Below are 55,865 nucleotides of genomic sequence, written 5' to 3' on the forward strand. Positions count from 1 at the left end.
GGTACTGCACCACAATGCGGGAGAGTAGGTAGCTGCCATATTTATTAAAACAAAAAGCCTTGGCTCGAAAGAGACCCAAGGCTTTTTGCATTACAGACACCCACAAACGGTACGATACACACATCAACAGAACCCAAGATCACAATACACACAAAAGCTGGAGACACCTAAGGAACGATACGAGCCAGTAAAACAATAAGAGGCAGTTTGAATTAGTGTACGGGCTGGCCAGGCCGCCAGTGGCCTATTTCGCCCGGCGACGCCTCGCCCCGAAGCTTCGGGGGGCGGCGCAGCGAACTAGCAATGGGCTGAAAAATCTTCCCTGCATTTCATCGTCGCGTCGTCGCGTCGTTGCGCCCCCCGAAGCTTTGGGGGCGTGCTAAGGCCGGTGGCGGCCGTCCATGTCAGGATTCTCAGAAACCACAATAATCTAAACAGCCTCTAATAACCTGGAGGACCCAGAAGGCCTTCCCCACTCTTTGCCCGCTAATCACTAGTTTTGCCGCGATGAAGGCGATCTATACCACTACCTCCCTTTCCCACCTTTATAAGGTAAAAACGTTCGCCGAAACCTTTATCCCCCTCCATCCCGACGTCCGGTTTTATGTAGTACTCGTAGAACCACTGGACGCGCACACAACCGCCGCCGCTACCGCGCTTCTTCCGGAAGCCAACTTGCTTTTCCCTTCCCACCTCCCGGAAACGGAACGCGCCTCCATAAAACCCGACTACAACTTTTTCGAAGCCTGTTGCGCCTACCGTCCCTTCTTCGCCGACCTCCTCTTTAGTGCGGACTATGGCGTTGAACGCCTCATTTACATGGACAGCGACCTGCTTCAGTACGAGAGCATCGAGCCCGCCTTTGCGCACCTGCAACAGTATAACTTCCTGCTCACACCCCACACCACCGCGCCTACGCCCCTCAGCGAGGTGGAGCACGAGATCGGCATGAACCGTTGCGGCATTTACAACGCGGGCTTCATCGGCATGAAGCGAAGTCCGGAAACGGAGCGGTTCCTTCAGTGGTGGAAAGACCGGATGCGCCAACTCTGCGTGGTGGAGCTATCGCGCGGCCTCTTCGTAGACCAGATCTGGCTCAACCTGCTGCCGCTCTACTTCGAAGGCGTATTCATCGAAAAAGATCCCGGCTACAACGTGGCCTACTGGAATTTCTTCGAGCGGCCATTAGCCCGTTCCGGCAACCGGATCACGACAAAGGGTCGGCCACTGCGCTTTGTCCACTACAGCGGCCTTGTCGAGCACGACCCGTACAATATCACCCAGCATATGCGGGAATACCTGCTCCGGGATGGTAGCTTGCTCAAGGAATTATTCGACGACTACCGCTCCCGCCTCGCGCGCAACAAGGCGCTTTTCCTGCCTATGCAGCCGCCGCAGCTGCCGCCGAAGTATACCCTCTGGCAAAAAGTAAAACGTAAAGTCCGCCCGGGCAAATACCGTAACCGCATCTGACATCACCTACCCTCCGAGTTTTCCTATGCATCCCGATCCACAGATCCGCTACCATTTCGATCCGAAGCGCAAATACCCGTATTTCCTGATCCGCAACCGGCTCCTGGGAGTGGTCCGGAAATTTGCGCCCCGCCTGAGCGGCCGGCTCCTGGATTTCGGCTGCGGCGTGAAGCCCTACGAGCACCTGTTTACCGTAAACGAATATGTGGGCGTCGACTACCAGGGCGAAGGCGAAACCTGGAACAAGGAGAAAGTGGATTTTATCTATAACGGCAGGACCCTGCCTTTCCCCGACGCATCGTTCGACAGCATCTTTTCCAGTGAAGTGCTCGAACACGTCTTCAACCCGGCCGAGATCATCCCCGAGCTGCACCGGGTGCTGAAACCCGGAGGGCGCATGCTGCTCACATTTCCCTTTGCGATGCCCGAGCACGAGGAGCCGAACGACTACGCACGGTATACTTCGTTTGCCGCGGTAAGCCTGTTCCAGCAACACGGCTTCGAGGTGATGGATCTGGAAAAGACCGGCAACTATGTTGAGGCCGTGACCCAGCTCTGGATCATCTGGTTCCAGCAGGGAATCGAGAAGCGCTTCCAGCGCCGGCCGAAGCTGCAGCAGTTTCTTTCGAAGTGGGTATACCGTATGGCCAACGGAACGGCGCTCTTCTTCAGCAAACGCTACCCGGGCAACAAGCGCCTTTACCTGAACAACGTGCTCCTGCTGCAGAAGCCGGCTTCGACCTGATCTGCGATCATTGGCAGAAGCATCGGCAACGCCGGCGGTGGCGATGCTACCCGGTCGGCAAGGCTCGGCCGTACCATCCGATAAGTACACGGATAACCCTTGCCTGAGGTGCAGCGTAAGGGCCTGCCCGGGCGCATGGAAAAATGCGGCGTCTTCGAAAACATACCCTGCCTCCCGGTTGTTTTGTACCTGATCGTAAAAGCCCTCGTGTATCTACGATGCAAAGTGGTGAACGGCTGAGCAAATGTTTGTTATGTGCGACAATTGCTGTTTCTTACACGGTGGATGCGCTGAAAAACGGTTAACTTTGAAACGCTTCTTATCCTAAAATTCAAACCAAGGAAAAAACCAACTACCGCTATGACGGCCGACCAACAGATCAAGGTTGCCATCGCAGATGATCATAAGATCTTCCGGGACGGCATCAAGATGGCCCTGTCCGGAAGAAATTACATCAAGATCATCTGGGAAGCAGAAGACGGCAAAGACCTGATGCACAAGATGAAGATCAAGCAGCCCGACGTGCTCTTGATGGACATCCGTATGCCGGAGATCGACGGGGCCAACGCCATCGGGCTCATCCGCAAAGAGTTCGAGGACGTCAAGATCATCGTGCTCACGATGTACGACGACCAGGAGATGATCACCAAGATGATGGAGATGGGCGCTAACGCCTACCTCACCAAGACCACCGATCCCGACGAGATCTACGAGGCCATTCTCACCTGCATGAACGACGAGTTCTACTTCAACGACCTGGTGAACAAGGCCGTGCTGCTGAAGCTTCAATACAAGAAAAAGGTAAAGCAGTTCTACCCCAACAGCGTGCAGTTCTCCGAAAAGGAGCTCAAGATCCTGAAGTGCATCGCGCAGGACATGACCACGGAGGAGATCTCCAAGGAAGTATTCCTGAGCCCGCGCACCATCGAAACGATCCGCCAGAAGATGAAGGAAAAGGTGGGCGCGAAAACCATTGCGGGACTCGTGATGTACGCCATGCGTAACCGCCTCCTCGAGTAAGCCACAAGCCATTCTCTTGAAGAACATTAACGACGACTTTTTCTTCGGCTCCTACCGCGAGGCCTGGCGCCAGACAATACCTCCCGGGCTCACTGAGGCCGAGACCGACCTGATCATGGAAGTGTGCGCCCTCGGGCCCGGAAAGCGTGTTGCCGACCTGATGTGCGGCTACGGACGACACGCCCTCGAGTTGGCGCGCCGCGGCTGCTCCGTTACCGCGGTCGATAACTCCGAACCCTACATCGAGGAGCTGCAACGTATCGCCGACGAAGCTTCGCTGCCCGTGGCAGCGATCTGCGCACCCATCCTGGAATGGGCACCGGCCGGCTCCTACGATGCCCTTATCTGCATGGGCAACTCCTTTGCGTTCTTCAACGAATCCGACAGCCGCACCCTGCTGCGCCGCTTCGCCGACGCGCTCGTGCCCGGCGGGCAGCTCCTGATCAATACCTGGATGATCGCCGAGATCGCCTACAAGCATTTCAAGGAGCGGGAGTGGCATGAGCTGCCCGAATTCCGCTACCTGATCGCCAACCGTTTTTTGCTGGGGCCCGCCCGCATCGAATCCGAGCACATCCTGATCAATCGCGCAAACGAGGTAGAGACACTGCAGGCCGTGGATTACATCTTTACGATCCGGGAGCTGGAGGCGATGATGGCCGGGGCGGGCCTTCGGCTCGGACCCGTTTTCAGTACGCCGCGCAAGCGGCCTTTCCAGCTCGGCGACGGCCGTGCCTACCTCTTCGCCACGAAAATGTAGGGGAAAGCTCCTATTGCCCCTCCGGCAGGGGCTTCGTAGTTTTACGATAGCAAAAAGCGTAGTTGCACCGTTGCGCGTACCGGGCAAAGAGGTAGCTTTGTATCAGTTATTTTACTACTATACCAATCCTTATATGAAAAATCCTTCTGCACCCATCAAAGTGGCGATCGCCGACGATCACCACCTCTTCCGGACCGGCGTGCGCACTTCCCTGTCGACCTATAAAGACATCCAGATGGTAGCCGAGGCGGAGAACGGCATGCAACTGCTCAACCTCCTCCGGCATATCCGCCCCGACGTGGTGCTGCTCGATATCCAGATGCCGATCATGGACGGCCTCAGCACACTCCCCGAGATCAAGAAGCTTTATCCCGACGTGAAGGTCATCATGCTGTCGATGCACAACGATCACTCGATGATATCGCGTATGATGGAGCTCGGCGCCAACTCGTACCTCACCAAGGAGTCGGATTCCGAAACGATCTACCAAGCGGTGAAGACCTGCTTCAACGACGAGTTTTATTTCAACGACCTCACCAATAAGGCACTGCTGAGCCGCCTCCGGATGAAGCCCGAAGCCCGGGATATGGACCTCGACGCGCAGCTGAGCGACAAGGAGAAGACCATCCTGAAGCTGATGTGCGAGGAAAAAAGCACCCGCGAGATCGCCGAGATGGTCGAGATCTCCCCGCGCACGGTAGAGGCCATCCGCGATAAGCTCAAGGTAAAGACCGGGGCGAAATCGATGGCCGGGCTCGTGATGTACGCGGTAAAAGCAGGCATCGTGCAACAAGCATAGAAATAGCGAATAGTGAATTTCGAATACTGAATAGCGATTGAGGGATAATGAGCCGTCCGTTCCGAACGAACCCGGATGGCTATTCCCCTTACGTATAATTAATGCCGGAGGATAACTTCCGGCATTTTTCGTGCAGGCTGGCAGAATATTTTATGGAACAAGGAGAATCATTTTAGCTTTAGACCAAGGATGGCGTATATCTACCACAACGGCACTTTTCACCCCGCGGAGGCGGCGATGCTCCCGGTCAGCAACCCGGCTTTTTGCTTTGGCGAAGGACTTTTTGAAACCATGCGCCTTGGGCCTTCCGGGATCCCGTTCTGGGACCGTCATATGGAGCGGCTCCGCAGCGGCATGGAGCGGCTCGGCTGGCAGAATGGCTGGGCCCCCGAATCGTTGTACGAAGAGCTGCAGGAACTGGTGGAGCGCAACCGCTGTACGACCGCCGCACGCATCCGCCTGACGGTGTACCGGGCCGGCGACCGGGCCGAGATCGTGGGTGAGGCCCGCCCGCTGGAGCCAGCCGATGCCGTCTGGAACGAGCGGGGCTTCCAGGTAGAAGTATATCCCGATGCCCGGAAAGCCGCCGACGCCTTTTCGGCACTGAAGCTGACCAGCTACCTGCCCTACCTGCTGGCTTCGCGCCGTGCCGGCGAGCAGGGGCTCGACGAATGCCTCGTGCTCAACGCCTGGGGCAATGTGTGCGAAACGGGCCGGATGAACCTGTTTATCGTGCGGGGCAACGAGATCGCCACGCCGGCGCTTTCGGAGGGTTGCATCGACGGCGTGCTCCGCCGCTACCTGATCGAGCAGCTGGCCGCCGCCGGTACGCCCGTGCTCGAAACGACCCTGACCATGGAGGACCTGCTTGCAGCCGACGAGCTCTTCCTGACCAATGCCGTCAAAGGCATCCGCTGGGTGGAGCGCTTCCGCAACCGCACCTATAGCTCCCGCCGATCGAAGGAGCTGTATGCCGGCCTCCGGCTCTGAACTTTTTGACGGCCCGGCTGTTTCCCCGTCCATGGTACCCGTTGCCCTTTTCTGGTTTCGTCGCGACCTCCGCCTGCACGACAATGCCGGCCTTTGTGCCGCCCTGCGCAGCGGCCTTCCCATAGTGCCCGTTTTTATATTCGACCCTAAGATCCTGTCCAGCCTCGATGCCGACGACCGGCGCGTTTCCTTCATCTATTCAGCCCTGGAGGCGCTGCAGGAGCAGTTGGTAGCCGCCGGGACGACCCTGCAGGTGCTGCACGACGAGCCGCTGAAGGCCTTTGCCACCCTCTGCGGCCGCTACCACGTGGCGGCGGTGTATACCAACGAAGACTACGAGCCCTATGCCCGGCAGCGCGACGCAGCCGTAGCCGCGGAGCTCGGGCGGCAGGGCATCGCCTTTCTTTCTTTCCAGGACCAGGTGCTGCAGGCGCCGGGTGCCGTACAAAAGGAGGGAGGCGGCTATTATCAGGTGTACACGCCGTTTTACCGCCGCTGGCAGGCCCTGCTCACCGATGCCTGCCTGAAACCGCATCCTTCGGAGCAGCTGGCCGGCGCCTTTCACCGCGAGCCGGTTGGCACCTGGCCCTCGCTTGCGCAGCTGGGCTTCCGAAAGAATCCGGTGCATGCCGTATCGCCGTGCCTCCCCGCGGAAACCCTGCTGCGCTCCTACCACGACACCCGTAACCTGCCCGCCATTGCCGGCACCACCCGCCTCGGCGTGCACCTGCGCTTCGGCACGGTCAGCATCCGCGCCCTGGCCCGCCAGGCGCTGGACACGAGCGAGACCTTCCTCAAGGAGCTCGCGTGGCGCGAGTTCTTCATGCAGCTGCTGGCACAGGAGCCGCGGCTCGTGTCGGAATCGTTCCGGAAGGAGTATGATGCGATTGACTGGCGGCAGGACGAGGAAGCATTCGGGCGCTGGTGCGCCGGCACCACGGGCTACCCGTTGGTGGATGCCGGGATGCGGGAGCTGCAGGCCACCGGCTTCATGCACAACCGGGTGCGTATGGTGACGGCCTCCTTTCTGGTGAAACACCTGCTCATCGACTGGCGGCGCGGCGAAGCGCACTTTGCCCGCCTGCTGCTCGACTTCGACCTCTCCTCCAACAACGGCAACTGGCAATGGGTGGCGGGCTGCGGCTGCGATGCTGCGCCCTATTTCCGCGTCTTCAATCCGCAGCTGCAGGCGGCGCGCTTCGACCCCGACGGAGCCTATGTGCGCCAGTGGGTGCCGGAGTGGGGCACGTCGGCTTACCCCAACCCGATCGTCGATCATAAAAAGGCAGTGGCGCGTTGCGTGGCCGTCTACAAGAAAGCGCTTGCCAGGGAGCAGTTGGCCTTATTCCCATAGGCGCGGTGCGGGCGCGCCCAGATTCTCCGTATAAATGCGCGCAAAAGTGTCGATAGCCTTTTTCCCCTCCTCGCCGAGGTCCATCGTAAACTCGTTTACATACAGCTCGATGTGCTGGCGCATGACGCTTTCGTCCATGGCCTGCGCATGCTGGCGCACGTAGGGGCTGATGGCGGGGTAGTGCTGGAACGACTCGATCTGGCTCTGGCGGATGGCCGCCTCCACCTGTTTTGCGACCTCCTCTCCAAGTGAGCGGCGGATGGCGATGCAGCCCAGCGGGATGGCCGCCCCATTGTGCAGCTCCCATACTTCGCCGAGGTCGGCGACCTTGTGCAGGCCGCGTTGCTGGTAGGTAAAGCGGTTTTCATGGATGATGACGCCGAGGTCCACCCGGCCGCTCAATACCGCATCCTCGATCTCGGAGAACAGCATCGGCACGCGCTCACCCACCTTCGGGAAGGCGTGGTGGAGGAGGAAGTTGGCGGTGGTCTGCTCGCCCGGGATGGCCACGCGGCAATGCTCCACGCTCGGCAGGTCTACCAGGCTTTTGGCGATGAGCAGCGGGCCTACGCCCTTGCCCAGCGCGGCGCCGGTAGTGAGCAGGCGGTATTCGCCGCTGTTGCGGAAAAGTGCGGGGAAGCTCAGCTTCGTGATGTCAAGTTTCCCGCTTTCGGCCCACTCGTTTAGGGTTTGTACATCCTCGAGTACCGGCTCGAACTGCAGGTCGCCGCAGGCAATGCCGCCGTTGACGAGCGCGTCGAAGATGAAGGTGTCGTTCGGGCAGGGGGAGAAGCCAAGGGTCAGTTTCATGAGAGCAGGTTTGGGATGAGGTCCAATAAGGTTTCGTTCAGGTGGCTGATGCTTTCGCGGAGCTTCCAGCGGGTCTTGTCGCGCTCGCCCACGTAGTTGGAGAACGCGCGCAGCTGCACAAAAGGCAGGCCGCTCCGGAGGGCCGCGTAGTGAAAGGCGGCGCCTTCCATACTTTCCGCATCGGCACCGAGCTCCTTATAATAATACCGTGCCTGCTCCGGCGCCGTGGTGACCTGGTTGACGGAGACCGCCTTTACCAGGGGCAGCTTCAGCTTCCGGAGGACTTCGCTTTCGTTTGCCAGCCACCCGTCGGCCCACGGAGCGCGGGAGGGATCACTGAAGCGTAATGCAAACGTGCTGCGGAAGCTGCCGGCCTCCCAAACGCCCTGGTCGCCGATGCAGTCGTGGCTGACCAGGCAGGTGTGGCCCAGCTCCCGGCCCGGGTCAAAGCATCCGGCGAGGCCGGCTTGGAGCAGGAGTGCCGGCGGGTTGCCGCCCAGCCGTGCAGCCAGGGAAAACGCTGTTTCCATCAGGCCCACTCCCGTGATCAGTACCTCCACGTCGCCGCCGAAGCGGGGCAGGGCATCGGCTACCGGCGCGATCTCGAAAGGGGTGGCGGCACAAAGCAGGAGTCGGGGCATAGGGCAAAAGTAGCGGGGGATCCCAGATCCATGATCGCCGATCTCAGATCGCGGATCTGTGATCTGGGTTTTTGCGCCGGAAAACAGGGGTGGGAGCGGGCCGACCCGTGAGCAGATGTCGGCGCCGGAAGCGGCCCGTACAAATAGACCAATAGACCAATACACTAGTCTATCTTTGCGAAAATTTTTCGCATCGATGGTCTATCTCACGCGTGTGGAGCATTTTAATGCAGCGCACAAGTTGTACAATCCTTCCTGGACGGCCGAAAAGAACGACGAAGTGTTCGGGAAATGTGCCAACACGAACTGGCACGGGCATAACTATGAGCTCTACGTAACGGTGAAGGGGCGCCCCAATCCCGACACCGGCTTCGTGATGGATGTAAAGCGACTCAGCGGCCTCATCAAGGAGCACGTGACCGACAAGCTCGACCACCGCAACCTCAACCTGGACGTCGACTTCCTGGAAGGGCAGTTCTGCTCAACGGAGAACCTGGCCATCGGCATCTGGAAGCAACTGGAGCCCCACCTGCCCGAAGGCGTCGTGTTGCACTGCATCAAGCTCTATGAAACGCCGCGCATCTACGTCGAGTATTTCGGCGACGAGTGCTGATCTCTATCCAAGCACAACCATTCCGGTATTCATACGTTTTATGTGCCTGTAGGGCCGCTCCCGGGTCGATATTGACCGAAAAGGAGGAACTTAGAAGCAAGACACAACCCATGGGAGAAAAAGTTTCCGTCTTCCGCCGCGAGCATTTCAATGCGGCACATCGCCTGTTCAACCCGGACTGGACCGATGCTGTGAACACACAGGTGTTCGGCAAGTGCAGCCTTCCGCATTACCACGGGCACAACTACGAGCTGGAGGTACGCGTTACCGGCGAAGTGGATCCGCGCACGGGATTCGTGATGGACATGAAAGTGCTCTCCGACATCATCCAGGAAGAGGTGCATGCCCGCTTCGATCACCGCAACCTGAACCTCGACACCACCGAGTTCCGGACGCTCAACCCGACGGCCGAGAACATCGCCATCGTGATCTACCGCCTGCTGCGTCCGCGGATCGATGCCGCCCTCGACCTGCAGCTGCGCCTTTACGAAACGCCCCGCAACTACGTGGAGTATCCCGTGGGGTGATCTTTAGATCTCAGAACTGAGATCTCGGATCTGAGATCGATTTACGTATTTATACAACCCGATATGGCTTATCATAAGAAAGAATATTACGACCAGGATGTGACCGATGGCATGATGGCAGCCTACCGCAACATCATCCAGCTTGCCGGAGAAGACGTGGAGCGCGAAGGACTCGTGAAGACGCCGGAGCGCGCCGCCAAGGCCATGCAGTACAACACGCAGGGCTACAGCCAGGACGCCGTGGCCATCCTCAATTCGGCGCGCTTCCGCGAAGACGTGAGCGAAATGGTGATCGTAAAGGACATCGAGCTGTATTCGATGTGCGAGCACCACCTGCATCCCTTCTACGGCAAGGCCCATATCGCCTATATTCCCAACGGCTACATCACCGGCCTCAGCAAGCTCGCGCGCGTCGTGGACGTGTATGCGCGCCGCCTGCAGGTACAGGAGCGCCTCACCACCCAGATCCTCGGCGCCATCCGCGAAAGCCTCAACCCGCTCGGCGTGGCCGTAGTGATCGAAGCCAAGCACCTGTGCATGATGATGCGCGGCGTGCAGAAGCAAAACTCCGTCACCAGCACCTCCGCCTTCGACGGCGAGTTCCTCGACAACCATGTGACGCGCAATGAGTTTCTCCGGCTGATTGGGGCGAAGTTGTCGTAAGGGGGTCTATTGGTTTATCCGTTTACTGGTTTATTCGTGGCTCGTTTAGACAGGTCCTTTGTGCACCGGGACTTGTGAAATTTCTCATTTTTCCGCGGTGTTTTTCACCGGGTTCGGGAGTAGCGGTTGGGTAGATTTATCCAATCGCTTTTTTATGTACCGACTTGAAGAACTGGAAGTTTATGAACTGGCATTGAAGTTCAGTAGTGATGTATGGGCGCTCGTGTCATCATGGGACACCTCGTTGCGCGAACACCCGGGCGCTCAGCTTACAGCGGCGGCCGATTCCATATCCGCGAATATCGCAGAAGGATATGGACGGTATTATGTTCGTGACAATATTAAGTTCTGTTATTATGCCCGGGGCTCCATCATGGAATGTAAAGACTGGCTGCGTAAATGTGCCTTCAGGCAACTGATCGATACCGGTGAATCCGAAAGGTTGCTGAAAAATCTGTCTACACTCCATGCCCGGCTCAATGGGTATATCAAGCGGCTGCGCAAGAACCTTCAGAGCGGGGTATTGAACAATAGCAAGTGACTTACCTTTGCCCACCTGTTCAATCCTGTTCTGCTGGTAAGTGGCTAGATGGAGGTTGCACAGTAAACGACCCGCAAATAAACCAGTAAACGAATAAACTACTAAACCACCTCCGCATGAAGCATGCTTTTGTTTTCCCCGGCCAGGGAGCGCAGTTTACGGGAATGGGCAAGTCCCATTACGAGGGAAATGCCTTTGCCAAGAAATTGTTCGAGCAGGCCAATGAGCTCCTGGGCTTCCGTATCTCCGACGTGATGTTCGAAGGCTCCGAGGAGGACCTTCGCCAGACCAATATTACGCAGCCGGCGATCTTCCTGCATTCGGTGATCGCGTTCCGCTCCATCGACGGCGCCCGTCCCGATATGGTGGCCGGCCATTCGCTGGGTGAGTTCTCGGCCCTCGTGGCCAACGGCACCCTTTCCTTTGAGGACGGACTCCGCCTGGTCAGCCTCCGCGCCGGTGCCATGCAGAAAGCCTGCGACGTGCAACCCTCCACCATGGCCGCCGTGCTGGGCCTTGCCGACGAGCAGGTAGAAGCCGTGTGCGCCCAGGTGCAGCAGGAGAGCGGCGAGGTCGTAGTGCCCGCCAACTATAACTGTCCGGGCCAGCTCGTGATCTCGGGCAGCATCCAGGGCGTGGAGCTCGCCTGCGCGGCACTCAAGGCGGCCGGAGCGAAGCGCGCGCTCGTGCTGCCGGTAGGAGGGGCTTTTCACTCTCCGCTGATGGCTCCCGCCCGCACTGAGCTCGCAAAGGCCATCGAAAACACGTACTTCAACACGCCCTCCTGCCCGGTGTACCAGAATGTGGCGGCAAAAGGCATCATCAACAAAGAAGAGATCAAGCAAAACCTCATCGACCAGCTTACGGGCGCCGTGCGCTGGACGCAATGCGTGCAGGCCATGGTAACCGACGGCGCATCGCGGTTCACCGAATGCGGCCCGGGCAAGGTGCTGCAGGGGCTTATCGGAAAGATCCATAAGGAAGCAACTGCCGAGTCGGTCGGCTGATCGCTCCTCCCGAATAAAAAAACAGGCTGCCCGGCGCAGCCTGTTTTTTTATGTCCGTTCGTGAACCGCTCGTGCAAGCCGGCCGTATTCGGGTCACCGTATTAATACGGGTGTCCTGACGCGTCTTTGCCGGAGGCGATCCGCTTTGGAGTTGGATAGTGGCCCCGTGCCCCTGAACCCGCGCGCAGGGCGGATCGTGGCTGGTTTCGATCGGATGTTGCAACGCTGATTAACGATTCGGAAGGAAACTTAAACGAGGATAAGCGGTTTTACTCTTTTTTGCGCGTACAAGTACGATCGCTGAACGTCGCATCAGCGGGATTTAATATATTGGAAGGCTAAACCCTTACACACACACACACATGAAAAAACAGTTACTCCTCCTGGGCTTCCTCGCCCTGGGCATCGGCGCACATGCCCAACGAAAGTGCGCTTCCCACGAACACCTGCAGCAACAGGTCGCACGCGACCCGCAAATGCAGAACAACCTCGAGTCGATCGAGCGCTTCACCCAGGCCAAGGCCGGCAACGTCAGCCACAGCACGCTTCGCGGGACGCCGGTCTACACCATCCCGGTGGTGGTGCACGTACTCTGGAATACCTCGGCACAGAACATCTCCGACGCACAGATCCAATCGCAGATCGACGTGCTGAACCGCGACTTCCAGCTCAATAACGCGGACACGAGCCTGGTGCCGGCCGCCTTCCGGAGCGCGGTGGCCGATTGCAAGATCTCTTTCTGCATGGCCCAGCGTACCCCTACCGGTGCCGCCACCACCGGCATTATCCGCAAGCAAACTACCAAGACCTCCTTCGACGCAGACCTGGACGACGCGAAGTCCAACAGCACCGGCGGCTCCGCTGCCTGGGACCGCAACAGTTACCTCAACCTCTGGATCGTTCCGGATATCAAATCGGGTGGCCAAAGCGGTATCCTGGGTTACGCACAGTTTCCCGGCGGCGCTGCGGCAACCGACGGCGTCGTGATCGGCTACAAATACTTCGGTACTACCGGCACCGCGGCGGCGCCCTTCAACAAGGGCCGCACGGGTACGCATGAAGTGGGCCACTGGCTTAACCTGCGCCATATCTGGGGCGACGAGAGCGCCTGCTCGCAGGACGACCTCGTAGGCGACACTCCGCTGCAGGCCGGTCAGAACTACGGCTGCCCTTCCTTCCCGAAAGTGGATGCCTGCACCAGCGGCAACGGCGTGATGTACATGAACTACATGGACTACACCGACGACGCCTGTATGTATATGTTCACCAACGGCCAGAAGACCCGCATGTACGGCGTGCTCCAGAGCGGTGGCGCCCGTGCCTCGCTCGCTTCTTCGCTGGGTTGCCAGGCTCCGAGCACGAGCACCTGTGCCGCACCTTCCGGACTTGCTTCTTCTTCCGTTAGCGCCAGCAGTGCTACCGTGAGCTGGGCAGCCGTAAGCGGTGCCGCTTCCTACACCGTGCAGTATAAAACGAGCGCCGCCACTACATGGACGACGGCCGCCAGCGCAGCCACCAGCACCTCGGTGAGCCTGACGGGACTGAGCGCCTCCACTACCTACAACTGGCAGGTACGTACGAATTGCTCTTCCTCCAGCAGTAGTTATACGGCTTCGTCCTTTACCACCACGGCTGCTACCTCGGGCTGCGGTTCCAACTACGAGCCCAATGAAAGCCTTTCCGCTGCCGCGGCAGTGCCCACGAGCACCCCGCTCTCCGCCGCTATTACCACCACTACCGACCAGGACTGGTTCAAGGTGACGCTCGCGGCGACTTCGAACTTCAACATCAGCCTGAGCGGCCTCGCCGGCGACTACGACCTCGTGCTCTACAACTCCGCAGGTACGCAGCTCGCGATCTCCGAGAACGGGGGTACCACCAGCGAATCGATCTCCCGCACCAATAACGCCGCCGGAACTTACTACGTAAAGGTGTTCGGTTATAACGGTGCCAACAGCGCTACCTGCTACAGCCTCAATATCGGTGCTACGGCGGTGGCAACTACCTGCCCTGGCACCTACGACAACAGCACGAACGGCTCTACCTCGGGCGCGGCGCAGATCCCCTTCAATACCGACATCAAGGGCACGATCGGTAGTTCTACGGACGTAGACTACTATAAGTTCGTGATCACCACAGGCGGCTCCATCACGCTTACGCTGGGCACGCTGCCGGGCGACTACGACCTGAAGCTGCTTAACAGCGCGGGCACACAGGTAGGGATCTCCCAGAACGGAGGCACTACCGGCGAAACGATCAGCTATACTGCTGCCGCCGGCACCTACTATGCGCAGGTATATGGCTACAACGGCGCCAACAGCGCGACCTGCTATACGTTGAAGGTTGCGCTCGGCACCGCCACCCGCAACGACGGCTCTGTAGTGAGCGCCACCGGAACGGTGAAGGTGCAGGCATACCCGAACCCGGCCGGCCAGGTACTCCAGCTGAATATCAGCGAAGGCATGACACGCGGCCAGCTCCGCGTGCTGGATGCCAGCGGACGTCCCGTGCTGCAGCAGCAGCTGCTGCGCAACAGCGCCACGCTTTCCGTATCGGGACTGCCCGCAGGTGTGTACCACCTCCAGGTGTTCTCCTCCGAGGGCGTACTCGTTGGGCAAACAAAGTTTGTTAAGCGATAGGGCCACCCCCGACTCCTCCCAGGGAGGGCTGGGAACGCCTAATGCATCCGGCCGCCAAATACACACACACACACACACATCCAGAAAGCAAAGAGGCCTTCCGCAGGGAAGGCCTCTTTTATTGTCAGTGTCCGGGTTGTCATCGTGCCTGGCTACCCGTGCAGTAATCGCAATTGTCGCCTGCCGACGGGCTGTTTCAGCCTTGAAGGAAGGCTCTGGCCGGTAACTTTACCAATAGACAAATAGACCTGCGCTACACCGGTATCGCGCAGTTGTACCATTCGCCGTCGAAAGCGGCCCCGTATTTCTTGTAGAAGTTGATGGCCGGCTCGTTCCATTCGAGCACCTGCCACTGGATGCCGTTGAGGCGCCGGCGGCGTGCCTCGCGGATCAGCTGGTCGAAAAGCAGTTTACCGAGGCCCTTGCCCCGCAGCTGGTCGTTTACGTAGAAGTCTTCCAGGTACATGCGCTGCCCCTTCCAGGTGGAGAAGCGGATGTAGAAGAGCGCGAAGCCTTCCACCCGCCCGTCGACCTCCGCCACGAAGGCCCACCAGACCGGCTTGTAGCCGAAGCCGCTTTGCTCGAAGTGCTCCAGCGTCACCGTCACCTCCTGCGGTGCGCGCTCATAGGTGGCGAGCTCTTGTACCAGTTCCAGTATGCGGGGGCAGTCGTCCCGCACTGCCTTGCGGATCTTGATCTCCATAGTCGGGTTCCTGTAGGTATGGACGCAAAAGTATCTCCATTTCCTGTGTGGCGCGCGAACGGATCTAATGGATTTTCAGGGCCGGTCGGCCGGAACTTTTGTTAATTCGTGGCGCCAATCACAACCGATCCACGATGAAAGAACTGCTCCTTTCTTACGCAGGCTTCAATGCCTGGGCCAACGGCCTGCTTCTCGACGTCTTGCGGCCGCTCCCGGCGGAGTTGCTCGACCGGGAACTGCCTTCGTCCTTCCCGTCGCTGCGCCGTACCGTGCTGCACCTGCTCGACGCCGAAAGCATCTGGTGGCAGCGCCTGCAGCTCCAGGAGCGCATCGTTCGGCCGAGCGAAACGTTTGAAGGCGATTTCGACAGCCTCGCCGATGCCCTCCAGTCGGTTGACCAGCAATGGCTGCAATGGGTGCAGAAAGCCAATGCCCACCAGCTGATGCACGAATTCATTTACCGCGACCTGAGGGGGCAGTCGCAGAAATCGATGGTGGCCTACGTGCTGCAACACCTCATCAACCACGGCACGTATCACCGCGGCCAGCTGGTGACCCTGCTGCGCCAGGTAGGGGTGACGACGGTGCCCAGCACCGATTTCATTGCGTGGACGAGGAAGCGGTGAGTGGGGTGCGAAGCCGTCTCCAACTTGATTCCTCCGCTTTCCATCGTGAGGCGTGAGGCGTCAGAAGTACATTCATTACTGTCGGAGAGACCCCTATTCACACCTCACGATACTGCCGGGTGACCATTATTGAGAGAGGACGTCTGATGAGGTACGCGTAAATCGGATAAGAGAGCGCAGTGCACGATCCTGTATCTTGAACCAGCAACATGGCACACCCGGAATTCGCACAAAAGCTACTGACGCTGATCCTGCAATGGGAAGCGGCGTCCATGCCCTTGCAGCCCGGCGCGTCGCCCTTCGCCATCAGCGCTGCAGAGGCCCTGATCGGGTACCGGTTCGAAGATGACTTTCGTGCCTACCTGGCCGCGGTGAACGGGTCCGGACAAGAGCTGGATGCGGAGATGTTCGCTTTCTGGTCGCTCGACGAGATCCGGGCCAACAATACGAGTGGTTATTACCCCACTGATCACGTCTGGTTTGCCGACTATTTCATGAACATTTTTTCGTACGGGTTTAGCAGGGCGGATGGAGGTATCTACATCGCCCTCGAAGGAAAGCGGGTGATCGACCGGCTCACCGGCTCCTTTGCCGGGTTCCTGGACCTGTACCTTGAAGACCCGTTCCTCCTGCAACGGTAAGCACGGTCTTTAACAACTTCCTGTTCCGGACTTCTCCTAGATTCGGGGATCTGTAGTCGATCATGAACAAGACCTTGCTCCGGTTATATGCGTTCCTGACAGCACTGATCGTGTGCAACATCCTGCTCGATTTCAGTGCGCGTCCGCTGAGCCTCTGGGGCCACTACAGCGACCGGGTGCTGCGCTGGACCTGGTTTGCGCTGACGGTTACCGTGATCACCGTTTTCTGGAAGCACAGAGCCGCGCGGGGGTATCTCGTATTGCTACTGGCCGGCTTCGGGTTGAGCATCCTGCCCATGGGCGTTCCGCTGGCGATGGCGCTACAAGCGCTTACCGACGACGGGCTGCGGCAGCGGGTGCCCGTCAACAGCGAATACCGCGTGGAGCGGAGAAGGCCGCTGTTCAACGATGTGCAGGTTCAGTTGTTCCGCCGCACCGGCATCCTGGAGCAAGAGCTCGGAGCCCGGAATTATGCAGACCTGCTGGCCTATGCGTCTGGTAAGAAGCAGTTCCTGACCACGGGCCTCAATCCCGAGTTTCCCAGGGAGCGGGATACCGACATTACCGGAGCCCGGTTTTTGCACGCCACAGAGGACTCCGTCACGATCGAATACTCAGTGCTGGGCAAGCAGGTAGTGCTGGCGCACCCGGTAAGGCGGGAAGATTAATTTTTTGAAGACAAAATGGGACCGATGCGCGTGCTGATCGCTTTACTCTGTTGCCTCTGTTCTTCCGGCCTGATGGCGCAGGAGGTGGCGCTCTTCGGCCGCGAGGGCAAAGCGGTGGCCTATATCGCTGCTGATGTCGACCGGACGATCTACCTCTGGGGCGGCGAGCCCGTGGCCTACCTGGCAGCGTCGGCCGGCGACTTCGAGATCCGGGGCTTCAACGGCCAGCACCTCGGCTGGCTGGTGAACGGAACGGTATACGACGGGAACGGCGAAGCAGTGGGCGTAACGAAGCGGGCGGCCACCTTCTTTACCGAATGGGAGCCCTACAAGCCGTTCAAAAAGGCAAAGCCCCTGAAAGGACTGCTGCGCTACCAACTGTATAAACCGTATTGGCGGACCAGCTGGTCCGATACGCCACTGGACGAGCTCCTGCGCCGCGGCATCAGCGACTAATCCGTAGAAGTACGGCACACCCGCCGGCGTACACCCGGGAAAACGCCCGTTGCCGGCTTTTTGACGGGGCAATAAACCATGAATATTTGTATATTCATTCCTGCCACCGCGCAGGTCCAGAGCACGCTGCGCGAGCTGCTTACCCCATGAAGAAATTGTTAATGAGCCTCTTGTTTCTCCTGCCGCTGATGGTGTTTGGCCAAATGGACACTCTCACCAGACTGCGCGTAGACAAGGTGTTGGCCGGCTTCAGCAACCGCTTTGCTGATATCATCAAGAAGGAGAAACTCAAAGGTGAGCCGAAGCGCATGTATGTCATGCCCGGGATCCTGGGCTTGTACGATGAGCTGGTGATCTGGAGCGATACGAGCTATATCTATTCATGCCCGGTATATCAACCGGTGGACACGACGGAGGCACTTTGCCTGGTGAATACCTGGGACTGTTATCTGGAGGAGATACTCGGTGAACAGTTTGTGCGCACCGCGAGCGACTTCAGCTTTACATCGGAAAGCGGCTGGCCGATCACCTACGATTACCAGAGCCTCCGGGTGGCCATCGGCGTATCCCGTCACGGCAATAAAGGCTACCTCACCTGGGTCGCCTTCAGCGGCACCATACCCAAGAAACGCCTGTTCACATGGCCGTTCCGCAAGAAGGGGTCCAGCTAGGGGTAGGGATTTGCCTGCCGGGGGCTGATTTATTGCGCTCGATGGCCCTTGCTTGCCGCCGCTTCGTATACTTGTAAAAATTCCGATCGCCATGGCCCTGCGTCCTATTGCCCCCGAAGAGCGCGCCCTCATCGAACACCTCCTGAAACAGGTAACGAACGGCGGCAAATACCGCATCCCCGACGAGGTGGAGCCCTATAGCGGCAGCGGCCCCGGCAGCATCCTCCTGGCACGGCGCGGCGAGCATGCCGGCGACCTGGTGGAGGCGGAGTACCGCGACAAGGACCGGCAGCCGGTGCTCATTACCCTTTCCGTCAATGAGTTCGGAGAGTTGTACGACCTCGATCTCTGGCGCTCCGATTTTGACCCGCTGCAGCAATACCCGCGGCCGGAGGACCTTTTCGGTGCGCAATAAAAGAGGTCCTGCCCTTTGCGGATACCGCCGGATCCTGCTTCCCGTGGCCATGATGACCGTAAATCTACGGCCTTCGAAATCCAGGGAAATCGGTAGATTACCACCTGCAACCAGAATACATGAGCGCCTCCAGACTGCTTATACTTACCGGCTTACTTTCCTGCTTGTGCGCCTGCGTGATGCCTACGTATCTCAGCCAGATAACGCTCAGCACGGAAAGCCGTCCGGTAGCGGATTTCCGGAGTCGTCATGTGTTGTTCGTGGGTACCGGCCCGGTAGGGTCGCAGGTTTTTCTCGGCAACCTTACCGGGGGGCTCATCACGCGGCTGAAACGGCAGGGGAAGCAGGCTGAGTTCTTCTACGCAGGGGCCGTATCGGAGGGAGCTCCCTTTCGTATAGACAGCAGCGCCAACCCGGATGTGGACACCTATGTGCTGTTCCGGGCTACCGGCGAAACAACCCTCAACATGACGAAAGAGAAGATCGTTGCCGGCGCACCGGGGATCACCCTGATCGGTTACGGGAACCAGTTTGTTCAGGACTATAACGTATCTGTATATAGCCGCAGGCATGGGCCCAGCCCTGTCTGGGAAGGTAAGCTTCATATCGACATCGATCTCGCCAACGACGCGCGCTACCGGGGCATTGCCAGCCGGCTCAGCAAAGAGCTGGCAAAAAGCAGGATCGTGCTCTGACGGGATGCGCAAATTCCGTACCTTACCAGTGAGCGGCAAAGGCTCCGGGGATCTGCAACCAGGTGCTCGTAGATATAGAAAGCAAACAACCACTGTTATGAGGTGGCTACTGATCTTACTGCCACTTTTTCTGTTTACCTCCTTTGGCGGGCTGGTGAAGCCCCGCACGATCCTTGCTGTGTTTGCGCATCCCGACGACGAGGGCGCCATTGCGCCGCTGCTCCGCAAGTACAGCCGGGAAGGGAAGGTTCATCTCATCATCGCCACCGATGGCCGGCTTGGCACGAAACCGGGCTTCCCTACGGGCGACACACTGGTGCGGCTACGCGAGTCGGAGACCGAATGCGCCTGCCGGCTGCTCGGCGTCCAGCCTCCCGTATTTCTACGCTACCCCGACGGCTTCGATACGCGCATCGGGGTAGGAAACTATTTCGGGAAGTCGAAGGAGCTGCGGGCGAAGCTTACCGAAAAGATCCGCGAGATTGATCCGGACCTCATACTCACCTTCGGCCCCGACGGCGATACAGGTCATTCCGACCACCGCATGATCAGCAATCTCTGCACGGAGATCATCCTCAAAGAAGGCTGGGTGAAGCGCTACCCGCTGTATTACCTGGGCTGGACCAGGCGAGACGACGACAAATTCAACGGGCTGCTCGGGCTCAACACGGTGGATACGAATTACCTGAACGTAACGATCCGCTATTCCGACCGCGACGAACAGGAGGCACTGCGGGCGGTGCATTGCTACAAAAGCCAGTTGTCGCAGGAAGAGATGGCGCTCTGGATCAAGGTGGAGCAGGGAGATCCGGCCAACCTGTTCCGCTTCCGCCAACTGACGGTGCCGTCGGCCCGCAAGGAGGAGTTTTGATCGGTTCACACAAGCGCCAAAAAGGCCCCGATGCTGTCGGGGCCTTTTTGCGTTCATGGGTTTACACTGCCGGTCAGAACAGGAAATCCCTCCGGTGCATGTTCCACCGTATTCCTACGGTGCCGATGAAGGTGCCGGAGCCGGCCGTGCCGCCGATATTGCCGAAGGGCGTCGTCTGGTGCCGGTACACGCCATTGCCTTCCACGAAGAGGTTGGGCCGGAGCTGGTACGACACGAGCAGGCTTGCCAGCGCCACCTGCGTGCGGTAGCCGCCGCCTACGTTGAAGCCGTAGTCGGCCGTGCGGCGCGGCACCCCGTTGAAGGGAGTCGCCGGGTCGAACTGGCGGTTGGGCAAGAAGATGTTGGCGCCGTTGGCCGACATGCCGGTGTCGCGGCCCTGGTAGTAATACATCATACGGCCCTGCAGCAGCCACTTGGGTGCCGGCTGGTAGCGCGCCGTGCCGATGAACTCCTGGAAGTTGGCGCCGAGCGGGTGCGCCAGCGGCTGGTTGTAGTGCGTATAGTTGGCCACCGAGTCGGCATGCGAGTAGGTGAAGGGCCGCACGCGGTTGGCCTCCAGCTGCAGGTCGAGGTTGCGGATGCCGAAGGCATCGATGTACTTGGCGCCGAGTTGCCAGCCAAACTTGTTGGCCCACCAGCCCTTGTTGCTCTTCAGCTCCGAGAGCTTGAACTCGTCGAGCAACAGCTGCCCGTACACCTGGAAGCGCTTCGCTATGTTGGCTTTGACGTCGAGGCCCGCCACCGAGTTGTCGAAGGAGCCGTTCTGCTGCTCGATGGAGCGGTAAAAGATCACCGGCACGAGGTAGCCGAACTCGAAGTGGTTGGTGCGCCCGAACACGACTCCTTCAAAAAGGCCGATGTTGAGCCACTTCGTCACCTGCAGGTCGAGGTGGTGCATGGCCGCGTATTTCTTCGGCTGCAGCTTGTCGGCATTGAGGCGGTTGGCCGAGTTGAGCTCCATGAACAGGTTCTGGTAGTGGAACTTCCAGATGCGTGTGTTGAGGCGCAGGAAGGTCGTGGGTGCCGAGAAGTCGCTGAGGAACAGCGAGCGGGTGCCGTTGCCGATGAAGTTCTTGTCGTAGCCGAACGTGATGTCGATGGCCTTGGCCGCATTGAAGGTAATGTACCCGCGTGCGTCGAAGTAGTCGACACCGCCGGCGCCTTTGAAGTCTTTGTAGAAGCCGGCGCCCGGCACGGCCCGGCGCTCCAGCGTAAAGCCCTGCACATACGAAGGGTTGCGCTCCTGGTTGTCGGTGACGTAGGCGGCGAAGCCGATCTTGTCGGCGATGCGGCCGCGGAGTGCGATGCCGCGCGTGTTCTGGAACAGGTGCTGCTCATTGTCCTGCTCCTTCGACACCGTGTATTGGAACACCGGGTTCACCGCGAGGAAGAAGTTGGGCTCGTGCACCTCGTACAGGTTGGCGGGCGACTCGTAGAAGTGCTTCGCGATGGCACGCCGGCTGCGGAAGCGCTCCCGGTCGCCGGTGGCCCACTCGAGGTTGCTGATGTTGGCGAGGTACAGGTTGTACTTGTCCACGCGGGTAAGGAGCGCCGTATCCACGCGGTTGAGCGCCGGGATGTACTGCTTGCGCGAGAAGGGCTGCACCTTGGAGAAGTTGAGCACGGAGTCGTGCCCCGCCTTGATCTCCAGGCGCTCGAGGAGGTGTTGTTCATGGGCGCCTTGCGGCAGGTAGGTGGTCTGTGCGCCCGCAAAGGCGGGCAGCAGGAGCGCCGCTACCTTGAGCAGGCTTTGTTTATATTGCATGCATTCGGTTTAAAGAGGAACAATGCTACAAAATTACCTGATAAAGAACGTACAGGTCGTCAACGAGGGCCGGATCGAAGCCAGGGACGTGCTTTTGCGCGACGGGCGCATCGCGCGCATCGCCCCGCAGATCGGTGAGCCGGGCTTTGCCGTGGCCGAGATCAACGGCGAGGGCCTGCACCTGCTGCCCGGCGCCATCGACGACCAGGTCCATTTCCGCGAGCCGGGCCTCACCCACAAGGCCACGATCGGGTCGGAGGCCCGCGCGGCCGTTGCGGGCGGCGTCACCTCGTTCATGGAGATGCCCAACACGCAGCCGCCCGTGTTCACGCAGGAGCTGCTCGAAGACAAATATGCCATCGCCGCGCAAAGCTCGCTGGCGAATTATTCGTTTTACATGGGTACCTCCAACGACAACGTCGACGAGGTGCTGCGTACCAACGAGAAGAAGGCGGACGTATGCGGGGTGAAGATCTTTATGGGCGCGTCCACCGGCAACCTGCTCGTCGACAACTACCTCACCATCGGCCGCATCTTTGCCGACAGCGAGCTGCTCATCGCCACGCACTGCGAGGAGGAGCCGATCATCAAGGCCAACTACGCCCGGATCAAAGAAGAGAAGGGCCGGCTGGAAGCAGCCGACCACCCGCTCGTCCGCGACGAGGAGGCTTGCTTCGAATCCTCGTTCAAGGCGGTGCAGCTCGCCATGAAGCACAACAGCCGCCTGCACATCCTCCACATCACCACCGAGAACGAGCTGCGCCTCTTTACGAATATGCTGCCGCTTTCGGAGAAGCGCATCACCTCCGAGGTATGCGTGCACCACCTGCACTTCACGGCCGATGATTATGCAAAGCACGGGCACGACATCAAGTGCAACCCGGCCATCAAGGCGCCGCATCACCGCGAAGCCCTGTGGCAGGCCCTGCTCGACGACCGCCTCGATGTGATCGCCACCGACCATGCGCCGCACCTGCGCTCCGAAAAGGAGGGCGACTACGAGCACGCGCATGCCGGCCTGCCGCTGGTGCAGCACCCGCTGCTGCTGATGCTGCACTACGTGAAGGAAGGGCGCATCCCGCTCGAGAAAGTGGTGCAGAAGATGAGCCATGCCGTTGCCGATTGCTTTCAGATTGCCGGGCGGGGCTATATCCGCGAGGGCTATTGGGCCGACCTCGTGCTCGTGGACCTGGCCGGAAAAACGGAAGTGACGCGGGATAGCCTTCACTATAAATGTGGCTGGAGCCCGCTCGAAGGCAGCATCTTCCCCGCTCGGATCGAAGCTACCTTCATTAACGGTCACCGCGCGTATGCAAACGGTGCCTTCGATGCATCTCAGCAGGGGATGCGGCTGCGCTTCGCGCGGTGAGAGAAGGAACGCAGATGACACGGATCTTTTACGATTATCGCGGATATTACAACTCATATCTGCGCATATCGTATTCATCATATAGATCTGCGTTCTTTCTCTCCGGTCGCGCCCTATAACACACGAACATGCAAATCGACAAGATCACCTTATCCGACCTCGCCATCTTTCATACGGAAGAAGAGTTCTCCGTGTTTCACCGGCTCAATCTCACCAAGACGGGCGTGGGCAAGGAGTGGCTGCGCCGCTTTTTCCTGCAGCCGCACGACAGCATCGAGAAGATCGAAGGCACGCAAACGATCCTACGCACGCTGATCTCGAAAGGGAAGGAGTGGCCCGAGTACATCACTAATGGTACGGTGCTGATGATGGACCGTTTCTTCGATTACGAGCTCGACGAGGTGCCGGCGCCCGACAACCGGGTCACCGCGTTCGCCTACCGGATGTTTCATAGCCACGACTACTCGCTGATCCGTTTTTCGATCCGGCACTTCGCCGATTTCTACCGGGGGCTCAAGCAGCTTGCGGGGTTGCTGGGCGGGGGACAACTGCCGAAGCAGATCGCGTACTGCGTGGACCGGATCGAGTCGGCCCTGCGCGAGGAGCCGCTGGCACGGCTGGCGGAGTTGAAGCCCGGAAAGGACCCCGGGCTCTTCCAGAACCTGTACTTCGCACACTACCTCCGTGGGGCCTATAAGGGCAAGACGCTCGAGCTCGTCGACATCTTCGGGCGGCTGGAAGCGTGGAATTCAATGGCCCAGGCGGTGGTCAAGTTCAACCTGCGCTTTCCTACCGTCACCGACGATCCGCAGCCGCGGCTCTATGCGCGCGGGCTGTACCACGTGCTGCTGCCCACACCGATCCCCTACGACCTGGTGATGGACCGCGAGCAGAACTTCGTGTTCCTGACCGGCGCCAACATGGCCGGCAAGAGTACCCTCATCCGCGCCGTAGGCTCGTCGGTGTACCTGGCCCACCTCGGGATGGGCGTGCCGGCGCAGGAAATGGAGCTTACCCTCTTCGACGGGCTGCTGTCGAACATCAACGTAGAAGACAATATCGCCAAGGGCGAGAGTTACTTCTTCAACGAGGTGCAGCGGGTCAAGAACACGATCGTCAAGATCAACGACGGCCGGAAATGGCTGGTGCTGATCGACGAGCTGTTCAAGGGCACCAACGTGCAGGATGCGATGAAATGCTCTACGGCCGTGATCCGGGGACTTATCAAGATGCGCAACTCCCTCTTCATCGTGTCGACCCACCTCTACGAGATCGCCGGTGAGCTGAAGCCCTTTTCCAACATCGCGTTCAAATACTTCGAGACCGAGGTGCACGACGACCAGCTCTCTTTCTCCTACCAACTCCGCGACGGCGTATCCAACGACCGCATCGGGTACGTGATTCTCCGGAGGGAAAAGGTAGTAGAATTGTTGGAGGGGCTGGGGAGATGAGGAATGTGCTAATAGGGTAAGGTGCTGATGGGGTAATAAAGGTTTTGGAGGTCCCGACGAGGCAAAGCCTGTCGGGATGCCGGCCAGAGCGCCGGCATTTTAAGGGTTTTAGAGGTTGGAACCCACCAGCCCACGGCTTCAGGCGTGGGTTTTCGATCGATCACTAGCCCATAGCTTCAGCCAGGGGGTGAAGAAATCAGCGGCGGGGAACAATGCGACATATTTGTGGTCATCCCGTAGTGAAGCCTCAGGATTAACACATTAGCATATTACCCCATTAGCACATTATCCTACCTTCCGCTCATGTTTCGCAAGCTATTTCTCGCAACGTCATTCGTTGCCGCAGCAGCTGCCGCGCAGGCGCAGGACATCGACGTACAGCACTACCGGTTTCATCTCAAGCTCTCCGACAGCAGCGACCGCATCGAGGGCGAGGCCCGGATGGAGATCCTGTTCCCGAAGGAAACAAGTGCCTTCAGTCTTGATCTAGTAGGTCCGAAAGGCAGCAAGGGCATGACCGTTACGGAAGTGGGTTCGTATGCAAACCAGAAGTGGCGGCAGGAGGGCGACAAGATCCGCTTCGAGTTCGATGCGCCGGTCAATGCCGGGCAGAAGCATACGTTCCTGGTGAAGTACCGGGGCATACCGGCCGACGGCCTCATCATCTCGAAAAACAAGCACGGGGAGCGCACTTTCTTTGCCGACAACTGGCCCAACCGGGCGCACCACTGGATCCCATGCAACGACCGCCCCGACGACAAGGCTACCTTCGAGTTCATCGTAACGGCCCCTTCGAAGTACCAGGTGATCAGCAATGGCGAGTTGGTGAACCGGGAAATCAAGATGACCGCCAACGGTCCTTCAGGACACGTGGAGCTTACGCCGCTGGTCACGCACTGGCGCTGCGATGTTGCCTTGCCCACCAAGGTGATGGTGATCGGCGCAGCCCGCTTTGCCGTGAAGACCTTTGCCGACAGCCCGGCCGGCATCCCGGTGAGCGCCTGGGTGTACCCGCAGGACAGCACGAAGGGCTTTTACGACTACGCGCTCGCACCTTCGATTGTGAAGTTCTTCTCGGAGTACATCGCGCCGTTCCCGTATAGTAAGCTCGCCAACGTACAGTCGAAGACCATCTTCGGCGGCATGGAGAACGCTTCGGCCATCTTCTATGCGGAGGAGAGCGTTACCGGCGACCGCAAGTGGGAAGACGTCATCGCACACGAGATCGCTCACCAGTGGTTCGGCGACATGGCGTCCGAGAAAAGCTTCGCGCACCTGTGGCTGAGTGAGGGCTTTGCGACGTACCTGACGAACATCTATTTCGAAAAGAAGTACGGCGCCGATGCACTGCGTAAGCGCCTCGAGGCCGACCGCAAACAGGTGCTCGACTTTGTGAAATCGAGCAAGAGCCCGGTAGTGGATTCCACCAGCAACCTCATGTCACTGCTCAATGCTAATTCCTACCAGAAGGGCGGCTGGGTGCTGCATATGCTGCGGCAGGAGGTAGGTGATGCAGCGTTTCAAAAGATCATAAAGGCCTATTACAACAAGTATAAAGGCGGCAATGCCGAGACCCGCGACCTGCAGGCCATTGCAGAATCGGTGAGCAGCCGGGAGCTCGGTTATTTCTTTGACCAATGGCTGTACCGCCCCGGCGTGCCGCGGCTCCGGTTCGAAGAAAAGCGGGACGAAGACGGACTCAAGCTCAAAATCTACCAGGAAGGGCTGGTCTATCGCCTCAACCTCGAAGTGGAACTCGAAGTCGGCGGACGAAAGGAGCGACATGTTGTACGGATCACGGGCCCCGAAACGGAATTCAAGCGCAAGGGCAACGTCACCGGCAAGCTCGTGATCGACCCCGATGCGAGCCTATTGTTCGAGCAGGTAAAATGACGCCCATCAAAACATAGTGAAAAAGCCCCCCGACGGTACCGTAGGGGGGCTTTTTCTATAAATCTGACATTCCAGATCTCAGATCTGAGATCAGACTAGCATGGTCACCGGGTTCTCGAGGTATTTCTTGAAGGTCTGGAGGAAGCCCGCACCCACGGCGCCGTCTACGGAGCGGTGGTCGCAGGAGAGGGTCACCTTCATGACATTGCTCACGCCGAAGCCATCGCCTTTACGGACCACCACTTCCTTGATGCGGCCTACGGCCAGGATAGCGGAGTCGGGCGGGTTGATGATGGCGGTGAACTCGTCGATGTCCATCATGCCGAGGTTGGAGATGGTGAAGGTGTTGCCGGTGAATTCATTGGGCTGCAGCTTCTTGCTCTTGGCCTTGCCGGCGAGCTCCTTGGCCTCGGCCGAGATCTGGGAGAGGGTCTTCTGGTCGGCGAAGCGGATCACCGGAACGATGAGGCCGTCTTCGATGGCCACGGCCATGCCGATGTGCACGTGCTGGTAGGTACGGATGAAATCGCCCATCCAGGAGGAGTTGACGGCGGGGTGGGCGCGGAGCGCGAGGGCCACGGCCTTGATCACCATATCGTTGAAGGAGATCTTGACGGGGCTCACCTCGTTCATGGAAGCGCGGGCCTCCATGGCCTTGTCCATGTTGATCTCCATCGTGAGGTAGAAGTGCGGGGCGCTGAACTTCGACTCGCCGAGGCGCTTGGCGATCACCTTGCGCATTTGCGATACGTTGGTGTCGTTGTAGCCTTCCTGGCCGTTCGCTACGAAAGCGGGGGCCGACTTGGCTGCCGGGGCTGCGGCCTGCTGGGCAGCGGCCGGCGCGGCTTGCTGCTGCTGTTGCTGCGGCTTGAAGTTGTCGATATCGCTCTTGGTGATGCGGCCGCCGTCGCCGGAGCCGGGCACCTGGGAGAGGTCGATGCCTTTTTCCTTCGCCATGGCCTTGGCCAGGGGAGAAGCCTTTACACGGCCATCGCTATTGGTAGCCGCGGCAGCAGGAGCGGACTCGGCCTTTACTTCCGTGTTCCCTGTTCCTTGTTCCTTATTCGATTGTTCTCCGCCAGCGGCCGGAGCGCTTCCGCCTTTCGACGCCGCCACGATCGCATCCACGTCTACTTTGCCTTGCTCGCCGATGATGCAGAGCAGGTCGTTGACGGCGATCTTGGCGCCGGGCTGCGCACCCTGGTAGAGGAGCGTGCCGTTCTTATAGGATTCGAGCTCCATGGTGGCCTTGTCGGTCTCGATATCGGCCAGCACTTCGCCCTTCTTCACGGCGTCGCCCACTTTCTTGTGCCAGGAGGCGATGACGCCCTCGGTCATCGTATCGGACAGGCGGGGCATCAGCACCACTTCTTCCATTTTGGAGAGGTCCATAGAAGAACCACCACCCTGGGCAGGGGCGGGTGCAGCGGCAGGTGCCGGAGCGGCTTCGGCCTTTACTTCCGTGTTCCCTGTTCCTTGTTCCTTGTTCTGCTGTTCAGCGCCACCGCCACCGGCGGTAAGCGACGAGATATCTTCGCCCGGCGCACCAATGATGCACAGCAGGTCATCCACCTGGATCTTGCCGCCCTTGTCGGCGCCCAGCTTCAGCAGGGTGCCGTCTTTGTACGACTCGAGCTCCATAGTGGCTTTATCGGTCTCAATTTCCGCAAGGATCTCCCCTTTCTTCACCGTATCGCCCACCTTCTTATGCCAGGCGGCGATCACGCCTTCGGTCATCGTGTCGCTCAGTCGGGGCATTTTGATCACTTCAGCCATCGGTATACTTTGATTTTAGGGGCCGAAAATAACGCAAATACAGGGAATGTGCTAATGGGGTAATGGGGTAATGGGAGAATAGGATATCAGACAGTGCAGATTGCTTTTTGGGCGCGGACCCGCCTGGTCCTTATTTAGTTCATGTAAAAATCTACCTCATTCCGGGATCGGGCATTTCCCCATCACCCCATTCTCCCATCACCCCATCCGTTTTACTGCGCGTACACCACGTATTTCTCCCGGAACCATTCCTCCTCGAAGAGGCTGGAGATCTCGATCATGCGGGGACGGCCTTTGGCGCCGCTCTCGTTCAGCTCAGCGGCGAGGTCGCCGCCCTTGAGGCACACAAGGCCCGATTTGTAGACGGTTTCGCCGCCCTCTTCCTCCACGCGGAACTCGGTCTTGCGGAGCAGGGGGCGGCTCCAGCGCAGGAGGTCGCCGAGCGGCGCTACGGCGCGGGAAACGGCAAAGTCGAACTTCCGGCCCTTGATGTCCTCGGCACGGGTATGCTGGGTGGTCACATTGTCGAGGCCGACGGCCTCTTTGACGGCGTCGATGATCTTGAGTTTCTTGCCAATGGAGTCGACCAGGTGGAATTTCACGTTCGGGAAGAAGATCGCCAGGGGCACGCCGGGAAAGCCGCCGCCGGTGCCGATGTCGACGAGCTCGAGGCCGTTGCGGAAGGGAATGGTGGCCGCGATGGCGAGCGAGTGCAGGACATGCTTCTCGTACAGCGACTCGATGTCTTTCCGGGAAATGACGTTGATCTTGCTGTTCCAGTCGGTATAGAGCGCTTCGAGCGCTTGGAACTGGGAGAGCTGCTTTTCGGAGAAGTCGGAGAAATACTTGAGGAGAATGTCGGCCCCCTGTCCCCCCAAGGGGGCACTTAGGTCGGGCTGTCCTTTGTCGGTGGAGTCGGTCATACAGGAGCAAAGCTAGGGAACAATAGAACAGGGAATAAGGAACGGGGAAGGCAGAATAAGGTGAAGAAGGGATTTTTTACCGCTAAGAAGCTAAGTGGCTAAGGTATTCGCTAAGGAGAGAACGTTTTTCGTCTATTGGTTTATTGGTAAAGCGTCGTTGCAGTGCAGCCTGCCTTATCGTGCTAGCAGATCTTACATGTCGGCACATCGGTAATGGAAACCTGGAACCGTGGAAAGGGACATCCGCGCTCATCGTATCAAATCAGTAACATCCGCGTTCCTTCTCTTCCTTGGCCATCTTCTCTCAAACGCCCAAATGAACAAGAGGAGCGCTTGGCCCTATTGTTCTCTTGATTAGCACATCAGCACATTAACCCATTAGCACATTAATTCCAGGTCTTCTTCGGCTTCTTCCACACCGCCGGGGCGAAGATGAGGTAATAAAAGAAAAGCCAGAGGTCCCAGAAGAGGAACATCGGGAAGAGGTCGTCTTCGCCGAGGCGCTTCATGGCTTTGCGCCACACGAGGCCGATGGTGAGGAGCCGCAATGCGAGGGGGATGAGCGCCAGCCGCCAGTCGTATACGATCGCCGCAGCGGCGAAGAGCGGGTAAAACAGGAAGTAGGAGGTCGTATACAGCCCGAGGAGCCACTGGTGGCCGCGGCGGTAGTATTTGCCGGTGGAGTAGTGGCGGTTCTTCTGGCGCATCCAGTCCTTCCAGGTCGTTTTGGGGCGCGAGAGGGTAAAGGCATCGGGGTCGAGTACCACGGTGGTGTTGGCGGCGGAGGCTACCTTGTTGATAAAGAGGTCGTCGTCGCCGGAGGGGATGTGGTTGATGGCCGAGAAGCCCTTGTTGCGGAAGAAGAGGCCCTTGCGGTAGGCGAGGTTGCGGCCCACGCCCATATAGGGCTTACCGGCGAGGGCGTAGCCGAGGTATTGCAGCGCGGTGTGGAAGGTTTCGAAGCGGATGGCCTTGTTGAGAAAGCCCGGGAGCTTCTGGTAGGCGCCGTAGCCGAGCACCACCTCGATGCCGTCGCGGAAGGCGTCCTGCATCTTATAGATCCAGTGCTCGGAGGCGGGCACGCAGTCGGCATCGGTGAGGAGCAGCACCTCGTGCTTCGCCTCCTTGATGCCGATGGAGAGGGGGTACTTTTTGCCGGCGATCAGCTTGGCTTCCTGCTGCAGCTCCACGATGTTGAGGAAGCGGAACGTTTTCTGGAACTCCTCGAGGATATAGCGGGAGTCGTCCACCGAGTTGTCGTTGACCACCACCACCTCGTGGGTGCTGCGGTAGTCCTGCACGAGCACACCGGGCAGGTTGCGGGCGAGGTTCTCGTCCTCGTCGCGCGCGCAGATCACCACCGACACGGGGTGCTGCCGCGAGGCCTCCTTCGCGGGCGGTTTCCAGGCGCCCACGTGGCGGAAGAAGTAGCCGTAATAGAAGATTTGGATCGCCGCCACCACACAAAACGCGACGAATAGCACCAGTCCCCAACTCATAAGCATGCCGCGAAGATAAAGCCCCCTGTCCCCCCAAGGGGGCACTCAGGCCGGAATTTTCTCATTTTTTTGCGGTGTTTTCCTCTTGCAGTGCGGGTTTCAGCAGATGACTTTTGTCTTATGAAACCTGAGCATCCTGACAGATCATATAACCGGTTCGGTTATCAATGGGCAGACCCTCGGCTTTATGCGCGCTTGAAAGAACGTGCGCGCCAGCAACTGCTTTTCCCGACACCTGCCGAAACGCTTCTTTGGAATGAATTGAAAGGAGCACAATTGGAAGGGTGGCGTTTCCGGCGGCAGCATATCATCAAGGTATATATCGCCGACTTCGTTTGCCTTCCTAAAAACCTGGTGGTTGAAGTGGATGGCCTCGTTCACCAATTACCGGAAATTCAAATTAGTGACGCGGAACGCACGGTGGATCTGAATTCTTTAGGTTTCACGGTGATCCGGTTCCGAAATGAGGAAGTTGAGCAGGATCTGCCCGGCGTGCTGGCCCGGATCCGGCAAAAGCTAAAGGAGCTTCCGGGTATCGAAAAGCGCCGGATAAATGACTGAACCCCAGTCGAAAGGAATCTGCAACCTAAGTGCCCCCTTGGGGGGACAGGGGGCCTATCTTTGCGTCCTCTATGGCCGCACTCTCCTTCTTACTCCATACCACCGATCCGCACTCCGCCGCCCGCGCCGGCACCATCACCACCGATCACGGGCAGATACAGACACCCATCTTCATGCCCGTGGGCACCGTCGGTTCCGTGAAGGCGCTCTCGCAGCAGCAGCTGAAGTCGGAGGTCGACCCGCACATCATCCTGGGCAATACCTACCACCTGTACCTGCGCCCGGGCATGGACACGATGGAAGCAGCCGGCGGCCTCCACCGCTTTATGAACTGGGACCGCCCCATCCTTACCGACTCGGGCGGCTACCAGGTGTTCTCGCTCGCCGGTACCCGCAAGATCACCGAGGAAGGCGTCACCTTCCGCTCGCATATCGACGGGTCGAAACACCTGTTCAGCCCCGAGCGGGTGATGGACATCGAGCGCTCCATCGGCGCCGACATCATGATGGCCTTCGACGAGTGCCCGCCCGCGCAGAGCGAATACAAGTACGCCCTCAACTCCATGAACCTCACACACCGCTGGCTCGACCGCTGCGTGGAGCGCTTCAGCAGCACCCCGGATAAATACGGGCACACGCAAAACCTCTTCCCGATCGTGCAGGGCGCCGTTTATCATGATCTTCGTAAGGCCTCCTGTGAATACATCGCATCGAAGGGCGCGACAGGCAATGCCATTGGTGGCCTGTCGGTAGGGGAGCCCGAGCCGGTGATGTACGAGATCGCGGCCCTCTGCTGCGCCCACCTGCCCAAAGACAAGCCCCGCTACCTCATGGGGGTGGGCACGCCCTGGAACATCCTCGAGAACATCGCGCTCGGCGTGGATATGTTCGACTGCGTGATGCCCACCCGCAACGGCCGCAACGCGATGCTGTTCACCACGAAGGGCGTCATCAACATCGATAACAAAAAGTGGGAGCGCGACTTCTCGCCGATCGACGACGGGCTCGACTGCGAAACGTCGAATTACTACAGCAAAGCCTACCTCCGGCACCTGTTCAAATCGAAGGAGTACCTGAGCCTCACGATCGCTTCGGTCCAGAACCTTGCCTTTTACCTGTGGCTTGTACGCGAGGCGCGCAAGCATATCCTCGCTGGCGATTTCAAAAGCTGGAAGGACGAAATGGTGCCGGTGCTGAAAACGCGTCTTTGAGGAGTTTTTGATTTGTTGGTTGTAACTCAGGCGATGCCTCGAGCAGGCACTGGACTTACCGGACCAGGAGCAGCATGACGGTGACGATTCCCGCCACGAGCTGCAGGGCCAGCAACCGGCTATAAAAACGAAGAGGGAGGTACTCCTTGCCCAGCCCTCTCTTTAACACCCACAGGCATACAAAGAGCAACAGCGCCGGCAGCCCGATGAAGACGTTGCTATAAAACCAGCCGTAGAGCAGGAGCGCGAACAGGACCTCCAAGCCCGGATGGACCCGTTGCCACCAGGGTTCGGTAGCCGTGCACGCGAGCGCGAGCAGCGAAACCAGGGTGGCCACCCAAAGTAGCAGGCGCAGGACCCAGGCGGCGAGCCGGAGCCGCCATGCGGCCAAGGGTTTGCTGCCCGGGTTTACGGGTGATCCTTCCATGAATCGCGCGATTGATCCTATTGGACGATCCGTGTCGCCACCACCGGGTTGGCAAAGGCGTCAAGCGCCGCGATCCGCGTGCTGAGATCCTGGGCCCACGCAGCGGTGATGCCGCCGGCCTCATAGGTGTTCTCCTTGTCGAAGCGGTCGTGCTCGGCTTCCTCGGCCTTCATGGCGTCGTCGAACATCTTCCGCGCCTGCTGCATGTTGCGCGCCTTCTTGATGTCGCGCCGCAGCATGCGGGCATAGAGCTCGCAGATGTCGAAATGTCCCTGCTCGTGGGCCAGCGTTACCGAGTCGGTACGGTCGCGCATCCAGGAGGAGTTGCGCTTCATGCCGGCACGAATGTCGAACATGGTCTTGTCGGGCTGGGTGGCGAGGCTGATGTCGATGCTTTTGTTGATGGAGCCCCGGCGGTGGCTGCGCGCTCCCGTGGCGCTGGTGGTAACGGCCGTATCGGAGGCCTTGGGCGTGCCATTGAAATCGGAGAATGAAAGGCGTTGGTCGGCGCGCCAGAAAAGGCGGTCGTCGGAGGAGTTCTGCGCATGGCCGGAGAGCGCGGCGCCGAATGCGAGGGCAAACAGGAGCTTTCTCATAATCGTGGTGTTAGCAAAGGCCACCGTACTGGTAACCCGGGTTTTGCCGAAGATAGGTATTTCCGGCGGTCCGCTGCGTGGCGCGATGCCGTAGAAGTACGGCGTGGGAGGTTGCCTCGGCGGGTTGCCGCCCCGTTGCCCTACTGATACCGCTCAATGAGCTTGTACCCCAGGCCCCTGATGGTGAGGATCTCCACCGACTTGTCGGCATCCAGGTAGTTGCGCAGCCGGTTGATATACACGTTCATGGTTTTGCTGTTGAAGATATTGTCGCTGCCCCATAGCTCCGCCAGCAGCACCTGCCGGTCTACAACGGTCGATTTTGCCTCGCACAGCCGTTTCAGTAGTTCTACTTCCTTATACGAAAGCTGGTACCGGTGCGCATCATTGGCCAGTTCCTGCGTGGACGCGTTGAGGCTGAAGGTGCCCAGCTTATAGATCTGCTGTGCGGCGCCCGTAGCCTGCCCCGCCACCCGCGCGAAAGACCGGATCCGCGCGATCAGCTCCTCCATCACGAAGGGCTTCCGGATAAAGTCATTGCAGCCCAGGTCGAAGGCCTTGACGAGGTCCTCGGTAAGCGGCTTGGCCGTCAGCATGATGATCGGCACCTCTTTGTTGACGGCCCTGATCTGCCGCACGGCGCTGAACCCGTCGCTGCCGGGCATCATGATGTCGATGATGACGATCCTGGGATCCAGGGTGGTGAATAAGCGGTAGCCGTCGTCGCCGTTCGCAGCGTAGGAGACGTCGAAGCCATACAGCGAAAGGGTGTCTTTCAGGATCTGGCAAAGTTCCACCTGGTCTTCAATCAATAAAAGCGGTATCATGCGTTCCTGGGTAGGGTTATGGTAAATTCTGTTCCGGACTGCGGCTTCGAGTGCACCGTTATGGTACCCGAATGCTTCTTAATGATGCTGCTGACATAATACAAGCCGAGCCCGAAGCCCTTTACGGCGTGGGCATCGCCTTGTGGCACGCGGAAGAACTTTTCGAATATGTTCTTCAGAAACTGCGGCGGTATGCCCATGCCGTTGTCGCGTATCCGGATGACGCAGTCGCGGTCCTTCTCAGCAAGATCGATCTCAATATCCACAGCATCGTGGGAATACTTGACGGCATTGTCTATAATGTTATGAAAGGCGGTTTCGAGATGGAGCCGGTCGCCGGGTATCACGATGGGCCCCTCGCCCGTGAGGCGGAAGTGCGTGGGCTTTGCCTGCAGCACCGTGTGGCTTTGCACGAGGTCGCCGAAAAGGCGGTGCAGGTCGATCGGCTCTTTCTTCAACGTAAAGCCCGCGAGGTCCTGTACTGCAGATTCGAGGATCCGCTCCACGAATTCGTTGAGCAGGTGCAGCTGTCGCTTGCTGGTCTGGAGGTAGAAGGAGGTGCGCTCCGTAGGTGCGATGTGGTGCCCGAGTGCGTCGAGGCCCGCCGAGGCGATCGTGATCGGCGTTTTCATCTCGTGGGTGATGTTGTTGATGAAGTCCGTCTTGACCTCGTTGATCCTTTTTTGCCGCCGGATGGTCTTGTACACGAAGAGGAGGGCTCCATTGCTGATGGCCAGTATAAATACGAATGCGAGCATCGGCCAGAGCAGATCGTCCCAATAGAATGCGCGGTCGTATTTGAATTCGGCGAAGAGCAGGGAGTTGGGCGAAAAGAAGATGCGCACGGGACGGGTGGCATAGTCGTATTCCTTTCTTCGTTTGCCGCCCCAGGGATCCCGGCTTTGCGAAGCGCCGTTTCTGGCGGCAGCCACCGATAGCGTATCAAGCCGGTGCTCCGAGCGCACGTTGCCGGAATCAAGCGCCCTGCGGTACAGGCGGTCGAAGAAGGCAAGGTCCAGTGATTGGAAGCTCGACCGGTCGAGGATCGGTTCCAGGGCACTCGGCTCTACCCTCCGCGCATGGATCGGGGAGAGGGGCGCGCTTATGTCCAGATGCTGGGTGTCGCGCCGTGCCACCCGGATCTCTTTGGCGGAATACACCACAAATGCGTGCCTCGGCTTTGATGCGCTGTCCATTCCCTTCAGCTTATGGTATTGCGTGAGCGTAGAGAGCAGGGCGCTCGTGCAGGCGATGTTGAACTTTGCCTTTGTATCCGCAAAGCGCTCGACGATCAGGTAGATGCCCACCGCATTGAAAAAAAGAAAAAAGAGGAAAATGAAAAAGGTGGCAACCCGCGCAGAAGTTTTCATCCGGTGCAATTGAGTGGGGTAAGATACAGTGTATGGGAGCACATTACCAACCATTATTACACGAGCGACACCAGAAGTCGTCTCTCCATCGAGCCCTCCGATTTCCATCGTGACGCCTCACGACATCGCAGGGAGACCGTTATTTAAAGAAAGCTTCTGAAATCCTGGAAGCCAGTTCCGGTCGCTGTCTCCGCACGCCGGCCGTCCTTCAATCAGCGATCCTTTGGCCCTGCGGCAGACCACCTATCCTACATTTATTTTCATTTATCTTAATTAAGGTGGGTTAGCCATCGCTTCGCATAGCACACCCTTGTTTTGTTCTTCCGCAACACATCAAAACGCATCTCACATATGAAGAACAAAATGGTCTGCAACAAAGGGTTACTACTGGTATGTTTTCTCGCTTTTTTTCTCTGCGGCAATGCGCAGGAGTTTACCGTCAAAGGCAAGCTGGTAGACAGCGCCTCGACGAAGCCGGTCGCTTTTGCGACGGTCAATTTCCAGGAGCCCGTCAAGAAGATCTCCCGGACGGTGCTTTCGGATGCGGGCGGCTCGTATCAAAGCAGCCTGCCTCCCGGTCAGTATGTGCTGCGCATCACGCACAGCAGCTTCCGGAAGAAGGGCCGGCCCTTCAAAGTGGAAGGCAAGGAGGTAGACCTCGGCACGACGCCGCTGGTGCCCTTGGTGAAGAGCCTGGCCGAGGTCACCGTTACGGCGCGGAAGCCGCTGGTGGAGCAGCAGGCCGACCGGTTGATCTATAACGTGGAAGAAGATCCGGCCGCACAATCGGAGTCGGCCAGCGACCTCCTGCGGAAGACACCCTATGTGAACGTGGACGGCGACGGCACGATCCAGGTGAACGGGCAGGCGAATTTCCGGGTGTTGCTTGATGGGCGGGAGACTGCCCTGTTCTCCCAGAATGTAAAGGAGGCGCTGAAGGCCTTCCCGGGCGCCAGCATCGCACGCATCGAGGTCATCACGTCGCCTTCGGCCAAGTACGATGCGGAAGGCGTGGGCGGCATCATCAACATCATCACCAAAAAGAAGCTTGCCGGCTACAGCGGTACGGTGAACGCCAGCAGGAACGCCATCGGCCACCGGTCGGCCGGGCTGAACGTGAGCCTGAAGACCGGCAAGCTGGGCGTGTCGGGCATCTACAGCCTCAACGGAAACAACAACTTCCGTACGTACATGCGTTCGGTAACAACGCCCCGTCAGCCGGTCGCCTTCAGCAGGAGGGAAGTGAACGGGCCGCGGGTGGCCGACTTTTTCTTTCACCAGGGTAACCTCGAGCTGAGCTACGACCTCGACAGTACAAATACGGTGGTGGCGTATGGCAATATGGGCCGCCACCGCAACGAGTTCGCGAACGACCAGAACATCTACACCCTGTTCGCCAACGGCAACTCCGACAGCAGCCCCTTTCCCCTGCACACAACGATGACGATGCCCACGTACGGCTTTGGAACCGACTTTATCCGCAAGTATAAAAAGAAGCCCCAGAAGGAGCTCAGCTTCCGCTTCAATGCAGTGTTCAATACCAACCGCTCGCTCACCAACAGCCAGCAGGAGTTCGGCGCGTCGGAGCGGTTCATCCAGAACGACAACGAGGCGTTCAACCGGGAGTATACGCTGCAGCTGGATTACACCGAGCCGCTGAGCAAGACGGCCCGCCTGGAAACAGGGATCAAGACGATCCTGCGCGAGGCCTATTCGGATTTCGAAAGCCAGGTGAAGTTTGATAAGGGGAGCCCCTACCAGGTAGACCCGGCCAACAGCGAGCGGTTCTCCTACGACCAGGACGTCTATGGCGGGTATGTGACCCTCAACAAGGCGATCGGTACGTTCAATGCCCGCACGGGACTGCGGGTGGAGCATACCGAGGTCCGCGGCGATTTCACCACCACGCAAACGGCGGTACGGCAGTCGTACACCAACTTCATCCCCAACGTGCTGCTCAGCAAGCAGTTCAGCAAGACCATGAACTCCAACTTCACGTATTCGCTGCGCCTCGGCCGGCCTTCGATCAACAACCTGAACCCGTTCGTGAACAACAGCGATTCGCTGTTCCGCAGCTACGGCAACCCGAACCTCGGCCCCCAGTATACCCATAGCTTCGCCTGGCAGAACCGCTTCTTCAAAGGCAAGAAGTTCCTCTCTATCCAGACGGGCTACAACTTCGCGAACAACCTCATCATCCAGAACCCGACCTTCGACGCGGCCACGGGTATCACCTCGGTCACCGGTGCCAATGCGGGGCAGCTCCGCGAGTTTACCCTCGGCTTTGTGTCGAACCTGCCGGTGGGCCCCAGGTGGAACATCGCGCTCAATGCCACCGGCCGCTTTGCCAAGGTGCGCAACCGGCTGCAGACCGCCTGGACCGGGTCTACCGCGGGCAACGTCAACGCCAACATCACCTGGAAGGCTTCGCCGCTCTTCACGATCACGTCCAACGGCGGTTATTTCATGCCCCTGCGGATGCCCAATACGACGTTCCCCGACAACTATTTCTATGGCTTCAACTTCATTCAAAAGCTGCTGAAGGAAAAGCTCACCGTTACGGCAAGCGCCACTAATTTCTTCGAGGGGGAGCGGCGGATGCGCTCCTTCACCGAAACCGCGAGCTTCTACACAGAGAATGTGAACTACGCGCCGTTCCGGAACTTCGGGCTGGCAGTGGCCTACAGCTTCGGCAAGCTGAAGGAAAACGTGTCGAAGAAGAAGGGTGTGGAGAACGACGACCAGGTGCAATAAGGATCAGACGTGCTGACCCGGCCGCAATTGGTTTACCGGCCCCTCTTTGCGAGGGGCTTTTTTCGTAGCGATACAACACCCGCTCCCCCGTGCATGGGGGCGGGTCGGGCCTTTTGGCGGAGCATTGGCTCCCCTGTTTCCCGGTGACCCTCCTGCGACGGAAAATCGAAGTTGCCCCAATGCAAATGCGCGTTGTCGGCATGTGGGCCAAGGTAGCGCAACTGGTCGCACCCGATCATAAATCGTTGCTCCGCGGTTTCTTCTACCGGAGGTGATGGCCGGTCGAGGGTGATCGTACACCGGTCGCCTTTCTCGTATCGCGTATAGATCCCGTAGTAATGAAGCGGGTCGTCCTTGTCGGGCCAGACCGTAAAGCGCTGTAACACGGGGTGGTCGGGTCCGCAGATGCAGTGGTCGGGGACGTCGAGTACCGCCCTTCCCGCGGAGTCTGTATTCACTTTTTCTTTGCTGAACGAACCCGAGCACGAGTAGCTCACCTGCGCGTTTCGTGCCGGTGCGCCGTCGCGGTAGCGGACCGGGACCTGCATTTGGCGGGATTCCGGGTCGCCCGAAGCATACATCTCCGTTACAACCTGGTATTGTCCCCGCCTGTAACGCAGGATCAGCGTGTCGCCGCGGGTAGTCCAGGCGCCCAGGTATTGGAACCAGAACCAGCAACTCGAGGATCGCATGTCGTTGAAGTAAAAGGTTCCGTCCGCCAACAGGTCTAGGGTGACGCAGTTTTCGCGCCGGCCGGCGCGTCCGGGTTGCGTATAGTCGCCGGCAGGCAGCTGCGCCTGCGCGTGCCGCGAGGAAAGGAGCAGGAGCGTGAAGAGCAGGATCCGCATGGGTTTTGGTGGGCGTTCGGCGCCGGTTCACCAACGCCGCCCCTATTGAAAAATTGTGTCGGGCTCCCGTACCGCCCTGACTTTCGCTTCCTATCTTGTAGGTGTGTCGCCCGTGCTTACCCCAAAAAGTCTCCGCAGCATGGCCCTGCATTACTGGGTCCTGGTGGTGCTGCTTGCCGGCTGGGTGGTGTACCGCGAGGGCGTGCGCGACCGCGATGCCCGTATTTCTACGACCGGCGTGGTGGCGCAGCAGCTCGTGGTGCGCGACGGGAGCGCACAGCGGCAGCGGCCCCTGTTCCGCTACGCGGTGGGCGCCGATACCTTCCATTCGGTGGCGCCCAATTCGGACCAGCCCGCAGGCGCGCGGGTGGTGCTGCTCGTGAACCCGGACTACGAATGGGACATCGAAGTGTACGACCACCGCTTCTGGATCGCCCGCGGCTTTTCGTCTTTTCCCGTGCTCCTGTTCGGCGGACTCGCCTTTACGGTGCTGCTCCTGCATGCACGCATGCTCGCGCGGCGGGAGGCGCTGCTGGAGCGGTATGGCGAGGAAGGGGATGTTGAATATTGAATAGCGAACAGGGAATATCGAGTGTCGAACAGGGAATAAGGAACAGGGAATAAGGAACACGGAATAAAGAACAGGGAACAAGAGAATATTGAATGGTGAAGTGACGTCCTGCACCGCTCTGCCGGGCAGCGTCAAGATGATCGGCAAATTATTAGAGAAGGAACGCACCCCGAAGCTTCGGGGGGTACGGATTCGATCGGAATGACGCAGATGATCGTTTACAGTCAGTTTGTTTCCGCGGTCGTAGTGCCCCTGCTGGTGAGCTCTTTTGGTACGATACGGTATACTGCTCAGAAACGACTTCTTACCAATAGGCGAATTGACCAATAGACATTCTTCCCTGCTGCGCGGATCGTACCCAGGATCCTTTCGTTGCGACGGTATCCCTGGTCGGTTTCAGATATGCAGCATCCGCGCTCATCGAATCAATCATCTACCCCGAAGCTTTGGGGCCGCGTGCTTGCTCTTTCCGCGGACGACGAAGCCTTCGCTAAAGCTTAGGTGTGCGGAGCACCCGCTCACCTGCTCACCTGCTCACCCGCTCACTTCTCTTTAATAAAGCCCACGATCGTCTCGATCACCTTCGGGGCCACGGGGAGCTTGGGGTTGCTATAGGCTTTCACATTCTCCTGCGGATCGTCGGAGGCCACCAGCTTCAGCACGTGGTTCATCTGCGGGATCAGCTCGAGGCGGGCTTTGGGCTGTGCGGCCTTCAGCGCGGTGCCGTTTTCCTCATCCACCTGCAGGTCGTTGCCGCCCTGGATGATCAGCACGGGCACGCTGAGCGCGGCGATGAGCGTGCGCGGATCGTGGCGGAACCAGGAGATCATATAAGGCTGCACGCTGGGGCGGAACAAGGACGCAAGTTGGGGGTGTACGTCGGGCACTTCCTTACCGGCCTTCAGGCTGTCGAGCACCGGGAAGACCAGGTCCTGCACTACGGGCGGCTGGTTTTCGAGCTGCTTGCGGATAATGAGGTCGGCGGGCAGGCCGGCGCCGGCGAGCGACACGTAGCCTTTTGCCGCCGGTGCGATGTTGAGGCCGATGAGTGCGCCTTCGCTGTGCCCGATCACGTAGACGCCGGAGAAGCGCGGGTCTGTCTGCAGGAGGGTCATCCAGCCGCGCGCGTCGGCGATATAGGTCTCGAAGCGCAGCTCCGACTCGGTCTTCATCGCGTCCTTGCTCGCGGCGATCCCGCGCTTGTCGAAGCGGAGCGAGGCGATGCCGTTTGCAGCGAGGCCCTGCGCCAGGTACAGCAGCGAGTTGTTCTTGCCGGCTACCATCGGCGTGTTGCCGTCGCGGTCGGTAGGGCCGGAGCCGGCGATGATCAGCGCTACGGGCACCGGGCCTTTAGCGCCTTCGGGCAGCAGCAGACTGCCGTGCAGGGTGCCGGTAGCAGTAGTCAGCGTGATGGCGGTGCCGGTGCTGTCGGCTGCCTGCGCGGCGATGCAGACGACGAGGGCCATGAGGGCGAAGAGGATCCGTTTCATGTTGGTTGCAGGTTTAGGATGCGAAGCTATCACCGGTGCCTGCCGTTAGCCAATCTGTTTGACGAGACGGGCGATTGTGGATGTAAACTATTGTTTCATAGCGTAGGCGGGTCCGTAGTCGGAGACTACGGACAACGGTGTTTCATAGTTAGGAGTATTGGTGACGCGGAGTCATTGCGAGGCAGATCGACGCCGGAGGCGTACAGCAACGTCCCGAAGCTTCGGGACGTTGTGCGCGAAATGACCGCGATGCGCAACGAACCACTGCGTTATAAGCGACCCTTACTAATAGACAAATAGACCAATATACAAATTGACTACCTGTAGATCGTCCCATACCGCTCGTCGTCGAGCACCGGGCCCCATTGCTGGATGAGGCGTTTGTAGGCTTTGCCCACCGGAAGGATGTTGCGGTCGAGGTCGAAGAGGCCCACAGGGTGTACGTGGTTCTGCTCCTCGCGCAGCGCCACGTGCCAGTCCATCTGGTGGGTGAGGCTGTACCAGGTGAAGCCGAGGATGGGCACGCCGTCCTGCTTGAGGCGGTGCAGGTTGGCCCACTGCCGCCACAGCCAGTCGTCGGAGTCGTGGGCGCGGTTCGTTTCGGTGTGCATCATGGGCAGCTTGTACCGGTTGTAATACTGGTGGGCGATGACGTAGTAGCCAAAGATGTCGCCGGCGGCCTGCCAGGTGCCATTGGGCATCACGAGGTGCTCGTTGGTGGCGTAGTAGTCGGTGCCCATCACGCAGCGGGCCTTCACCTGGTTCTGCTCGAACCAGCGGATCTCCTCGCGCGTCATGCCGTTCTCGAGCAGGTATTCGAACATCACCACGCGGATCGGGTAGCCGTAGGTAAGGTCGAGGGCCAGGAAGCGCTTCTGGTTGAGGAAGTTGGCGAGGCCCTGCACCTCGGGGCGGATGGGGTGAAAGTATTCCGACGACTCGCTCTGGATGAAGGTGGCGTTGGGCTGCACCTGCAGGATGGCGTGCATGGCGAGCACGTTGGCCTGGCAGAGGTGCTTGATCGCCGTCACGAAGGCGCGGTCGGAGGAGAGGCGCTCGTTCCACCAGCCGTACTGTGCGGAAAACATGGCGGTGATGAAGATCTCGTTCACCGGCGTATAGAGGTCGAGGTCGGGGTAGCGCTCCGCGAAGGCGCGGGCATACTCGGCAAAGTGCTTCGGGAAGTCGGGGTTCTGGAAGTTGCCGAGCCAGTCGGGCACCCCGAAATGACAGAGGTCCACGATGGGGGTGATGCCGAGTGCGCGCATCTTGGCGAGTGCCTCGTCGCTGTACGACCAGTCGTACTGCCCCGGCGCCGTGTGCGTCTTGTAGTAGGGCGGTCCCCAGCGGAGGAAGTCGATGCAGGTATCCTTGCAGAGGTGGAAGTCGAGCTCCATATTCTGGTAGTGGCGGCACTTTTCCATCTGGTCGATGCGCACGGTGCGCCCGTCGGGGCCCACGATGGTAGGGTAGGAGTTCTCGATGCCGGTGCTGAACATGAATTTATGGCCGATCATAACAATGCCTTTCGTTTGGAATCTGGTGTCGGGAGGGGAGGGCGCAACTTCCAAGCCAGAGACGAAGGGTTCAGGAGGTTTAGAAAGGTTTAGGAGGTTGGCTGACGCCGCTGACGACCGGTTTTCGGTTGGACTATGTCCGTGGTCAAACGCTGCCGCGCATCGCGCAACCTTCTAAACCCCCTAAACCTTCTAAACCTCCTAAACCTCCTAAACCTCCTAAACCTTTCTAAACCTTTCCCCGCCCAGCGGGCGTTCACCGAAAATCCGGTTACTTTGCTCCCCTACGGATGAAAAAGCTGGAGTGGTACATATTGAAGCAGCTGCTGCTGACCTTCCTGACCTGCATGCTGATCTTTACGGTCATCGCGGTGGCTGTGGATTCTTCGGAGAAGACCGACGACTTCGTGAACTCGGGACTTACCACGAGCCAGATCATCAAGCAGTATTACATCGGCTTCGTCCCGTATATCTGGGGGATGCTTTACCCGCTGTTCGTGTTCATCGCCGTCATCTACTTCACGTCCAAGATGGCGATGCGCTCCGAGATCATCGCCATCTTCGCCACCGGCACCACCTACAACCGCTGGCTGCGCATTTACCTGGTGGGCGGGCTCTTCTTCGCCGCCGTCCTGTGGGTGGCCACCGCCTTCTGGATCCCGAAGGCCAACGACCTGCGCGCCACCTTCCAGGCCCGGTATATCGACAACCCCTCGGCCGCCGAGGTGCAGCGCGGCAGCTCGGTGTACCTGCGCACCGACTCCAACACTTATATCGGCATGCGGTACTACGATACGTCGGGCAAGATGGGGAACAACTTCTTCCTGAACCGCCTCAAGGGCCGGGAGCTCGTGTTCAACCTGCGGGCCGATATGATCGCGTGGGATACGGCACAACGCAAGTGGAAGCTCACCAACGTGGTGGAACGCACCGTGGGTCCCCGCGGTGAAGTGATGCAGGAGCGGCCCGAGCAGTTCATCAACCTCAACCTGCAGCCCGCCGACCTCCGGCACGACAACTACCTCAAAGACAAGCTCACGACGCCCGACCTGGAGCGGTATATCAAGGCCGAGGAGCTGCGCGGCAACGAGGGCGTCAACACGCTCAAGGTGGAGAAGTACCGGCGCACCGCCACCTGCGTATCGGTGCTCATCATGACCCTGATCGGGGCCGTGCTGGCCGGCCGTAAAACGCGCGGCGGCTCCGGTGTGCACCTCGCGCTCGGCATCATCATCGCGGCGGTGTTCATCATGTTCGACCGCTTCTCTACGGTATTCTCCGTTAAAGGCAACCTGCATCCCTTCATCGCCGCCTGGATCCCCAACGTCATCTTTTCCTTCGTGGCCATCTACCTGTACCGCAAGGCGCCGAAGTGACCTCACCCCCGGCCCCTCTCCGGGGGAGAGGGGTGACTCTGTTGAACGGAACTCCAATAGGATGCCTTTCCAACGTTGACCAATTGTAAAAGCCCCGACATCACTGACGTCGGGGCTTTGTATGCGGAAAAAAAGAGATTGATTCAGGCAAATACAGGCATCGACGCGGTATTATCTGATGTCTTTGAATTTGTAAATGCGTCGCACAGATCCCCTGCCTGTTGTATCAGTAAACGGGCGTGCGACCCGCTTTCAAAACCGCCGCAATACGGTAGTTCACGTCACTCACCCCCGGCCCCTCTCCCCCGGAGAGGGGCCGGGGGTAAGGTCACCGTCCCAGCACCCGCCCGCTGTACAGCAGCCCGTTTTCGTCGCGGAGCACGAGGAGGTAGAACCCGGTGACCGGAGGAAGCGTCAGCGTGAGCTGCTGTTGCTGCCGGTAGCTTCCGGAGAACAATACCTGGCCGCTCATCGTCAGCAGTTGCGCCTGCACGCGGGGCAGGGGCTTCCGCAGGTCTACGTAAAGGCGGTTGCCCGACTGGCGGAGGCGGATGCCCTGCGGGTTCGCTTCCGGCGTTCCGATAGCGGTACCCACCTGTACGCCGTTGCCCGTGAATACGGAGAAGGGCGAGAAGGACGTGATGCCGCTTTCGCTGCGGGTATAGGGATCCGACCCGGTGGCGGCGCCTGCCGTGCCGAGCTGCCAGGCGCCGTTGCGGTAGTGGCCCACCTGGCTCCCCGCGCGGTTGAAGCCGGCCAGTTCCTGCGCCGCATTCCACTGCAGGCTCACCGTTACGTCGGAGCCGCCCGGGGTGCCTTCGCCCAGCATCCAGGTGCTGTTGACCACGTTGCCCACGAAGTTGCTGCCGGTGGCCGATTCGCCCGAATAGGAAGGGCTCACACCGGGCTGCACCCGGGCGCGGAAGGCGTCGGTGGTGCCGGCGTTGGTGAGCGTTGCGGGGTTGAAGTGCGTGGCCGTGCCGATCGGAAAGGTCACCGCGCCGCTGCGTCCGCTGGGGCCGAGCCCCTCCTGCACGAGCGAGCCGGTGCCGTTGGTAACGATGTACGCGGAGGGGCCTGCGCCGGTGATCGCAGAAGTGTTGCCGGTAAGCGTCAGGTTTTGATCGTTCGCCAGCACGCGGGCGCCCGGGGCAAGGTCGAGGCTGCTGCCTACCGAAAGCGGGGCATTGAGCGCCGCGATGCCGGCCACGTGGAGGCGGGCTGCGCTGAAGGCGCCGCCGATGCGCACCGTGTCGGAGCCCATACCGCGGAAGACCGTGACGCCGGCGCCGGTGCTGCTGCCCCCGGCGATGCCGCGGGCGATAAAGAGGGTGTCGGTAATAGCGGCCAGTGAAATACTGCTGCCCGCACCGAGTACCAGCTGCCCGGCATAGGCGCGGTTGGCGGATACTTCGGCAGTAAGCCCGGCGGGCAGGTAGGCGGTGTCGGTGAAGCCGGGGGGCATACCGCTGTTCCAGTTGGCGGAGTCGCGCCAGCGGCCACCGGCTATGGAGCCGTTGAAGGTCATGTCGCCGAGGTAGCGGAACAGGTGCTTGCCGGCGCTGTTGGAGGCGAAAAAGTAGAGGTAGCCGTTGAGCTCGAAGTAGCCGAAGGGGCTGCTGCTGCCGGAGCCGGGATACACGTCGAGCGCACGGGCCGTATTGGCAGCGGTGCCGTCGGAGCGCCAGGGCTCGGCATCGAAGATGGCGGCCGGCGGGCGGGCCTGCATCCAGGCGGCGCCCTTGTAGCTATACAGCTGGCCGGCCTGGCTGAGGTTGTCGATCACTTTTCTTGTTCCGGCCGCCGTTCCGTCGGAAGTGTAGAGCGTGGTGGTGTTGTCGAGCCAATAGATGCGGTTGCCCCTGGCGCTGGCACCGGCGATGGTCTGGCTCGAGAGCGCGGTGCTGTTGAGCTGGATCGTGCCGGCCGTAGTGCCGTCGGTGCGCCAGACATACTTCGAGCGCTCCGAAGGGAAGTAGAGGTAGCGGTCGTCCTGGATGAAGTTGAGGTCGGTGCGGAAGCCGCCGGAGCCCGTGAAGGCGTTGTTGCCCGCGATTGTTTCCTTCAGCAGTTGGGTGCCCGCAGGCGTGCCGTCGGTATACCAGACCTCTGCGCCGCTGTTGCCGTCGTTGGCCCAGAAATACATTTTGCCGCGGTACAGGCCCGCCGAGAATTCCGCAATGGATTGCGCGGTGGTGTTGATACGGGTAAGGATCTCCGTGCCGCCTGCGGTGCCGTCGGTCTTCCAAAGCTGGTAGGAGGCGGCAGTGCCGTCGGTAGCGAAGAAGCAAACCACGCTGCCCACCTTGCAGAAGCCGCTCGGGTTGCTGTTGGCCGTGCCGGGGTTGACGTCTTTGACCATCGCGGTGCCGGATGCGGTGCCGTCGGATTTCCAGAGCTCGTTGCCCGATGCCGCGTCGAAGCCGCCGAAATAGATCGTGTTGCCGCTGATGCTGTAGTTCACCGAAGACAGCGCATCGCTGTAATAGGTGCCCGTCTGCAGCGTGGAGCCCGTGGCCGGGAAGGCTTTGAGGAGGACGGTGCCGGCGGCCGTGCCGTCGGTACGCCACAAGCGGCGTTCGTAATTCACGACCAGGGGAGGAAAGGAGACGATCGTGGACTTCATCGTGGTCACGTACACGAAGTCCTGTGCGGGATAGACCCCGTCCACGCCGCCCACATCGCCGAGGTCCTTCACCACGACGGTACCTGCGGCCGTGCCGTCTGTAACGGCAAGGATCGCCTGGGTCGACGAGCCCTTTCCGGCGTAGAAGACCTTGCCGTTCCACGGGCGTTGCTTATTGACCAGCGCATCGGACTCGGGCTCGAGCGTCGTGCTGGAAACGCTTTTTATCAACACGGGGTTTTGGGCGGAGGCGGGCAGGGCTGAGGCAAGTGAGAGAGCGAGCAGGTAGCAAAAGCGCATCGGCTATGGTTTAAGCGGCCAAAGCTACCGGCCGCGGACACCCGGAAAAATACCGTTGGGGCGGTATATCCCGGCCCTGCCTGCTTGCCCTTCACTGCTGATACATCCCGATTCACGATTGACGCTTCACGATTCACGATATTCTTCGGCCATCCCCTAACTTTAGGGCGCTTAATCAAAACCCTCTCCTCACATATAAGAAAATAGCTACCAAATGGGTATCATCAAAGACAGGTTCAAGGAAAAGGCAGATGCCGTAGGCGGCGAGATCAAGGATCTTATCAAGGAACACGGCACCAAGGTCATCGGCGAGGTGCAGCTGGCGCAGGTCTTCCAGGGCATGCGCGGCATCACCGGCCTCGTTACGGAAACATCGCTCCTCGACGCACAGGACGGTATCCGCTTCCGCGGCTACTCGATCCCCGAGCTCCAGGAAAAGCTGCCCAAGTACGAAGGCGGCTCCGAGCCCCTGCCCGAAGGCCTGTTCTACCTCATGCTGGTAGGGGAGCTGCCTACCGAGGAAGACGTGCAGCACCTCACCGCCACCTGGCAGCGCCGCAGCCATGTGCCGAACCACGTATTCGCCACCATCGAGGCCCTGCCCGCCACCACCCACCCCATGACGCAGTTCGTGGTGGGCGTGATGGCCCTGCAGACCGAAAGCCAGTTTGCGAAGCGCTATGCCGCCGGTATGAGCAAGAAGGACTACTGGGAAGCCGTGTTCGACGACTCCATGGACCTCATCGCCCGCCTGCCCCGCATCGCGGCTTATATCTACCGCCGCAAGTACAAGAACGGCGACCACATCCAGCCCAACGGCCTGCTCGACTGGTCGGGCAACTTCGCCCACATGATGGGCTACAGCGACGATTCCTTCAAGGAGCTGATGCGCCTGTACATGACCATCCATGCCGACCACGAAGGCGGCAACGTATCGGCCCACACCACGCACCTCGTAGGCTCTGCCCTGTCGGATCCCTACCTGAGCTATGCCGCCGGCATGAACGGCCTCGCCGGCCCGCTGCACGGCCTCGCCAACCAGGAAGTGATCAAGTGGATCTTCGAGATGCGCGAGGAGCTGAATACGGAAGCACCTACGGGCGAGCAGATCGCCGAGTACGTGAAGAAGACCCTCGCTGCCGGCAAGGTGGTGCCGGGCTACGGCCACGCCGTGCTCCGCAAGACCGACCCGCGCTTTACCGCCCAGATGGAGTTCGGCAAGAAGCACATGCCCAACGACCCGCTGGTGCAAACGGTCTGGAACATCTATGAAACGGTGCCCCCGATCCTGCAGAGCCTCGGCAAGATCAAGAACCCCTGGCCCAACGTGGACGCCCATTCCGGCGCCCTGCTGGTGCACTACGGCATGGTGGAGTACGAGTTCTATACGGTGCTCTTTGCCGTGAGCCGTTCCCTCGGCGTGCTGGCCTCCCTCTGCTGGGACCGCGCCCTCAACTTCCCGCTCGAGCGCCCGAAGTCGGTGACCACCGACCTGGTGAAGAAGTGGCTGAAGGGAGAAGACGAGGTATGGGAATAGGCCCCCTGTCCCGGCCCCCTGTCCCCCGAAGGGGGAACTTAGGTGGACTATTCATTTATTACTCTGACTTGTCTCAAAGTTGTTTATACGAAAGCCCCGACTCCGTCGGGGCTTTCTACTTTAAATGCGCAATGCTCAATTCTCGAAGGGACGTTACTAGAAATTGAATGTTGAACATTGGATATTGAGCATTATACAGACAGGCCGCAGCGAAGCTGCGGCCTGTGTCAATTTTATAAAAAGTGATTGCTATCGTAAGAAAAATATCGACCTAAGTTCCCCCTTTGGGGGACAGGGGGGCTTTAAAAAAAGTTGTCGAGTGCCTTCAGTGAGATCGGCTTTTCCCAGATCGTGAGCTTCGCCGAGTCCAGGTCCGGGGGGATGGTGGGGCGGAAGGCCGAGATGAGGTGATAGTGAATGGCGGGGTGCTTCCGGTAGAAGTCGGGAAGCTTGTCCCACCCGAGGCCGTCGGGCAGGTTGTAGTCGATGAACAAATAGTCGGGCGTGATCTCCTCGAGACGATGGACGCCGTCGGCCAGGGTATGCGCGATGTGTACCTCGTAGTTCTTCCTAAGGAAGTAAGATTTCATCAGCAGGCATAAATCCACCTCGTCATCAATGATCAACACCTTCTTCCTCATTACCATATGCTTAGATCCATTCGTTTAATGTCTATAATTTTTATACCAATCTAGCTGAAAATTAAAGATTTCCGGCTCCCGAACATCCGATCGCCTTATTTTTTTCGGGCTTTCGGTCCGTTTGCACTTGTGGAAGTGCTGGTACGATTATTTAAACCGGACAGTGAGCACCGTATTCGTCACTTTTTAAATAACCAACGTATGACTTCGAAATCCAAAATGGTCCTCGGCCTGATCGGCGCCGCCGCTGCCGGGGTGGCACTCGGCCTCCTGCTCGCTCCCGAGAAGGGCACCGACCTGCGCGAGCGTATCGGCAAAACGGCCGGTGGCTGGGGCGACCAGCTGACCGATCTCTTCGCGAATGCGAAGGGCGAATTGCAGAACCTTACCCGCAAGGGCAGCAAGACCGCCTCGGACGCTGCCGATCAATTCAACAGCTAAACATCCGTAGGAACAGGCGCACCGCGCCTGTTCCTTTCTTTATAAACGCCGACAGCTTATGGAAGCCCTCAAAGAAGATATCAAGACGAAAGCGGGATCGCTCACGCAGAGTGTCAGCGATTACCTGGACACCTATTACAAGCTGGCGTTAGTGACGCTCACGCAAAAGGCCACCAACGTGACCGCCGGACTCGTGGCCGGCCTGTCGGCCTTTTTCCTGCTGATCTTTACCCTGTTCTTTCTCGGCATGGGCCTCGCCTGGTGGATCGGAAGCCTGATCAATAGCACGGCCGGAGGTTTCTTTATCGTGGGCGGATTCTTCGTGCTCCTCATCGTGCTGATCGTGGTCCTGCGCAAGAAGATCGTATTCCCCATCCTGAAAAAAGCCATCCTCAAAAAGATCTATGAGTAAGAAAATTGCGAGCTACGACGAGCTGCTCGAGGAGAAGGCCCGCCTCCAGGAACTCCTGGGCCTGCAGAAGCAAGCCATCAATGCCTCCCTGGGATCCCTCCAGGAAGGCGTCCGCCCCGTTACCAACGGCGTGCTGGTGATGACCCGCGTGCTCGCCCGCATCGGCCGGCGCAACCGCCCCACCTCGCCGCTCCTCAACGTGGGCCTCGACATCGGGGTCGACATGGTGCTGCGCCGCTGGATCCTCCGCAAGGCCGGCTGGTTCTCCCGCACCTTCGTGCCGCTTGCCGCCTCCACGCTGCTCGCCCGCTACCTCAATAGCGAGAAGGAAACGGAGCTGGTCAAGAAGCTCAAGAAGTTTTTCAGCAAGCAGGCTGAGCCCGACGGCGCGCCGCCCGACATGGCCACGACGGAGCCCGACGAAAGCAACCGCTGACGCCGCTTCCTGCAACCGCATACAGACCGCCCGGCACCCGCCGCGCGGTCTTTTTTATGTACCCGTTTCCCATTGCCGATTCCCGCTCACGCGCTCACTTGCTCACCCGCTCACTTGCTCACTTGCTCACGCGCTCACCCGCCTGGTACCCTTTTTTCTCTGCTCTCTTCAAAGACACATTTATGGACAACAGACCCCTGACGAATCACATGGGGCTCCCCAACGAGCCCGGATACAGCAATCCCGCGGACCTGACGCCCCGCCGCGAAGGCGGCGACGACTCGCTGGCCGAGGCCAACCCCACCGACCCGCGCAACGACGAGAAGGTGCTTGACAAGCGCGCGCCCTCGGAGCGCATCCAGGGCCCGGGCGACGCCGGCGCCAACAGCGCGCCCGACTACAGCGAGGACAGCGACTCTTCGCGGTGACGCCCCCTGTCCCCCCAAGGGGGCACTTAGGTCGAACTTGCTTCAAAAATTTCGCGTACCCTCCCATTGCGAGAGTGCATAAAGGCCCGGATCTGAAACCGGGCCTTTTCTTTTGCCGATAAGATGTGCGGAAGTAATAATAAAAAAGCGAATCACTATGTGATCCGCTTTTTTATACCTAGCGCTTTAGATGATTTGCTAGTGAGAGGTCTGTTCGACCTAAGTGCCCCCTTGGGGGGACAGGGGGGCGGGGCCTAGTCGACCCGGCGGAAGCCACCAGCGATGAGGCTGAGGACGAACAGTACCAGGAAGATGAAGAAAAGGATCTTGGCAATGGAGGCAGCACCGGCGGCAATACCACCGAAGCCGAAGATAGCGGCGATGATCGCTACTACCAGAAAGATGACTGTCCAACGTAACATAACAATAGGTTTTAGGAGTTAATAAATTTTCTACTCCTATCAATTCGAGAATGGTGCCAAAAAGCGTTTTAAGACCGTTCATTATTATCCCCGCGAGCGCACCGAAGTGGGGAAATGACGCCCCGCCGTCCGGAGCTCTGCCATTGCTCCGGTTTGAGCCGGCGTTGGTACGGTTTTCCCTGCACCGGGGGTATTCATCATTACCGCTATGTCAACCCTCAATGTATCCCCGAACCTGTCCGGCACCGGCTTCCCGGCGGGCATGAGCGCGCCCCAGGCACCCGCCCCTATCCCTGCTACCCCCGGTGGCGAGCGCCGGCGCTTCGACCCCTCGTCGAGCCACCCGGCAGGATCGTACCCGGTACCGTCGTTCTTCGACTACCGCGTACAGGCCCGCAGCACCGAAGTGCTGTAAGCCCGGCCAGGAGGAGCGCAAGTTGCACGTAACCAGGAGGTTACGTTTTTTATTTCCGGCCGTTAGCTCATCGGTTTGGGGTGGAAATTCTACAGTTTTGGGCTCTACGGCCGCGCTTTATTGAAGAGTTCCAAACCCGGCAATAAATCATAATCTTTAAGTGGTTGAAAATCAACGTTTTTGAAACTGCTGTGATTTTGGTTCCACACTTGCCGTAAGAACGGGGTACGCCAAAATCTCCCACATGATCAATCAGCGTTTAGCCCAGAAGCAGCGGCTCAAGATCCTGCCCCAGCAGATCCAGTTGCTGAACTTCTTCCACCTCAATACGCTGGAACTCGAACAGCGCATCTTGCAGGAACTGGAAGAGAACCCGTTATTAGACGATCAGAAAAACGAGCTCGATGAAAGCATCGACAAGTACAGCAAGGACAGCGTGCAGGATTACCAGGATTGGGAAGAGTACGGTTACAACGACGTCCCGGATTACAAGACCGAATATGCCAACTACCTCGGCGACGAGAAGCTTCCCGAGCGCCCTATCACCAGCGGCTTCGACTTCCGCCCGCTGCTGAAGGAGCAGTTCAAGGTAGCGTCCGACGACGAGCGCGCCATCTGGCTCGCCGAATTCATCATCGACTCGCTCAACGACCATGGCCTGCTGGAGCAGGACCTCGAGCACCTTGCCGAGGACATTTCCTTCAAGCAGGGCAAATGGGTAGAGCCCGAGGAGATCGACGTCGTGCTGCAGCAGATCCAGACGCTGGAGCCCGTAGGCGTCGGCGCCCGCTCCATCCGCGAGTGCCTCCTCATCCAGCTGCGCCGCTTCAATCAGAAGCGCCCCGACGTGAAGATGGCCGTGCGCCTCCTGGAGCACCACTTCACCGACCTCCACAACCGCAACATGGACAAGATCCGCCACCAGCTCAAGATCGACGAGGAAGAACTCAAGATCGTGCTGCAGCTCATCGCCACGCTCAAGATGAAGCCGGTGTGCGAGCAGGAGGACTCCATCGTCGTGAACAAGAACATCCTTCCCGACTTCCTTATTACCCAGGTAGGCGACCAGCTCGACGTATCGCTGTACCGCAACCGCTCCGAAAGCCTCTCCATCAATACCACCTGGAAGCAGCTCGCCGAAGGCACCCAGCAGGTGAACACCGACAAGAGCGCGCTTCAGTATATGAAGAACAAGCTGCAGTCGGCCCAATGGTTCATCAACGCCGTGCAGCAGCGCGAGGCCACCATGCTCAAGATCATGAAGGCCATTGTGCACCTGCAGTACGAATACTTCCTCACCGGCGACATCAACCTGCTGAAGCCGATGATCCTGAAGAACGTGGCGGAGATGGTAGGCGTGGACATTTCCACCGTATCGCGCATCACCTGCAACAAATACGTGGAGACCCCGTTCGGACTCCTGTTGCTGAAAGACCTCTTCACCGAGGGCATTGCTAACGCCAAGGGACAAGTGATTTCCAACAAAGTGATCCAGAGCGCCATCGAGGATGTGATCGAAGGCGAGGACAAGCACAACCCCTACACCGACCAGCAACTCGTGAATATCCTTGCCCAGCGCGGGTTTTCCGTTGCCCGCCGCACGGTGGCCAAGTACCGCGAGCAACTCCAGATCCCGGTTTCCCATGTCCGTGGCCTCTGGGCGTAAACTCAGGCATAACTTTTTTTATCTTCGAAACAGATTCGCCCTTAACCACATTAGAACCTAAACGTTATAACAACCCACTCATGCAAAAAATTCTGATCGTTGACGATGACCGGGATATGTGCCTCCTCCTGAAGCGCTTCCTTACCCGCCACAATTTTGAAGTGCTGGAATCGTACAGCGGTAAAAAGGCCCTCGAGCTGCTCGAGACCGTTGAGCCCGACCTCGTGATGTGCGACTTCCGCCTCGAGGACATGGAAGGCAACGTGCTGCTCGGCAAGATCAAGGAAATTTACCCGCAGGTCCCCGTGATCATCATCACCGGTTACAGCGACATCAAGATCGCCGTGGAAGTGATGAAGATGGGTGCCTACGACTACATCACGAAGCCCCTTTTCCCCGACGAGATCCTGGTCACGATCAAGAAGGCCCTCGAAGCGGCCTCCTCGCAGGATACCGGCGCCGTGCACCAGCCGCAGCGCGTTTCCGCTCCCTCGGCCCCGTCGGCACCCACCGGCGGCACCCCGCTCACGAGCCGCCCCGCCACCGGCGGCACCGGCACCGTTACGGCGGCACCGGCCCAGCTCGTACACTCCGGCGACTACATCTTCGGCGACACGCCGGTGTTCCGCCAGCTGCTGCAGCAGATCGACCTCGTGGGCCCCACCAACTACTCCGTGATCATCTACGGCGAGAGCGGCTCCGGTAAGGAAGCCATCGCCCAGGAGATCCACAAGCGCTCGAAGCGCAAGCACAAGCCCTTTATCGCCATCGACTGCGGTGCGCTTTCGAAGGAGCTTGCCGGCTCCGAGCTGTTCGGTCATGAGAAAGGCTCCTTCACGGGCGCCCTCAACCAGAAGACCGGCTCGCTGGAGCTTGCCAACGGCGGCACCATCTTCCTCGATGAGGTGGCCAACCTGGGCTACGACATCCAGGTATCGCTGCTACGCGTGGTGCAGGAGCGCAAGATCCGCCGCGTGGGCGGCACCAAGGACATCGAGCTCGACGTGCGCATCATCGTGGCCTCCAACGAGAAGCTGTGGGATGCCGCCCGCAAGGGTAAGTTCCGCGAGGACCTCTACCATCGCTTCAACGAGTTCTCCATCGACGTGCCGCCGCTGCGCCAGCGTCCGGACGACATCATGCTCTTCGCCCAGCACTTCCTGAGCGTCACCAACAGCGAGCTCGGAAAGAACATCCGCGGCTTCTCGGCCGAGGTGGAGCAGATCTTCCGCAACTACGTGTGGTACGGTAACCTCCGTGAGCTGAAGAACGTGATCAAGCGCGCCACCCTCCTGAGCGACGGCGAGGCCATCGAAGCCTCCTCGCTGCCCTTCGAGATCTCGCATTACGACAAGCTCCAGTTCGACAAGGCACCCGCAGCCGCCGAGCCCGCAGCGCCCGCCTTCGTGCCGGTGATGCCTTCGCGCCCTGCCGAGGACTCGTTCGAGACGGCCCGCCCCGTAGGTGACGGCACCCTCAAGAGCGCTTCCATCGATGCCGAGTACGACATGATCCTGAAGGCCCTCAAGAAGGTGAACTTCAACAAGAGCAAGGCGGCCAAGCTGCTCAACATCGACCGCAAGACGCTGTACAACAAGATGAAGCAATACCAGGAGCTCAATAACCAGTAAGCCGATGACCTCATTGCCCATGCCTTTAGCCGGCCCTCCGCGCCCTGCCGCGGAGGGCGGCGAATGGGCCGACCTGAACCGTGTGCTGTCGACCGTGCTGGCGACCACACCGGAGGGCCCCGAAGCCTCGATCCGCTGCGAAGCGCTGCCGATGGCCCAGGGAACTGCCGACGACTGGCATTGCCTGCTCCGGGCACTGGTGCAACTGGCCTTCGGGCTGCCGTCGGAAGAACGCCGCCGCTACCTGCACATCCAGTGTCAGGAAGAGCGCGATCCCGCCGCCGGCGCCACCTGGTTCCTGTTGTCGCTGCACGTGAACGTGCGCCCGCCCGGGTCC

The 55,865-nt window shown here is 59.4% G+C and carries 55 protein-coding genes (1 of these 55 running past the window's edge); 38 read left to right on the forward strand and 17 right to left on the reverse strand.

The genetic code is table 11. The annotated features are described in order from the left end of the window. Window positions 1-507 precede the first annotated feature (507 nt). The 7 genes from ABD937_RS13680 to ABD937_RS13710 all read left to right on the forward strand — a co-directional run bounded on the left by ABD937_RS13680 (window position 508) and on the right by ABD937_RS13710 (window position 7,141). Window positions 508-1,473, forward strand: coding sequence for a hypothetical protein (locus tag ABD937_RS13680; protein WP_345256314.1), 966 nt, complete (start codon window positions 508-510; stop codon window positions 1,471-1,473). Window positions 1,474-1,498: 25 nt separating this feature from the next. Continuing rightward, window positions 1,499-2,218: a class I SAM-dependent methyltransferase gene (locus tag ABD937_RS13685; RefSeq protein WP_345256315.1), complete on the forward strand. Its 720-nt coding sequence runs from the start codon at window positions 1,499-1,501 to the stop codon at window positions 2,216-2,218. A gap of 360 nt (window positions 2,219-2,578) precedes the next feature. Then, a complete protein-coding gene (locus ABD937_RS13690; RefSeq protein WP_345256316.1) occupies window positions 2,579-3,238 on the forward strand; it encodes a response regulator in 660 nt (219 codons plus the stop codon). A 16-nt stretch (window positions 3,239-3,254) separates the two neighbouring features. After that, window positions 3,255-3,998 carry an SAM-dependent methyltransferase gene (locus ABD937_RS13695; protein WP_345256317.1) on the forward strand — a complete coding sequence of 248 codons (744 nt, stop codon included), beginning with the start codon at window positions 3,255-3,257 and terminating at the stop codon, window positions 3,996-3,998. A 133-nt stretch (window positions 3,999-4,131) separates the two neighbouring features. Further along, window positions 4,132-4,797, forward strand: a complete 666-nt coding sequence (locus ABD937_RS13700; RefSeq protein ID WP_345256318.1) for a response regulator — start codon at window positions 4,132-4,134, stop codon at window positions 4,795-4,797. Between the two features lie 189 nt (window positions 4,798-4,986). After that, window positions 4,987-5,787, forward strand: a complete 801-nt coding sequence (locus tag ABD937_RS13705) for an aminotransferase class IV (RefSeq protein WP_345256319.1) — start codon at window positions 4,987-4,989, stop codon at window positions 5,785-5,787. Window positions 5,788-5,818: 31 nt separating this feature from the next. Next, a complete protein-coding gene (locus ABD937_RS13710) occupies window positions 5,819-7,141 on the forward strand; it encodes a cryptochrome/photolyase family protein (protein WP_345256320.1) in 1,323 nt (440 codons plus the stop codon). On the opposite strand, the gene ABD937_RS13715 is transcribed toward ABD937_RS13710, so the two are convergent. Both ABD937_RS13715 and mqnB read right to left on the reverse strand, forming a co-directional pair. Then, window positions 7,130-7,951, reverse strand: a complete 822-nt coding sequence (locus ABD937_RS13715; RefSeq protein WP_345256321.1) for a 1,4-dihydroxy-6-naphtoate synthase — start codon at window positions 7,949-7,951, stop codon at window positions 7,130-7,132. The genes ABD937_RS13710 and ABD937_RS13715 overlap by 12 nt on opposite strands. After that, window positions 7,948-8,592, reverse strand: a complete 645-nt coding sequence (gene mqnB / locus ABD937_RS13720; protein ID WP_345256322.1) for a futalosine hydrolase — start codon at window positions 8,590-8,592, stop codon at window positions 7,948-7,950. The genes ABD937_RS13715 and mqnB overlap by 4 nt, the downstream gene beginning before the upstream one ends. A gap of 196 nt (window positions 8,593-8,788) precedes the next feature. Between mqnB and ABD937_RS13725 the strand changes: the two genes are divergently transcribed. From ABD937_RS13725 to ABD937_RS13750, 6 genes are all read left to right on the forward strand, one after another. Further along, entirely contained in the window at window positions 8,789-9,205 is a 417-nt protein-coding gene (locus ABD937_RS13725) for a 6-pyruvoyl trahydropterin synthase family protein (protein ID WP_345256323.1), read from the forward strand. Between the two features lie 110 nt (window positions 9,206-9,315). Next, window positions 9,316-9,732 carry a 6-pyruvoyl trahydropterin synthase family protein gene (locus ABD937_RS13730; RefSeq protein WP_345256324.1) on the forward strand — a complete coding sequence of 139 codons (417 nt, stop codon included), beginning with the start codon at window positions 9,316-9,318 and terminating at the stop codon, window positions 9,730-9,732. A gap of 63 nt (window positions 9,733-9,795) precedes the next feature. Then, window positions 9,796-10,395 (forward strand): GTP cyclohydrolase I FolE, encoded by a 600-nt coding sequence (gene folE, locus ABD937_RS13735; RefSeq protein ID WP_345256325.1) that lies wholly within the window; start codon window positions 9,796-9,798, stop codon window positions 10,393-10,395. Between the two features lie 154 nt (window positions 10,396-10,549). Further along, complete coding sequence (locus tag ABD937_RS13740; RefSeq protein ID WP_345256326.1) at window positions 10,550-10,936, forward strand: four helix bundle protein; 387 nt, start codon at window positions 10,550-10,552, stop codon at window positions 10,934-10,936. A 116-nt stretch (window positions 10,937-11,052) separates the two neighbouring features. Further along, entirely contained in the window at window positions 11,053-11,943 is an 891-nt protein-coding gene (gene fabD, locus ABD937_RS13745; protein WP_345256327.1) for an ACP S-malonyltransferase, read from the forward strand. A gap of 362 nt (window positions 11,944-12,305) precedes the next feature. Continuing rightward, entirely contained in the window at window positions 12,306-14,582 is a 2,277-nt protein-coding gene (locus tag ABD937_RS13750) for a pre-peptidase C-terminal domain-containing protein (protein ID WP_345256328.1), read from the forward strand. Window positions 14,583-14,835: 253 nt separating this feature from the next. Here the strand turns inward: ABD937_RS13750 and ABD937_RS13755 are convergent, their stop codons facing one another. Beyond that, window positions 14,836-15,285, reverse strand: a complete 450-nt coding sequence (locus tag ABD937_RS13755; protein WP_345256329.1) for a GNAT family N-acetyltransferase — start codon at window positions 15,283-15,285, stop codon at window positions 14,836-14,838. Between the two features lie 134 nt (window positions 15,286-15,419). Between ABD937_RS13755 and ABD937_RS13760 the strand changes: the two genes are divergently transcribed. From ABD937_RS13760 to ABD937_RS13795, 8 genes are all read left to right on the forward strand, one after another. Further along, on the forward strand, window positions 15,420-15,911 hold the full coding sequence (locus ABD937_RS13760; protein WP_345256330.1) for a DinB family protein: 492 nt from the start codon (window positions 15,420-15,422) through the stop codon (window positions 15,909-15,911). Between the two features lie 209 nt (window positions 15,912-16,120). Then, complete coding sequence (locus ABD937_RS13765; RefSeq protein WP_345256331.1) at window positions 16,121-16,552, forward strand: SMI1/KNR4 family protein; 432 nt, start codon at window positions 16,121-16,123, stop codon at window positions 16,550-16,552. 62 nt (window positions 16,553-16,614) lie between these two features. Then, entirely contained in the window at window positions 16,615-17,220 is a 606-nt protein-coding gene (locus ABD937_RS13770) for a hypothetical protein (RefSeq protein ID WP_345256332.1), read from the forward strand. A 24-nt stretch (window positions 17,221-17,244) separates the two neighbouring features. Further along, on the forward strand, window positions 17,245-17,676 hold the full coding sequence (locus ABD937_RS13775) for a 4-fold beta flower protein (RefSeq protein ID WP_345256333.1): 432 nt from the start codon (window positions 17,245-17,247) through the stop codon (window positions 17,674-17,676). 146 nt (window positions 17,677-17,822) lie between these two features. Beyond that, window positions 17,823-18,347: a hypothetical protein gene (locus ABD937_RS13780; RefSeq protein WP_345256334.1), complete on the forward strand. Its 525-nt coding sequence runs from the start codon at window positions 17,823-17,825 to the stop codon at window positions 18,345-18,347. Between the two features lie 91 nt (window positions 18,348-18,438). After that, entirely contained in the window at window positions 18,439-18,762 is a 324-nt protein-coding gene (locus tag ABD937_RS13785) for a DUF6984 family protein (RefSeq protein WP_345256335.1), read from the forward strand. 119 nt (window positions 18,763-18,881) lie between these two features. Continuing rightward, window positions 18,882-19,457, forward strand: coding sequence for a hypothetical protein (locus tag ABD937_RS13790; RefSeq protein WP_345256336.1), 576 nt, complete (start codon window positions 18,882-18,884; stop codon window positions 19,455-19,457). Between the two features lie 97 nt (window positions 19,458-19,554). Next, window positions 19,555-20,328, forward strand: coding sequence for a PIG-L deacetylase family protein (locus ABD937_RS13795; RefSeq protein ID WP_345256337.1), 774 nt, complete (start codon window positions 19,555-19,557; stop codon window positions 20,326-20,328). Between the two features lie 73 nt (window positions 20,329-20,401). On the opposite strand, the gene ABD937_RS13800 is transcribed toward ABD937_RS13795, so the two are convergent. Beyond that, the gene (locus ABD937_RS13800; protein ID WP_345256338.1) at window positions 20,402-22,114 is read right to left on the reverse strand and encodes a capsule assembly Wzi family protein; all 1,713 of its coding nucleotides are present in this window, start codon (window positions 22,112-22,114) and stop codon (window positions 20,402-20,404) included. Window positions 22,115-22,136: 22 nt separating this feature from the next. Between ABD937_RS13800 and ABD937_RS13805 the strand changes: the two genes are divergently transcribed. The 3 genes from ABD937_RS13805 (at window position 22,137) to ABD937_RS13815 (ending at window position 26,827) form a co-directional block, all read left to right on the forward strand. Then, on the forward strand, window positions 22,137-23,483 hold the full coding sequence (locus ABD937_RS13805; protein ID WP_345256339.1) for a dihydroorotase: 1,347 nt from the start codon (window positions 22,137-22,139) through the stop codon (window positions 23,481-23,483). 128 nt (window positions 23,484-23,611) lie between these two features. Further along, complete coding sequence (locus ABD937_RS13810; protein WP_345256340.1) at window positions 23,612-24,934, forward strand: MutS-related protein; 1,323 nt, start codon at window positions 23,612-23,614, stop codon at window positions 24,932-24,934. A gap of 303 nt (window positions 24,935-25,237) precedes the next feature. Continuing rightward, complete coding sequence (locus ABD937_RS13815) at window positions 25,238-26,827, forward strand: M1 family metallopeptidase (protein WP_345256341.1); 1,590 nt, start codon at window positions 25,238-25,240, stop codon at window positions 26,825-26,827. Between the two features lie 90 nt (window positions 26,828-26,917). Here ABD937_RS13815 and ABD937_RS13820 read toward each other — a convergent pair whose 3' ends face one another. The 3 genes from ABD937_RS13820 to ABD937_RS13830 all read right to left on the reverse strand — a co-directional run bounded on the left by ABD937_RS13820 (window position 26,918) and on the right by ABD937_RS13830 (window position 31,031). Beyond that, window positions 26,918-28,603, reverse strand: coding sequence for a pyruvate dehydrogenase complex dihydrolipoamide acetyltransferase (locus tag ABD937_RS13820; RefSeq protein ID WP_345256342.1), 1,686 nt, complete (start codon window positions 28,601-28,603; stop codon window positions 26,918-26,920). A gap of 212 nt (window positions 28,604-28,815) precedes the next feature. Next, window positions 28,816-29,526 carry a 16S rRNA (guanine(527)-N(7))-methyltransferase RsmG gene (gene rsmG, locus ABD937_RS13825; protein ID WP_345256343.1) on the reverse strand — a complete coding sequence of 237 codons (711 nt, stop codon included), beginning with the start codon at window positions 29,524-29,526 and terminating at the stop codon, window positions 28,816-28,818. Between the two features lie 386 nt (window positions 29,527-29,912). Continuing rightward, window positions 29,913-31,031 (reverse strand): glycosyltransferase, encoded by a 1,119-nt coding sequence (locus tag ABD937_RS13830; RefSeq protein ID WP_345256344.1) that lies wholly within the window; start codon window positions 31,029-31,031, stop codon window positions 29,913-29,915. A 114-nt stretch (window positions 31,032-31,145) separates the two neighbouring features. Between ABD937_RS13830 and ABD937_RS13835 the strand changes: the two genes are divergently transcribed. Both ABD937_RS13835 and tgt read left to right on the forward strand, forming a co-directional pair. Further along, entirely contained in the window at window positions 31,146-31,586 is a 441-nt protein-coding gene (locus tag ABD937_RS13835; RefSeq protein ID WP_345256345.1) for an endonuclease domain-containing protein, read from the forward strand. 71 nt (window positions 31,587-31,657) lie between these two features. Then, window positions 31,658-32,797: a tRNA guanosine(34) transglycosylase Tgt gene (gene tgt, locus ABD937_RS13840; protein ID WP_345256346.1), complete on the forward strand. Its 1,140-nt coding sequence runs from the start codon at window positions 31,658-31,660 to the stop codon at window positions 32,795-32,797. A 55-nt stretch (window positions 32,798-32,852) separates the two neighbouring features. Here tgt and ABD937_RS13845 read toward each other — a convergent pair whose 3' ends face one another. The 4 genes from ABD937_RS13845 to ABD937_RS13860 all read right to left on the reverse strand — a co-directional run bounded on the left by ABD937_RS13845 (window position 32,853) and on the right by ABD937_RS13860 (window position 36,017). Further along, complete coding sequence (locus ABD937_RS13845) at window positions 32,853-33,224, reverse strand: hypothetical protein (protein WP_345256347.1); 372 nt, start codon at window positions 33,222-33,224, stop codon at window positions 32,853-32,855. A gap of 17 nt (window positions 33,225-33,241) precedes the next feature. Beyond that, complete coding sequence (locus ABD937_RS13850; RefSeq protein ID WP_345256348.1) at window positions 33,242-33,820, reverse strand: hypothetical protein; 579 nt, start codon at window positions 33,818-33,820, stop codon at window positions 33,242-33,244. Window positions 33,821-33,960: 140 nt separating this feature from the next. Continuing rightward, entirely contained in the window at window positions 33,961-34,647 is a 687-nt protein-coding gene (locus ABD937_RS13855; RefSeq protein WP_345256349.1) for a response regulator transcription factor, read from the reverse strand. Continuing rightward, window positions 34,644-36,017, reverse strand: a complete 1,374-nt coding sequence (locus ABD937_RS13860) for a sensor histidine kinase (RefSeq protein ID WP_345256350.1) — start codon at window positions 36,015-36,017, stop codon at window positions 34,644-34,646. Before ABD937_RS13860 ends, ABD937_RS13855 begins: the two co-directional genes overlap by 4 nt. 351 nt (window positions 36,018-36,368) lie before the next feature. Between ABD937_RS13860 and ABD937_RS13865 the strand changes: the two genes are divergently transcribed. Continuing rightward, window positions 36,369-38,771, forward strand: coding sequence for an outer membrane beta-barrel protein (locus ABD937_RS13865; protein WP_345256351.1), 2,403 nt, complete (start codon window positions 36,369-36,371; stop codon window positions 38,769-38,771). Window positions 38,772-38,803: 32 nt separating this feature from the next. On the opposite strand, the gene ABD937_RS13870 is transcribed toward ABD937_RS13865, so the two are convergent. Beyond that, a complete protein-coding gene (locus tag ABD937_RS13870; protein WP_345256352.1) occupies window positions 38,804-39,619 on the reverse strand; it encodes a hypothetical protein in 816 nt (271 codons plus the stop codon). Window positions 39,620-39,758: 139 nt separating this feature from the next. On the opposite strand from ABD937_RS13870, the gene ABD937_RS13875 reads away from it, so the two are divergent. Beyond that, complete coding sequence (locus ABD937_RS13875; RefSeq protein WP_345256353.1) at window positions 39,759-40,190, forward strand: hypothetical protein; 432 nt, start codon at window positions 39,759-39,761, stop codon at window positions 40,188-40,190. Window positions 40,191-40,732: 542 nt separating this feature from the next. Here ABD937_RS13875 and ABD937_RS13880 read toward each other — a convergent pair. Both ABD937_RS13880 and ABD937_RS13885 read right to left on the reverse strand, forming a co-directional pair. Next, window positions 40,733-41,680 (reverse strand): alpha/beta hydrolase, encoded by a 948-nt coding sequence (locus ABD937_RS13880; protein ID WP_345256354.1) that lies wholly within the window; start codon window positions 41,678-41,680, stop codon window positions 40,733-40,735. 317 nt (window positions 41,681-41,997) lie between these two features. After that, window positions 41,998-43,197 (reverse strand): family 1 glycosylhydrolase, encoded by a 1,200-nt coding sequence (locus ABD937_RS13885; RefSeq protein WP_345256355.1) that lies wholly within the window; start codon window positions 43,195-43,197, stop codon window positions 41,998-42,000. Between the two features lie 290 nt (window positions 43,198-43,487). Here ABD937_RS13885 and ABD937_RS13890 point away from each other — a divergent pair, with 290 nt between their 5' ends. Then, window positions 43,488-44,573 (forward strand): LptF/LptG family permease, encoded by a 1,086-nt coding sequence (locus ABD937_RS13890; protein WP_345256356.1) that lies wholly within the window; start codon window positions 43,488-43,490, stop codon window positions 44,571-44,573. A gap of 328 nt (window positions 44,574-44,901) precedes the next feature. On the opposite strand, the gene ABD937_RS13895 is transcribed toward ABD937_RS13890, so the two are convergent. After that, a complete protein-coding gene (locus tag ABD937_RS13895) occupies window positions 44,902-47,499 on the reverse strand; it encodes an ELWxxDGT repeat protein (protein ID WP_345256357.1) in 2,598 nt (865 codons plus the stop codon). Window positions 47,500-47,713: 214 nt separating this feature from the next. Here ABD937_RS13895 and ABD937_RS13900 point away from each other — a divergent pair, with 214 nt between their 5' ends. Beyond that, window positions 47,714-49,036, forward strand: a complete 1,323-nt coding sequence (locus ABD937_RS13900) for a citrate (Si)-synthase, eukaryotic (RefSeq protein ID WP_345256358.1) — start codon at window positions 47,714-47,716, stop codon at window positions 49,034-49,036. A gap of 302 nt (window positions 49,037-49,338) precedes the next feature. Here the strand turns inward: ABD937_RS13900 and ABD937_RS13905 are convergent, their stop codons facing one another. Next, window positions 49,339-49,677 (reverse strand): response regulator, encoded by a 339-nt coding sequence (locus ABD937_RS13905; protein ID WP_345256359.1) that lies wholly within the window; start codon window positions 49,675-49,677, stop codon window positions 49,339-49,341. Between the two features lie 201 nt (window positions 49,678-49,878). Here ABD937_RS13905 and ABD937_RS13910 point away from each other — a divergent pair, with 201 nt between their 5' ends. From ABD937_RS13910 to ABD937_RS13925, 4 genes are all read left to right on the forward strand, one after another. Next, a complete protein-coding gene (locus ABD937_RS13910; RefSeq protein WP_345256360.1) occupies window positions 49,879-50,118 on the forward strand; it encodes a YtxH domain-containing protein in 240 nt (79 codons plus the stop codon). Between the two features lie 58 nt (window positions 50,119-50,176). Further along, window positions 50,177-50,530: a phage holin family protein gene (locus ABD937_RS13915; RefSeq protein WP_345256361.1), complete on the forward strand. Its 354-nt coding sequence runs from the start codon at window positions 50,177-50,179 to the stop codon at window positions 50,528-50,530. Continuing rightward, window positions 50,523-50,966, forward strand: coding sequence for a hypothetical protein (locus tag ABD937_RS13920; RefSeq protein WP_345256362.1), 444 nt, complete (start codon window positions 50,523-50,525; stop codon window positions 50,964-50,966). Before ABD937_RS13915 ends, ABD937_RS13920 begins: the two co-directional genes overlap by 8 nt. A gap of 182 nt (window positions 50,967-51,148) precedes the next feature. Then, window positions 51,149-51,394, forward strand: coding sequence for a hypothetical protein (locus ABD937_RS13925; RefSeq protein ID WP_345256363.1), 246 nt, complete (start codon window positions 51,149-51,151; stop codon window positions 51,392-51,394). Window positions 51,395-51,648: 254 nt separating this feature from the next. Here ABD937_RS13925 and ABD937_RS13930 read toward each other — a convergent pair whose 3' ends face one another. Next, on the reverse strand, window positions 51,649-51,816 hold the full coding sequence (locus ABD937_RS13930) for a DUF1328 family protein (RefSeq protein ID WP_131448019.1): 168 nt from the start codon (window positions 51,814-51,816) through the stop codon (window positions 51,649-51,651). Window positions 51,817-52,024: 208 nt separating this feature from the next. Here ABD937_RS13930 and ABD937_RS13935 point away from each other — a divergent pair, with 208 nt between their 5' ends. The 4 genes from ABD937_RS13935 to ABD937_RS13950 all read left to right on the forward strand — a co-directional run. Continuing rightward, on the forward strand, window positions 52,025-52,231 hold the full coding sequence (locus ABD937_RS13935; RefSeq protein WP_345256364.1) for a hypothetical protein: 207 nt from the start codon (window positions 52,025-52,027) through the stop codon (window positions 52,229-52,231). Window positions 52,232-52,475: 244 nt separating this feature from the next. Beyond that, complete coding sequence (gene rpoN / locus ABD937_RS13940) at window positions 52,476-53,897, forward strand: RNA polymerase factor sigma-54 (protein ID WP_345256365.1); 1,422 nt, start codon at window positions 52,476-52,478, stop codon at window positions 53,895-53,897. A gap of 80 nt (window positions 53,898-53,977) precedes the next feature. After that, a complete protein-coding gene (locus ABD937_RS13945; protein WP_345256366.1) occupies window positions 53,978-55,528 on the forward strand; it encodes a sigma-54-dependent transcriptional regulator in 1,551 nt (516 codons plus the stop codon). A 4-nt stretch (window positions 55,529-55,532) separates the two neighbouring features. Then, window positions 55,533-55,865, forward strand: partial view of a hypothetical protein gene (locus tag ABD937_RS13950; RefSeq protein WP_345256367.1) — the 5' portion only. The gene runs 123 nt beyond the window's last position; the window shows 333 of its 456 coding nt (coding positions 1-333); its start codon is at window positions 55,533-55,535; the stop codon falls past the right edge of the window.

This window comes from Flaviaestuariibacter amylovorans (genome assembly GCF_039541815.1).
Lineage (GTDB): Bacteria > Bacteroidota > Bacteroidia > Chitinophagales > Chitinophagaceae > Flavisolibacter > Flavisolibacter amylovorans.

Coding starts and splice junctions, on each gene's coding strand:
- ABD937_RS13800 (WP_345256338.1), bottom strand. CDS start 22,114: ATGCAATATAAACAAAGCCTGCTCAAGGTAGCGGCGCTCCTGCTGCCC.
- ABD937_RS13935 (WP_345256364.1), top strand. CDS start 52,025: ATGTCAACCCTCAATGTATCCCCGAACCTGTCCGGCACCGGCTTCCCG.
- ABD937_RS13900 (WP_345256358.1), top strand. CDS start 47,714: ATGGGTATCATCAAAGACAGGTTCAAGGAAAAGGCAGATGCCGTAGGC.
- ABD937_RS13690 (WP_345256316.1), top strand. CDS start 2,579: ATGACGGCCGACCAACAGATCAAGGTTGCCATCGCAGATGATCATAAG.
- ABD937_RS13930 (WP_131448019.1), bottom strand. CDS start 51,816: ATGTTACGTTGGACAGTCATCTTTCTGGTAGTAGCGATCATCGCCGCT.
- ABD937_RS13830 (WP_345256344.1), bottom strand. CDS start 31,031: ATGCTTATGAGTTGGGGACTGGTGCTATTCGTCGCGTTTTGTGTGGTG.
- ABD937_RS13905 (WP_345256359.1), bottom strand. CDS start 49,677: ATGAGGAAGAAGGTGTTGATCATTGATGACGAGGTGGATTTATGCCTG.
- ABD937_RS13685 (WP_345256315.1), top strand. CDS start 1,499: ATGCATCCCGATCCACAGATCCGCTACCATTTCGATCCGAAGCGCAAA.
- folE (WP_345256325.1), top strand. CDS start 9,796: ATGGCTTATCATAAGAAAGAATATTACGACCAGGATGTGACCGATGGC.
- ABD937_RS13755 (WP_345256329.1), bottom strand. CDS start 15,285: ATGGAGATCAAGATCCGCAAGGCAGTGCGGGACGACTGCCCCCGCATA.
- ABD937_RS13885 (WP_345256355.1), bottom strand. CDS start 43,197: ATGATCGGCCATAAATTCATGTTCAGCACCGGCATCGAGAACTCCTAC.
- rsmG (WP_345256343.1), bottom strand. CDS start 29,526: ATGACCGACTCCACCGACAAAGGACAGCCCGACCTAAGTGCCCCCTTG.
- ABD937_RS13750 (WP_345256328.1), top strand. CDS start 12,306: ATGAAAAAACAGTTACTCCTCCTGGGCTTCCTCGCCCTGGGCATCGGC.
- ABD937_RS13920 (WP_345256362.1), top strand. CDS start 50,523: ATGAGTAAGAAAATTGCGAGCTACGACGAGCTGCTCGAGGAGAAGGCC.
- rpoN (WP_345256365.1), top strand. CDS start 52,476: ATGATCAATCAGCGTTTAGCCCAGAAGCAGCGGCTCAAGATCCTGCCC.
- ABD937_RS13680 (WP_345256314.1), top strand. CDS start 508: ATGAAGGCGATCTATACCACTACCTCCCTTTCCCACCTTTATAAGGTA.
- ABD937_RS13865 (WP_345256351.1), top strand. CDS start 36,369: ATGAAGAACAAAATGGTCTGCAACAAAGGGTTACTACTGGTATGTTTT.
- ABD937_RS13770 (WP_345256332.1), top strand. CDS start 16,615: ATGAACAAGACCTTGCTCCGGTTATATGCGTTCCTGACAGCACTGATC.
- ABD937_RS13765 (WP_345256331.1), top strand. CDS start 16,121: ATGGCACACCCGGAATTCGCACAAAAGCTACTGACGCTGATCCTGCAA.
- ABD937_RS13915 (WP_345256361.1), top strand. CDS start 50,177: ATGGAAGCCCTCAAAGAAGATATCAAGACGAAAGCGGGATCGCTCACG.
- ABD937_RS13860 (WP_345256350.1), bottom strand. CDS start 36,017: ATGAAAACTTCTGCGCGGGTTGCCACCTTTTTCATTTTCCTCTTTTTT.
- ABD937_RS13705 (WP_345256319.1), top strand. CDS start 4,987: ATGGCGTATATCTACCACAACGGCACTTTTCACCCCGCGGAGGCGGCG.
- ABD937_RS13780 (WP_345256334.1), top strand. CDS start 17,823: ATGAAGAAATTGTTAATGAGCCTCTTGTTTCTCCTGCCGCTGATGGTG.
- ABD937_RS13895 (WP_345256357.1), bottom strand. CDS start 47,499: ATGCGCTTTTGCTACCTGCTCGCTCTCTCACTTGCCTCAGCCCTGCCC.
- ABD937_RS13925 (WP_345256363.1), top strand. CDS start 51,149: ATGGACAACAGACCCCTGACGAATCACATGGGGCTCCCCAACGAGCCC.
- ABD937_RS13740 (WP_345256326.1), top strand. CDS start 10,550: ATGTACCGACTTGAAGAACTGGAAGTTTATGAACTGGCATTGAAGTTC.
- ABD937_RS13815 (WP_345256341.1), top strand. CDS start 25,238: ATGTTTCGCAAGCTATTTCTCGCAACGTCATTCGTTGCCGCAGCAGCT.
- ABD937_RS13790 (WP_345256336.1), top strand. CDS start 18,882: ATGAGCGCCTCCAGACTGCTTATACTTACCGGCTTACTTTCCTGCTTG.
- fabD (WP_345256327.1), top strand. CDS start 11,053: ATGAAGCATGCTTTTGTTTTCCCCGGCCAGGGAGCGCAGTTTACGGGA.
- ABD937_RS13710 (WP_345256320.1), top strand. CDS start 5,819: ATGGTACCCGTTGCCCTTTTCTGGTTTCGTCGCGACCTCCGCCTGCAC.
- ABD937_RS13785 (WP_345256335.1), top strand. CDS start 18,439: ATGGCCCTGCGTCCTATTGCCCCCGAAGAGCGCGCCCTCATCGAACAC.
- ABD937_RS13730 (WP_345256324.1), top strand. CDS start 9,316: ATGGGAGAAAAAGTTTCCGTCTTCCGCCGCGAGCATTTCAATGCGGCA.
- mqnB (WP_345256322.1), bottom strand. CDS start 8,592: ATGCCCCGACTCCTGCTTTGTGCCGCCACCCCTTTCGAGATCGCGCCG.
- ABD937_RS13870 (WP_345256352.1), bottom strand. CDS start 39,619: ATGCGGATCCTGCTCTTCACGCTCCTGCTCCTTTCCTCGCGGCACGCG.
- ABD937_RS13820 (WP_345256342.1), bottom strand. CDS start 28,603: ATGGCTGAAGTGATCAAAATGCCCCGACTGAGCGACACGATGACCGAA.
- ABD937_RS13810 (WP_345256340.1), top strand. CDS start 23,612: ATGCAAATCGACAAGATCACCTTATCCGACCTCGCCATCTTTCATACG.
- ABD937_RS13835 (WP_345256345.1), top strand. CDS start 31,146: ATGAAACCTGAGCATCCTGACAGATCATATAACCGGTTCGGTTATCAA.
- ABD937_RS13725 (WP_345256323.1), top strand. CDS start 8,789: ATGGTCTATCTCACGCGTGTGGAGCATTTTAATGCAGCGCACAAGTTG.
- ABD937_RS13760 (WP_345256330.1), top strand. CDS start 15,420: ATGAAAGAACTGCTCCTTTCTTACGCAGGCTTCAATGCCTGGGCCAAC.
- ABD937_RS13855 (WP_345256349.1), bottom strand. CDS start 34,647: ATGATACCGCTTTTATTGATTGAAGACCAGGTGGAACTTTGCCAGATC.
- ABD937_RS13880 (WP_345256354.1), bottom strand. CDS start 41,680: ATGAAACGGATCCTCTTCGCCCTCATGGCCCTCGTCGTCTGCATCGCC.
- tgt (WP_345256346.1), top strand. CDS start 31,658: ATGGCCGCACTCTCCTTCTTACTCCATACCACCGATCCGCACTCCGCC.
- ABD937_RS13850 (WP_345256348.1), bottom strand. CDS start 33,820: ATGAGAAAGCTCCTGTTTGCCCTCGCATTCGGCGCCGCGCTCTCCGGC.
- ABD937_RS13910 (WP_345256360.1), top strand. CDS start 49,879: ATGACTTCGAAATCCAAAATGGTCCTCGGCCTGATCGGCGCCGCCGCT.
- ABD937_RS13700 (WP_345256318.1), top strand. CDS start 4,132: ATGAAAAATCCTTCTGCACCCATCAAAGTGGCGATCGCCGACGATCAC.
- ABD937_RS13775 (WP_345256333.1), top strand. CDS start 17,245: ATGCGCGTGCTGATCGCTTTACTCTGTTGCCTCTGTTCTTCCGGCCTG.
- ABD937_RS13715 (WP_345256321.1), bottom strand. CDS start 7,951: ATGAAACTGACCCTTGGCTTCTCCCCCTGCCCGAACGACACCTTCATC.
- ABD937_RS13890 (WP_345256356.1), top strand. CDS start 43,488: ATGAAAAAGCTGGAGTGGTACATATTGAAGCAGCTGCTGCTGACCTTC.
- ABD937_RS13845 (WP_345256347.1), bottom strand. CDS start 33,224: ATGGAAGGATCACCCGTAAACCCGGGCAGCAAACCCTTGGCCGCATGG.
- ABD937_RS13945 (WP_345256366.1), top strand. CDS start 53,978: ATGCAAAAAATTCTGATCGTTGACGATGACCGGGATATGTGCCTCCTC.
- ABD937_RS13875 (WP_345256353.1), top strand. CDS start 39,759: ATGGCCCTGCATTACTGGGTCCTGGTGGTGCTGCTTGCCGGCTGGGTG.
- ABD937_RS13795 (WP_345256337.1), top strand. CDS start 19,555: ATGAGGTGGCTACTGATCTTACTGCCACTTTTTCTGTTTACCTCCTTT.
- ABD937_RS13805 (WP_345256339.1), top strand. CDS start 22,137: ATGCTACAAAATTACCTGATAAAGAACGTACAGGTCGTCAACGAGGGC.